Raw genomic sequence first — 57,671 nt, forward strand, 5'->3', positions numbered from 1 at the left:
AAGGGTCTTTATATTTTTTTAATATCTCTGTGAACTCTGCAATATCCTTAATTCTTCCATCTTCAACAACCACTGCTCCGTTTTCAATTACTTCATCTTTTTTATTCATCGTAATCAAGTATTGTGCACGAACTATAAACATCTGTTTATTGCTCCTCCTAAAGCTTTATCAATACAGCCATTGCAGTAAATATGAATACGGTTACACTTATATATCCATTCATATTAAAGAAAGCAATATTAAGCTTTGAAAGGTCATGGGGTTTTACAAGTCTGTGTTCATTTATGAATAAATAGGCAACCACTGCCATTCCAAGCCAGTAAAACATGTTTAACTTGAAAATAAAACCTGTTAAAACAAGAAAGCTCCATGCAATAAAATGAAAAAGCCTTGCAAGGTATATTGCTTTTTTTACTCCAAAGACTTTTGGAATAGAATAGATGCCGTATTTTTTATCAAAATCCACATCCCACATTGCATAAAGAGTATCAAAGCCAGCAAGCCAGAAAACAACTGTCAAAACCATTGGAATTATCTCCCAGTTAAAACTTCCCCTAACAGCAATCCATGCTCCAAGTGGTGCAAGGGCAAGAGCTAATCCAAGCACAAAATGGCATGCCCATGTAAACCTCTTTGTATATGAATATATAAAAAGTATAAAAATAGCCAAAGGAGAAAGTTTAAAACAAAGGGGATTTAACATCCATGCTGAATAAACAAATATTATGAGGCAAAGCACAGTGAACAATGCTGCTTCCCATAGTTTGATTTTTCCTGTGGGAATCTCTCTCTGAGCAGTTCTGGGATTAAGAGCATCTATTTTCCTGTCAATTATTCTGTTAAATCCAAAAGCACTGGCTCGTGCAGTAACCATTGCAACAGTAATCCAGAGTATCTTTTCAACCTGAGGAATTCCTCCAGCTGAAAGCAATGCTCCTGCAAAAGCAAAGGGAAGGGCAAAAACACTGTGTTCAATTTTAATCATTCTAAGATAAAGAACAGCCTTATTCAATATGGACATAAAATATTATAACATTAATTTTCCCAGTTAAGATGAGGATTCATGTTTTACTGGAGAGGGATGGTGGGAATTGAACCCACTGGAGGAAATTATCCTCCATCACTGGTTTTGCAGACCAGGAGGGACACCAGTCCCACACCCCTCCATAAAAAATTTTAAATAAATATTTCCGAAAAGTAAAATAGATTTTTCCTATTAAAACCACATTAATTTATCAAAATCTGGTGGGGGAACATGAATTTTTATAAAGCCAACAATTGGGGCACGATCGATTAAATAACTATTTTTCAAAATTTCTATAAAAATACAAATGTTTTCTTCTTGTTTTATTTCTATAACATTAAATGGCAATTCAATTTCTAATATTTCATCAAAAGCTACACTGTCTATTTCATCCTTTTTTATCCATGTTTCATTTTCTTGAATAAAAATTTTAGCTAATTGATTGACCATTGTCTCATAAATTATTTTTATTCTTTTTGGTTCAATGATCTGAATTTGTATTGTCATGTCTGTATAGTCTTTTATTGAAAATTTTGGATCCAACCTGAGAAAAAGACTCTGTCTATTGAATCCATAATAAAAATATGAAAAAAGACTTTCTGATTTGTGCATACTTCCACCGATTCTTTGAAGATTGAATCTTCCCGCTTCAAGCCATTCAAAATATCCTGTTACTTTTCCATCAATTTTTGGGTATATAAAACCTTTTGGCTCAACTTCTGGTTTAATTTCTCGTATTTTCTTGCTGATTGGAACATAGAGAAATGCTGGTGGCTCTTTTCCAGTTTTCAGATACACACTTATTAGATTATGTCTGTAGATTTCATCAAAAACATCCTTTGTTTCTGTATAGTGTTCATCTCCATACCACCAGTTCCAGTCACTTCCTTCAGAGATATATATTTGTTCCCATGCTTCAGAGAGATTTTTATCTGGATTTTCTTTTTGGAAAGAAACCAAATCCTTTCTTACTTTATAAAGGTAATCCCAGGCGAGATTGTCTTCTTCATGCCCAATCCATATTGAAAAGTTAGCTCCAATCCATGAACCTGGAAAGATTTTCTTTAATTTTTTTGTCACGGGATTTTCTTGAATATACTCTGAAAATGTTACGGTTTTTATATCTTTGCTTTTTTGCAGACTTTCATACAATTTTTTAAGAAATTCTTCTCCATCATTTTCATAATACTCCCATGCATTTTCTCCATCAAGAATAACAGAAACTACTCCAGAGTTTGTTGAATTACGAATTCTTTTTAAAAAATCATTTACTGCTTTTTGAGGTTCCCAGTTTGAATAGACAAATCCTATCAAATCTGAAAGTACCCTATCTCTGAAAAAAATTTTTACTTCCTCAAACTCATAGGGTTGATATAAAATTGAGGGATTTATCAATTTATCGCCAGTTCTTAAATTTTCATTTATTGATTTAGCCAGAATTTCTTCATCTGTTGCTGTCCATTTAATTCCTGCCTTTGAAATTAGTCTTATGATTTCCTCACTTACAGCGCCTTCAGATGGCCACATTCCCTGAGGTTTAAAACCAAAGAGTTCTTCAAAATAAACAACAGCTTTATTTATTTGGGCTTCTGCGTCTTCTGGGGCTTGAAAATTGTATTGAGGAAGTTTGACCAGAGGCATACATTCCTTTGCTTTATAATTATCATAAATAAGAGGAAGTATAGGATGATAAAAAGGAGAAACTGTCAGCTCAATCTGTCCTGAAAGAGCCATTTCTTTATAGGCAGGAATAATTTGTTTTATAAGTTCAAGATGTTTTTCAAGAAGAAGTTTTTTTTCTTCTTCTGAGAAATTAGCTCCCTTTTTCTGTAATTCTTTTAAAAACAAATCTTGCTGTCTATGCAAAGGATCTATCCAGACAAGATTAAAAAGAGTTTGAAGATCTCTAAGTTCCTGAGATGTAAATTTTTTTGAAAGTTTTAATGGATCTCCATAAATTTTTCCTCTTTTTTCAAGTAATTCTTTGTATCTTGGAAAGGGCTCAACCATTGTTTTCCAGTTTGCGAGAAAAAAGTTTTCAATAATAAAGGCTTTTTGTTCTTCATTAAGTTCTTCTGCAGGAATAAGCGAGTATTCAAAAAAAATATCAGTAATTCCTGCTTCATACTCTTTAAGTTGCTTTAAAAGAGAAGGAACAAGATTAAAAGATACTTTCACCTGAGGAAAATTTTTTAAAATAAGAAGCATATCAAGATAGTCTTTTGTTGCATGAAGCCTTACCCATGGAAGCATAAATTTATTTTTCAGTGTATCATGGTAGTAGGGTTGATGCATATGCCATAGAATTGCTAAACTAATGCTCATTTTTCTTCTTTTTGAAATTGGAAAACCATTTCTCCTGGTTTAACAACTCCGAATTTTTCTCTGGCATATTTTTCCATGTAAGAAGGGTCTTTTTTTAATAGTTCTATCTCATTTTTTAGGGTGTTATTTTCCATTGAAATCTGGGTAATTTCTTTAATAAGTTTTTGTTCATTTTTTTTCAACTCAAGGTACTTTAAATAACCCATATCTCCAAATAAAAAACTATAAGCAAGAAACAGAGTAATCAGAAGAAACAAAAATAAAAACACTCTTTCATTTCTTTTTTTTTCTTTTAAAAGTTGTTCCTTGAGAGAATGCCTTTTCATTTAAAGACCCAGATTATAAAAAACTGAAAGGCCCTTAAATTGAGTTACATCACCAAGTTCCTCCTCTATTTGTAAAAGTCTGTTGTATTTTGCAATCCTTTCTCCTCTTGAAAGGGATCCTGTTTTTATAAAACCAGTATTGCAGGCAACTGAAAGGTCTGCTATTGTTGTATCTTCTGTTTCACCAGAACGATGAGATACAACAGCAGTGTATTTATTGATTTTTGTAAGTTCAATTGCCTGTAGAGTTTCAGATACTGTTCCAATCTGATTGAGTTTAATCAGAATTGAGTTGGCAATTCCTCTATTTATCGCCTCCCTGATTATTTTTGGATTTGTAACTACTAAATCGTCTGCAACAAGTTGAACTCTGTTTTTAAGTCTCTGACTTAAAAGCTCCCATCCGTCCCAATCAGCCTCGCTCATTCCGTCTTCTATTGAAATTATTGGATATTTATCAATGAGAGATTCATAGTAGTCAACCATATCTTTTGAATTGAGTTTTTTACCTTCAACTGTGTAAAATCCATCACTGAAGAGTTCTGAAGCTGCTACGTCCAGGGCTATATAAATTTCTTTTCCAGGTTCATATCCAGCTTCTTTTATTGCTTGCTGAATTAGTTTAATTGCTTCTTCATTACTGCTAAGCATCGGAGCAAATCCTCCTTCATCACCAACTGCTGTGCTGAGTCCTTTCTTTTTTAGTAACGATTTCAGAGTATGGAAAACTTCAACTCCTGCTCTCAGAGCTTGAGAAAACTTTGTAAAACCAGCAGGAACAATCATAAACTCCTGAATATCAAGATTGTTGTCTGCATGAACTCCTCCATTTATTATATTCATCATAGGAACTGGTAAAACTTTTGCATTCGTGCCACCAATATATCTATAAAGAGGCAGTCCCACTTCTTCAGCAGAAGCTTTGCAAACAGCCATTGATACTGCTAAAATAGCATTTGCACCGAGTCTGCTTTTGTTTTCTGTTCCATCAAGCTCTATCAAAAATTTATCAATTCCTTCCTGATCAAGGGATTCCATTCCAATGATATTTGGAGCTATTTCGTTTATTATATTTTCAACTGCTTTTTGAACTCCTTTACCAAAATATCTTTTTTTATCCCCATCTCTTAACTCAAGAGCTTCTCTTGTTCCAGTAGATGCTCCAGATGGAACAGTTGCCGTTGCTATAACTGCACTGTCAAGATAAACATCTACCTGCACTGTTGGATTACCTCTTGAATCAAGAACTTCTCTTGCCACTATGTCAATAATTTCTCCCATCTTAAAGCCTCCTTTATAAATAGAGTTTAACTATAATATCTCAAAACAACAAATTCAATCAATGCAGCAAAAAATATTACAATGCAACCAGAAATGATTTTTCTGTAAATTCCTATCATATCTGCTTTAAAGTATTCTCTTGTAAGAATCAAACAAAGATGAAGAGGAGACAGAAGTACTCCTACATATCCTGACACAAAGGCAATGGAGATTTCATAGGGTAATGTTTCTTTTAGATGCGTAAGCAAAGGAAATGTGCTTCCAACAAATCCTATGCTTATTCCTGTAATAAGTCCGATGAGTAAAGGAAGTGTTATAAAAACAACCAGGTAGGGAATTCCAGATTGGGTTATTGCTTTAGCTATTCCATCTACAGCACCTGAGGCTTGAAGCATCTCTTTAAAAATAATTACTCCAGCAACAAGCAGGAAAACATCATAGGTAAAGCCATATTTTATGATTGATAGAGTTTTTTTAATTGTTTTTTTATGATAAAGGCATACTATCAAAATGTTTGCTATAAGAGCAATGAAAAGGTCAATTTTGAAAATTATTACAGGCAGAAGAACCAGAACTATTGGTGTAAAGCTTGATAAAATTTTAAGAGAAACGTTTTTACTTGCTTTTTTTTCATTCTTTACTCCATGCATGCTTAAGAAGAAACCTGAAATAAAGAGAATTAAAGCAGCTGGAAGATTTAACAGTATGAGTTTTCTTAAGGAAATTCCTGAAATAGCTGATGCAAGAACCACTCCAGGATAGAGAGGTAGAACAAGCTCCCATGGATGTCTATACCAGTAGTTTATGAATGCTTTTTCTTCCTTTGACATCTCAAGATTTTTGGTGGCTGAATCAACCATCGGTGCTGAAAGATAAGCACCTCCAAGGGATGGTAACATTCCAATTATAAGAGGCATTGAAAGTATTGAAAGTTTTTTATTTGTAAGCAGAGTTTGAGATGCTTCTGTCATTTTTTGCATTAATCCTGTTTGTCTTAAAGCATACTCAAAGGATTTTATAAGAGTAAGTGAGAGAAAAAGGTTTATGGAAGTAGAAGAAGTAAAACTTTTGATAAGTTTGTATGGTAAACTTTTAAAGTCAAAGGAATAAAAAATTAAAAATATCAAAGAACCAGCTAATAGAGCATATCCAATACTTATTTTCTTTCTGAGCAAAAAGAGAATAAAAAGAAAAATAAAAGAAACTTTGAGGATATCAATCATTTTATTTTGTGAATTGCCTCATCAAAAAGGTCTTTCAGTGCCTCACCAACGCATTCAGAAAGAGTAGGGTGTGAATGAATTAAATCCTTTAACTGTTTTGCTTTTGCTTTAAGTTTTACAGCAACTGCAAGTTCATGAATAAGTTCAGAAGCATCTGCTCCTACAATGTGAGCTCCAACAATAGTGTCAGAATCCCTATCTGCAATTACCTTTACAAATCCATCAATTTCTTCAATAATATGAGCTTTACCAGAGGCTCTGAATGGGAAAATTCCTTTTTTAATATTGATTCCTTTTTCTGTTGCTTCTTTTTCCTTTAATCCCACTGAACCAACTTCTGAAACTGTAAAAATTGTTGAAGGAATGACGCTGTAGTCCATTTTTTCATTGTATTCCATAGCATTTTTTGCAGCTACTTCTGCTTCTCTGTAGGCTACATGTGCAAGTAACCACTGTCCTGTAACATCACCAGCTGCAAAGATGTTTTCAACATTGCTTTGCATTCTTTCATTTACAACAATCTCTTTTTTACTGCCAATCTTGATTTCAGAAGTTTTAATGCACTCAGTATTAAAAGCTCTTCCAACAGAGACAAGAACAATCTCTGATGTAACAATTTTTCCATTTGAGAGGGTTATCTGAACTGAATTATCCATCTTTTTTAAATCTTCAATTTTTACTGCAGTGTAAAACTCTATTTTTCTTTTTTTAAAGAGCTTTTCTACTTCCTTGGAGACATCTTCATCTTCCATTGGTAGGACTCTTGGCATTAGCTCTACAAGAGTTACCTTGCTTCCAAGAAGGTAAAATATCCATGCAAATTCACATCCTATGGCTCCTGCACCAATTATTGTAATTGATTTAGGTATTTTTTTAAGCATCCATAGATCATCACTTGAGAGTATTTTTTCTCCATCAAAATTAAGCATTGGAAGTTCTCGAGGCCTTGATCCTGTAGCAATGATTATTTTGTCTGCCTGAATTGTTTCTTGCGTGTTTTTTAAAAACACTGTTTTAGGATTAACTAATTCTGCCTCTGATTGAACAATTTTTACTCCTGTTTGCTTCAGCAGCATCATAAGTCCTTTTTTTTGAGTATCCACAATTTTGTCTTTTTTTTCCATTAAAATCTCTAAGTCAATTGAGGAACAAGCATGTTTAAGATTATGAATTATTGTTTTTGTAGGAATGCATCCTCTATTAAGGCAAGTTCCACCAATTTCTTCTTTTTCAATAAGAAATACCTCTGCCCCCAGTCTTCTCATAACAAGGGCAGAGACATAACCAGCAGGACCTCCTCCGATTACAGTGGCTTTCATTATCTTTCTTCTTCAAGATAACTTTCATACTCTTCATAATCCATTAACTCTTCCAATTCCTGAGGATTATCCATTTCAATAACAGCAATCCAGCCTTTTCCATAAGGGTCTTCGTTAATAATTTCTGGATGGTCAATTAATTCTTCATTTACTTCAACTACTGTGCCGTTTACTGGAGCTATTACAGGAGAAGATGTTTTTGTTGACTCAATCTCTGCCATTTCAGTACCTGCTTCAATATGGGTATCAACCTCTGGAAGCTCAATGTAAATAATATCTCCAAGAGATTCCTGTGCATAATCAGTGATTCCAACTTTTACTTTTTTACTTCTACCTGATAGTTTCACCCAGGTATGCTCTTTGTGAAATTTGTAATTTTCTAAGGTCATTTTCCCTCCATTTGAAAAAGTTTTTATTCTGATTATTTAATTTGACAGGAAATAATTTGTCAAGTCTATTTTATTCTTTTTATCTCTGCACCAAGTTGAATGAGCTTTTTATCAAGTTCTTCATAACCCCTGTCAAGATGGTAAATTCTGTCAATAATTGTTTCTCCTTCAGCAATTAACCCTGCTATCACAAGTGAAGCTGATGCTCTTAAGTCAGTTGCCATTACAGGAGCACCTTTGAGTTTTTTTACTCCACGAACTGTAGCAGTATTACCTTCTACTGTTATATCTGCTCCCATTCTTCTCAGCTCTGCCACATGCATGAATCTGTTTTCAAAGATCGTTTCTTTTATTATGCTTGTTCCATTAGCAATAGTCATCATTGCCATAAACTGTGCCTGCATATCAGTGGGAAATCCTGGATAAGGCATTGTTTTTACGTCAACAGCCTGAGCTCTTTTCGGTCCAATTACTCTCAAGCCATCTTTTGTTTGTTTAAAACTTACTCCAGCATCTTTCATTTTCACCATTATAGCATCAATGTGGTCAATTCTACATCCTTTAAGTGTTATATCTGCCCCACAGGCTCCAGCAATTGCAATAAATGTGCCTGTTTCTATTCTGTCAGGAATAATTTCGTATTCATGAGGAGGTTTAAGTTCGTTTACTCCTTCTATTTGGATAATGCTTGTTCCAGCACCTTGTATTTTAGCTCCCATGAGTATTAAATAGTTTGCAAGGTCAACAATTTCTGGCTCTTTTGCAGCATTTTCAAGAACTGTAATGCCCTTTGCCAGTGTTGCAGCCATCATGAGATTTTCTGTTCCAGTTACTGTTGGAATGTCAAAATATATTTTTGCTCCTTTAAGTCTTGATGCTTTGGCAATTATGTAACCTTCTTCAAGGGATATCTTAGCTCCCATTTTTTCCAACCCTGCTAAATGAAGATTTACAGGTCTTGCTCCAATTGCACATCCCCCTGGCAAAGAGACTTTTGCTCTACCAAATCTTGCTACAAGAGGTCCAAGCACAAGGATTGATGCTCGCATTGTTTTGACCAAATCATAAGAGGCTTCAAACTTATTTATTCCCGTTGTGTCTATTTTACAAATCTCATTAAATTCAACTGTTCCTCCCATTGTTTTTATAAGTTCTGTCATTGTTAAAACATCCTTTAGTCTTGGAATTTTTTTTAGATTATGCACTCCTTGAGCAAGAAGGGTAGATGCCATGATTGGAAGGGCAGCATTTTTTGCTCCACTTATTGTAACTGTTCCTTTTAATGGCATTCCACCAAAAATAAGTAGCTTATCCATGTTAAATATATTAAACTAAAATAAGAGGTTAAGAAAATATGCTTACAATAGATGATGTAATTAAAAAGGTTTTACAGTATAGACCTCATGCAAATATTGAGCTTATTAAAAAGGCTTATATTTTTTCACGAGAAGCTCATTGTGCTCAGATAAGAAAAGAAGGAATTCCTTACATATACCATCCTCTGGCTGTGGCAGATATACTTGCTGATATGAAACTTGACTCAACCACAATTGCTGCAGGACTTCTTCATGATACTGTTGAGGATGCTGAAATGACAATTGATGATATAAAAGAAATTTTTAATCCTGATGTTGCTTTTTTAGTAGATGCTGTTACAAAGTTAAGTAAACTTCAGTTTTCTACTGTAGAGGAGGCTCAAGCAGAAAGTTTCAGGAAGATGTTCCTTGCTATGTCAAAGGATATAAGAGTTATTTTAATAAAATTTGCTGATCGATTGCATAATATGAGAACAATTGAGTTTCTTCCTGTAGAAAAACAGAAAAGAATAGCAAAGGAAACCCTTGAGATATATGCTCCCCTTGCAAACAGACTTGGAATTGGATGGATGCGCACTGAATTTGAAGATCTTTCTTTTAAGGTTCTTTATCCTGAGAAATATGAGGACCTTGTTAAAAAAGTAGCAAAAAGAAAGGAAGATCAGCAAGCATATATTGACAATGTTATAAAAATTCTTTCAGAGAAAATTAAAGCAATGAATATTCCCTTTAAGATATATGGAAGAGTAAAACACTACTTTGGAATATATCAGAAAATGATTAAACAAAAAATCTCTTTTGAGCAGGTTTATGATGTCATAGGAATAAGGATTATTACTGATACAGTGCCTCATTGTTATGATATTTTAGGTATTATTCATTCCCTGTGGACACTGATACCAGGACGATTTAAAGATTTTATAAGTCTTCCAAAATCAAATTATTATCAGTCCCTTCATACAACTGTTATAGGGCCAGGTGGAGAAAGAGTGGAATTTCAGATTAGAACAGAGGAGATGGATATAATTGCTGAAGAGGGTATCGCTGCTCACTGGAGGTATAAAGAAAGAAAGGATTTAACTGAAAGAGAAGCAAAGCTTGTCTCATGGCTCAGGGATTTAATTAAAGAGATATCTGATCCAAAAGAACTTCTTGATGCAGTAAAAGCTGAGGTTGTGCCTGATACAATCTATGTTTTCACACCAAAAGGAGATGTGAAAGAACTTCCAGTTGGTTCAACACCAGTAGATTTTGCCTATGCAATACATTCTGAAGTAGGAGCTAAATGTGCAGGCGCTAAGGTTAATGGGAGAATAGTTCCACTTAATTATCAACTTCAAAGTGGTGATGTGGTTGAAATAATAACAAGCCCCCATCAAAAACCAAGAAAAGACTGGTTACAATTTGTTGTTACTCAGAGAGCAAAAAACAGAATAAAGTATTTTCTCAGACAGGAAGAAAGACAACAGGGAATTGACATAGGCAAGCAGTTACTTGAAGCAGAGTTGCGTAAACAGGGAATTCAAACAGCGATCCTTAAAAATGAAAAAATTGAAAAAGTGCTGCAGGATTTTTCTGTTCAGTCTGTGGAAGATTTGTATCTTCTTATAGGACACGGAAAAATATCTGTTCATCAGGTTGTAAATAGATTGTCTCCTGAGATTCCACAGGAAGAATTTGTTATTGCAAAAAAAACCAGTAATAGAAAAGACCATAAACAGTTTATTTCTCTTAAAGGAGTAGATGAAGTCTTATATCACATAGCAAAGTGTTGCATGCCTGTACCAGGAGATGAAATAATAGGCTTTATTACAAGAGGAAAGGGCATTTCAGTTCACAGAAAAGATTGCATAAATGTTAAGCATATGGAGCCTGATAGATTAATAGAGGTATTCTGGACAGCTGATGACAGTTCAAAAGTTCAAACAAAAATTAGCATAGAATGCGTTGATAAACCAGGTATTCTTGCCACACTTACAGGGCTTTTGTCGACAAATCAGGTTAATATAACTCAGGTAAAAGCTAACTCCACATCTGACAAAAGAGCACTAATTGATTTTACTATTGAAGTAAAAGACAGAGCACATCTTTCAGATATTATCAATAAAATATCACAGATCAGCGAAGTTTTATCAGTGAAAAGATAGCTCCACAGCACCTTTTCTTATTACTACGGGAGGCTCAACTGTTGTATCTACAATTGTTGAAGGTATTCCAGGGAGTTTCCCTCCATCAATGATAAGATCAATAGGTGCTTCTTTGAAATACTCAATTACAGTTTCAATGCTGTCTGCTGGAGGAAAACCTGAAATATTTGCCGAAGTTGCTGTAATAGGGAATGGAGATTGTTGAATTAATTTTAATGCAAAAGACTCTCCTGGCATTCTGACTGCTATTTTTCCATCTTTTGTTATTTCTTCAGGTAGATTTTTTATTGCAGGTAAAAGCAGGGTCAAAGGACCAGGCCAGAACTTTTCAATAAGCTTTTGTGCTACAGAGGGTATAAATTCAGCAACCATCTCAAGATGTTTTAAATTTACAATCAATGGAAAGCTTTTTTCTTCTGGTCTTTTCTTGATTTCAAAAATTTTTTTTAGATTTCTTTTGCTGTTATATTTTGCTCCTATTCCGTAAAGAGTTTCAGTGGGATAGATTATTATCCCATTATTGTCAAGAATTTTAAGAACTTCTTCTATGTTTATTTCTTCAGTTCTTACGAGTTTCATTTAATTCTTCAAGTAATGCTTTAAGTTTTTTATGTTCTTCTTTTGAAATTTCTCTATCTTTAAAATATATTTTTTCGTATTCTTTGACAAATTTTTCCGCTTTCAATTTTATTTCAGAATTATCTATTTTAGAAACAAACTCTTCCAATCCTTCATATTTTTTTCTTTCAAATCCCTTTTTTTCCATTATACTAAAAAATCTGTTTAACAGGTCTCTTTTTTTGTTGAAATATTGATAGATTTTAAGAAAGCCATAAAAAATACCTGTAGCCAGTATAATTAAAAGAATTTCTCTGGTAATTTTAATCTTTGGAATCTTTATGGATTTTGCTAATTTAAACTGAGCCTTTATATCATAATCAAGAACAATATTGTTCCAGAGATAATCAATTAGATGGAAAATAACAGACTCATGAGTTCTATACATTTTCCCTGATGGATCAAATCTATGCCACTGTCCATCAATCCATGCCTCAACCCATAAATGAGCATCAGAGGCTCTTACTATGTAATATCCTCCAAATTCATTATAAGTTCCTCCTTTAAATCCTCCCACAACTCTTGATGGAATACCTTTAATTCTGAGCATTAACGCCATAGCTGTTGCAAAGTATTCGCAGTTTCCTTTTTTCTTGTTGAATAAAAAATCTTCAACAGGATTGTCACCTGTTGGAAGATCCTTCAAAGTGTATTGATAATTAGTTAAATATTTTAATATGCTTTCTGCTATTTCTTTTTTGCTTAATGCCTGCGATGTAATTTTTTGTGTGAGATTTATAATTTTTTCTGAGACAATCTCAGGAATTTCAAGATAAGCAGATGAAACAGAAGCTTCTTTTAAATGATAATTTACAAAAGATGTGGCAGAGTACTTTATTGTTTTCTCAGGTGAAAATTTCATTCTGTAAATTCCTGGATACTCAAGAGCAGCATCTGGCATGTAAATCTTTAATGGATAATCCAGCACTGGAAGATACTGTTCTGTGAGTGGTTCTAAAGTTACACTATAGTTTATTTTTTCTCCATAAATGGTAGCACTATCTTTCTCAGAAACTCTTTTATGCCATCTTTTACCATCAAAGTTATCAAATGTAATTACTCTCCAGTAAAGTTCCTGAGATAATCTTTCCATCTTTACTCTCATTATGATTGTTTTGTCTTCTTCTATATCACTTACAGAACCAAGATTTACAGTGGAAGAAAATCCTGTTTTTGTTTTGCTAAAACCTATATCCATAAGGGGAACAGGCGTCCTTGGCAGAATAATAAAAAATAATGCACTTAAAGGAACTGAGACAACGGAGATAAAGATGGCAACTTTAAAAAGATTTATAAATTTCTCAAAATTTATAAAATCTTCCTTAACTTCCTTCATGTATGTAAGAAGCAAGATGGCAAAAATTGTGAAGACAAGCATCAGAAGAACTCTTATGAGAAATATCCATGAAATATTAAAAAGTGAAGAACTTCCAAGTAAAAGCAGGGAAAGAAGGTAAATCTGTAAATACTCTCTTGAGCTTTTTTTGCTAAGAAATCTTATTGAAAGAATGAGCGTCAAAGCCTCTATTGATGGCAAAAGAATATCCTCTAATGAAAAACTTAAAAAGGGCATAATAATTAAGCCAATGGATATGAAATTAAGTAGCCATACAGGTAAAAAAATTTTTTTTATATGTAAAAATATAGAAACAATAACTATCAAGAGAAATATAAAATTCACATAAGTAGAAATGTATGAGAAGATAGCTGTAAAAGGTATCAGTGCAATTGTGATACTGAGCATAAAAATTATATTCTGAGCTTTACTTTGATTTATAAACTGCAAGAGCATAAAGCATTTTCCTTAAGTGAGAATGTCCTGTTTCTGGAGGATAAAATTCATTGTCAAGCTTTAATCCTATAGGATTTCCCATCTTTGTAAGCTCAATTAAAGCATAGGTTGTTTTACTGATTTTTTCTTCAAGGTTACCTGAAAAATCGCTTAAATTAACAACTACAGGGTTTCCTGCAGGAGGTGAAAACTCTTTTGTTTTAAGAGAAGATGTTTTAGCAGTTGCTTTCCAGTGGATGTATTTTAGGGGATCTCCATGACTGTAAGCTCTCACTCCAGTGACTTCACCTTCATATGATTTTCCTTTGGAAATAGTTGAATCTATCTTTGCTTTTCCTTCTGCAATCAAAAAGGATATATCACATTTTAAAGGATAGGGAAATACTGTAAATTCAAGGTTTACTGGAAGAGCTCTTGTTCTTCTAAAGAAATAAAAGGGAAAGTATGATGAAATTATTATTTCATTGATAGTATGTTTGCCTCTTTCAGGAAATGTTAAATTTACAATAAAAATTTTTTCTCCTTTCAGGTAAGAAATAACTGCTTCCTCATTAAAAACTTTGATTCTTAAAAGAAAAAGTCCGAAAAAATATTTATTTTTTGCTCTTATTCTGAAACTTGCAGGTCTTAAGGCAAAGATATCCTTTGGAAGCAATATGGAAAGTTCAATATTTTTTTGATTAAAAAAGGAAACAATACCACTCAAAGCCATAATACTCAAGAGAAAAGAAACTATCAAAAACAATAGATTGTTTCCTGTATTCACTGCTCCAAAGCCTATTAAAAGAGTGATTGCAATATATATCCAGCCAGTATTTGTAATTTTTACGGTGGAGTTGAAATATTTTGCAAGATTGATGATATCACCTCTTGTTTTGATGTTTCCTCTTCTCTAAGTATAACGCGATGAGGCACCACAAAGGGAATCATTTCTTTTACATCTTCGGGAATTACATAGTCTCTTCCACTAAAATATGCATAGGCTTTTGCAGTAACAGTAATTGCCAGAGCAGCTCTTGTAGAAATGCCTAAAAGAATTCGGCTATCCTGTCTTGTAGCGTGAGCAAAATCAATAATCCAGTTAATGATTTTTTCAGAGATATAAATCTGCTTTATTTCATTCTGAATTTTTATTATTTCTTCTTTTTCAATGGCAGGACTAAGTTTATATAAATTTTCTCTTGAACTTCCTTCTTTAAGAATTTGCTTTTCTGATTCCCTGTCTGGATAACCAATGCTTATTTTCATCATAAATCTGTCAAGCTGGCTTTCAGGCAGAGGAAATGTTCCATAAATTTCAATTGGATTCTGGGTTGCGATTACAAAAAATGGCTTTGGAAGTTTAAAGGTTTTTCCATCAACTGTAACCTGTTCTTCTGCCATTGCTTCAAGAAGAGCAGACTGAGTTTTTGGTGTTGCCCTGTTTATTTCGTCTACCAAAACAATGTTATTAAAAATTGGACCGGGTTTGAACTCAAAATCAGAAGTATTCTTACTGTAAATTGAAAGCCCTGTAATGTCTGTTGGAAGAAGATCATTTGTGCATTGAATTCTGCCAAAGCTTAAATTTAAAGCTTTTGACAGAGCGATAGCCAAAGAGGTTTTACCAAGTCCTGGAAAATCCTCTATAAGAAGATGCCCTTTTGAAAATATGGCAATTAAAGAAAGAATGATCGCCTTTTCTTTACCCTGAAGGCAACTTTGAAGATTTTCAACAACCTGAAGAATTTTTTGATTCTTTATTTTTCCAATCATAAAGAGGGGGATTAACCCCCTCTTTTATTTTAACCTTCCAGATAAACCTTTTCAACAGGTGGTGCTACCTGTTTTTTACGGGACATTACACCGGGGAGCCATACAGAAGGACCGCTTACTTTAACATTAAAGGCTTTTTCAATTATTGCAGAATTGCCAACATAATAAAGTTCTGTTCCTTCTTTTATAATGTCAGTTGCCATAAATATTACCATGTCATAGCCTTTGCTGTTTTTAAGCTCATTAAGATACTTAACAAATTCATCCTTGCGCTCATAAACTTCTTCAATATCAACAACTTCTGTCTGACCAATGCCAACTTTTTTACCCTTAAAGTCATAATCTTTGAAGTCAACATGAACAACATCAGCAACTGGTTTCCCTTTAATGCTTGCCTTTGCCTTTTTGAGATCAACTCCAAATTTTGTAATGTCTGAAACTCCTGCTACTTGGGCAAGCTCCTGAGCTATTTTTTTGTCTTCTTCAGTAGTTGTTGGAGATTTGAAGATAACTGTATCAGAGAGAATTGCACTTAGAAGCAATCCAGCATATGTTTTGTTTGCTTTTACTTCATTGGGAAACATTTTTGCAATAACTGTTGCTGTGCTTCCAACAGGCTCAACATGAATAAAGATTGGATCAGGATAATTAAAATTCATCTTGTGATGGTCAATGATTGCAAGTATTTTTTCTGCTCCATCAACCCTCTGACCAGGCTCATTATGATCCACTAATACAAGTGTTTTACCAGAGGCATTTTCTAAAATTTCAGGTGCAGCAACTCCAAATTGTTTTAATGCAAACTCTGTTTCTTCATTAATTGGTCCTGCTGTTGCTGGCTTGTAACCTTTAATCCCTGCATAAACAATCGCTGAACACACTGTGTCTGTGTCTGGTGCCTTATGGCCGATGACATAAATATCACTCATAGTTTTCCCCTCCTTAAAATTTTTTTAAAATTGTAAAATTTTGACAATTTCAACAGCAAAATGTCAAGAAAAAAGCCATTAAAATTTAAAATAGAATTATTAAAGATTGTCAAACAGCTCTTTTATTGTTAAACCCAAAACAGGATGAACAAAATCCGGAGCTATTTCTACCAGTGGTTTTAAGACAAAGTATCTTTTATGCATCAATGGATGAGGAATATTCAGGTTTTCACTTTCATAGATAAGATTATCGTAAAAAATGATGTCTATGTCTATGATTCTTGGACCATATTTTATTGTGCTCTTACGTCCCATTTGTTTTTCAATTTTTTTAATTAATTGAAGAAGTTCCCGAGGATCAAAATCAGTAAATGCTTCAACAGCCATGTTTGCAAAATCTGGCTGATTTTTAAATCCCCAAGGTTTTGTAATATAAATGGAAGATTTTTTATTAATAATCAACCCTGACTGTTCAAGAATGGCAATAGCCTGAAGACAGTTTTTTTCCTTTTCACCGATATTTGAGCCTATAGAAAGAAAAACTCTATGCATTAAAAATTATTTTAATGGTAAAATTAAAAAAATTCATCAAGGAGGATTTTATGCTTAAGGCAAAGGTAAAATGGGCAGGGGGATTACAGTTTGTAGGACAATCTGGCACAGGTCATGCTATTGTTATGGATGGAAGTCCAGATTATGGTGGTGAAAATACAGGGATGCGTCCAATGGAGCTATTGCTTGTTGGATTGGGAGGATGCAGTGGCATGGATATTGCTTCAATTCTTGCAAAGAAAAAGCAGGATGTAAGAGATATAGAGATAAATATTCAAGGGAAGCAGGCTGAAGAATATCCAAAAAGATTTACTGAAATAGAAATTGAATTTATCATTAAAGGGAAAAATCTTTCAGAAGAGGCTGTAAAAAGAGCTGTTCAACTGAGCATGGAAAAATACTGCTCTGTTAAGGCAACTTTAGAGCATTCGGCAAAGATAATTCATTCATACAAAATTGTTAATGTAGATTAATTTCCTCCATATTTATAATAGGCTGCACAGCTTCCTTCTGAGCTGACCATGCATGCTCCAACAGGATTCTGAGGAGTGCAGATTTTTCCAAATAAAGGACATTCAGGTGGGAGTTTAACTCCTCTCAGGACAGCTCCACATTGACATCCTTTTGGTTCCTTTGAGTTGATTGGAGGAATATCAAAAACTTTTTCAGCATCTCTATGTGAATACTCTTTCTTAAGTTTAAGACCACTCTTAGGAATTACTCCAATGCCTCGCCAGTTGCTATCAAATGGTTCAAAATACATGTTTATAAATTCAATTGCCTTTGGATTACCTTCCGGTTTTACAGCATCTTTATACTGTATCTCTATTCTTGGGTCATCTTCTAAAATTTGTTTCAGTAACATAGTTATTGCCTGCAAAATATCATCGGCATCAAATCCTGTGATTACGCAAGCTTTTTTGTATTTTGATACAATAAATTCATATGGTTTACTCCCAATTATTGTGCTTACATGACCCGGGAGAATAAACCCATCAAGTTTGAGTTCCTTTGTATTTACCAGAACTTCAAGTGCTGGTGGAACTAATTTATGAACTGAATAAATGTAAAAATTGTCAATTTTTTTGTCTTCTGCAACGGCAACTGTAGCTGCTATAAGAGGTGAGGTTGTTTCAAATCCTACTGCAAAAAATACTATTTTTTTATCTTTATTTTCCTGAGCAATTTTTAATGCATCCAATGGGGAGTAAACCATTCGAACATCAGCTCCTTCAGCTTTTGCTTTATAAAGAGAGCCATCGCTTCCCGGCACCCTCATCATATCTCCAAAGGTTGTAAGAATCACATTGGGCTGTTTTGCGATGTAAAGCATTCTGTCAATGTCTTGTATTGGAGTTACGCAAACAGGACATCCAGGACCACTCAGCAGTTTTATATTTGAAGGGATCAAACTTCTTATGCCATGTCTGAATATTGATACTGTATGAGTTCCACAGACTTCCATTAGATTTATCTGTCTTTGGATTTTTTTTGATAGTTTTTCAATTGTTTCAATAAATTCTTTCAATTTATTCCTCCTTCAAATATTTTATCAGTTAGAGTTTTAACTCCATCAAAGCCTTGCAATTTAAAAATTTCCAGTATTTGTTTATGATTATTCTTCCATCTGTTAAACTCTATATTTCTTATTTCTTCAATTTTCTGCCAGTCCTCTGAGATGAGTGCTTGTTGTATCTGCAAAAAAACATTGTTAAGTATCTTCTTTTGATAAGCACCTTGCGTAAGTATGTATAAACTGAGAAGCTCTTTATTTCTTTCAAGAGAGGCTTTATGCACAGGTCCTTTTTCTGAGAAATCAGCAACAAAGTCTAAAATTCCTCTTAAGATATGTTCTGTTTTTGAATTATCACATTTTTTTATCATTTCATTCCAGCAAGAGGAATTCAATTCCTGTTCTGCTATTTCGTGATAAAGGACTATTTTTGAATATGTATCAATAATCTTTTGAAATTCCTTAGAAGAAATTTGATATTCATGGAAAATTCCAGATTTTAAGAGAAATTCATGACTGTTTTTCCCCCTCCAGCTCTGCAAATTTTCCCATAACCTGTATTTTATATCTGTTAATCTTATGAAAACTGTATGACCAACACTCATCCCTGGCGAGGAAAAGATATCTCTTACAATTTCTTTTTCAATGAAATAAACATCATACCCCTCAACTTTTTCAAATCTGTGAATTAAGCCAATAAAAAAGCTCGGTTTCATAAATAAGGCAAAACCAGCTCCGTAAACAAAGCCATTGTTTACAATAATGCTGTTTATTTCTTCAATATCGAAGGGTGAATAAAATTTACCATTAATTTGAACTGGAATTAAAGAGGCATTTTCAAGCTTTTTCCAGACTGCTTCTTTTCTTTCAATCCACGGAAGTATCTCATCATTGCTTATCCTATCCCATGGTTCAAGTCCTCTTTCAATTTTGAAAAGCTCTCTAAGACGAAGTAGTAGTGTGCAGATTGAAAAATAACCCCAGTAATTGGCATCTGACACATCGCAATTAAAACTTACTGTTTTTAAAAAATCTGGATTTAACATAGTTTTATCATACCATATTGGAAGGTTTTTCTTGAATTAATGAGTTACGGTATTTTAAGATACATTTATGGTAAAAATTCTGGAAAAAATTTTTGGAACAAAGAATGAAAGAGAACTTAAAAGATATTTCAAAATCGTTGAGGAAATCAATGCAATTGAGCCTGAAATTTCCAAGCTTTCCGATGAAGCATTAAAAGCTAAAACTGAAGAATTTAAAGAAAGACTTTCAAAAGGTGAATCCCTTGATGATCTCTTAAGAGAAGCCTTTGCAGTAGTCAGGGAAGTTGCAAAAAGAACTCTTGGAATGCGCCATTTTGATGTTCAGCTTGTGGGTGGAATTGTGCTTCACGAGGGCAAAATTGCAGAAATGAAAACAGGAGAAGGTAAAACCCTTGTTGCAACTCTGGCTGCATATTTAAATGCGCTGGAAGGCAAAGGTGTTCATGTTGTGACAGTTAATGATTATCTTGCAAGAAGAGATGTTCAGTGGATGGGGCCAATTTATAATTTTTTAGGGCTTAGTGTTGGTGTAATTCAGCCTGATGCCTCATTTGTTTATGATCCCACTTACAGAGTTGCTGATAAACGCTTTGACAGGCTTCGCCCTTGCAGTAAAAAACAAGCCTATGCTGCAGACATTACCTATGGAACAAATAATGAATTCGGTTTTGACTATCTCAGAGACAATATGGTTTACAATGTTGATGAACTCTGTCAGAGAGAGCTTAACTATGCAATTGTTGATGAAGTTGACAGTATTCTCATAGATGAAGCAAGAACACCTCTTATTATTTCAGGCCCTTCAGAAGAATCAACGGATATTTACTACGCTGTAAATAGAATTATCAAATACCTGAAACCTGATGAAGACTTCAAACTTGATGAAAAGCTAAAGACAGTGGTTCTTACAGAGCAGGGTTCTCGTAAATCGGAAAAACTACTTGGAATAGACAATCTCTATGATCCTTCTAATATTCAGATAGTGCATCATATTAATCAGGCTATAAGAGCTCATTACTTTTTTAAAAAAGATGTTGACTATGTTGTAAAAGATGGAAAAGTTATTATTGTTGATGAATTTACAGGAAGACTTCTTCCAGGAAGACGCTGGTCTGATGGGCTTCATCAGGCTATTGAGGCAAAGGAAGGATTAAAAATAGAGGCGGAAAATCAAACACTTGCTACAATAACCTTTCAGAATTACTTTAGAATGTATAAAAAACTTGCCGGAATGACAGGAACAGCCGACACAGAAGCAGCTGAGTTTGCAGAGATATACAATCTTGAAGTTGTCGTAATTCCTACCCATAAACCTATGATAAGAATTGATTATCCAGATTCAGTCTATAAAACTGAAAAAGCAAAATACGAAGCAGTTGTAAGAGAAATTGAAGAATGTTATAAAACAGGAAGACCTGTGCTGGTTGGAACAACATCAATAGAAAAGTCTGAACTACTCAGTAGAATGCTTAAGAAAAAGGGAATTCCCCACAATGTTTTAAATGCCAAGTATCATGATAAAGAAGCTGAAATTGTTGCCCAGGCTGGAAGAATTGGTGCTGTAACAATTGCAACAAACATGGCAGGCAGAGGAACGGATATACTTCTTGGTGGAAATCCTGAATTTCTGGCGAGGGAAATGCTTAATGGAAAAAACTACACTGAAGAAGAATTCACAGAGGCTTTAAAAAAAGCCAAGGAAATTTGCGAAAAAGAGCACGAAAAAGTTGTCTCACTTGGTGGTCTTCATATAATTGGTACAGAAAGACATGAATCCCGCAGAATTGACAATCAGCTAAGAGGTAGGGCAGGAAGACAGGGTGATCCTGGTTCTTCCCGTTTTTATCTTTCTCTTGAAGATGAACTTCTGAGGCTTTTTGGTGGAGAAAGACTTCAGAATCTTATGCATTTTTTGAAAATTGAAGATGACACTCCAATAGAAAACAAAATGGTTTCAAAGGCAATTGAAAATGCTCAGAAAAGAGTGGAAGCCCACAACTTTGATATAAGAAAACATCTGCTTAAATATGACGATGTTATGAACAGTCAGAGAAAAGAGATTTATTCTTTCAGAAAAGAAGTTCTTGAAAGTGAATCATTGAAAGATAAAGTTTTTGAACTTCTTGAAATGGAAATTGATGAATTGGTTGATTTTTATTTATCTGAGCAAGATGAAGGGATTGAGAAACTTAAGGAGCAGATAAATGTAAGATTCGATATTGATGTTGATTTAAGCAATAAATCAAAAGAGGAAATAAAACAGTATCTCAATGAAAAACTTAAGGAAGCCTATGAGCAAAAGGAGTCAAAGGTTGGAACTCAATTGATGCGTGATGTGGAAAAGATGATTTTCCTTCATGTTATTGATACAAAGTGGAAGGATCATCTTCTTGCAATAGACCATATTAAAGAAGGGATTGGACTTAGAGGATATGCTCAAAAGGATCCTCTTGTAGAATATAAAAAAGAAGCTTTTGAACTTTTTGAGGAGATGTCACGAAATATAATATCAGACATTCTTACAAGACTGTTTAAAATTCAGGTAAGGGAGGAATCTCAAGTTAAAGTTCAAAAGACACAAAAGATTCAAAGAAGCGGTGGAGATGGCGCGAATAGGCCAGTTGAAAAACCTAAAAAAATAGGACGGAACGATCCCTGTCCATGCGGTAGCGGCAAAAAATATAAAAAATGCTGCGGTAAAAATGCTTGATGAGGAACTGTATAAAATTTTGAGGAAAAATTTATCTGATATTGAAATTTTTATCAAAGAAATAAAAAATTTTATAGCAGCTTACAGGAATATTATTCATTAATTTCAACAGGTTTATCCCGCTGAGAATCAACAATACATAGGAATCCAAAAGGCTCCTTAAAAGGATTAATTAGCTGATGTATCTCATTAGGTGCTATGTAGAGTATATCAAGATATTTTAAAATGTAATTTTTTTTACCAAGACGCACTTTCCCTTTTCCCTTTAGACATATAACAACATGGGAATGTTTATGATACTCAAGAGAGGAGCATCCACCAGGGGCTATTTCAAAATATCTAAGCTCAAATTTAATTGAATCAGATTTTATTAAAGGAAATCTTTCAATAGAAATCCAGTTTCCCTTTTTATCTTTATATGGAAGGCTTTTTATTCCCTGCCATGCTCCATTTTTAAATCTAATTATTTTACTTTTTTTTATTTTTTTTACTGAAGGCAGTTCACAAAGATATTTTTGTTGCTTTTTTTTCTTATCCATGTTATATTTATATCCGTTATATATAATTATAGTCCAAATTTGAAAAATATCCCAAATTATAAGATTATGAGACTGTGCAATAAAAAAGAAATAAAGGGGAGGGAGCATGTTTAAGAAAATCCAAAATTTAATGGGTTCTTTTTCATTGAGTAAAAAAATATTTATTTTTTCAATGATATCAATTCTTATAGTTTATTCTGCGGTTGCTTTTGTTATTTATTTACAAACAAAATCAAAAATTGAAAATTACAATGTTAATGCTCTGAAGCGTGAGGTAAATTTTGTAAAGGAGCAGATTGCCTGTTTTGATGAAGCTGCTAAGGATTCTGCTGAAAAGTTCATGAAGATTTTTCAAAGTATGCTCCCGCAGGGTCCGGCTGCAATTAAGCCGGATAATTCAATTCCAGACAAGTTTACAGCACTTACAGGTGGTTCAGTTGCAACAATATTTAAAAGACAGGGCGATGATTTTTTAAGAATTGCTACATCACTTAAAAAAGAGGATGGTACAAGAGCAGTTGGAACAACTCTTGACAGAAATCATCCAGCCTATCAATTGCTTTTAAAAGGTGAAACCTATATTGGTAAAGCAACACTTTTTGGAAAAGATTACATGACAAAATATGTTCCTGTTAAGGATGCATCCGGCAGTGTAGTAGGAGTTTTATTCATAGGATTTGATATAACAAAAACAATGAAACATCTTAAAGATTTTATTCGTTCCATTAAAGTTGGAAAAACTGGTTATATGTATGTTCTTGATGGAAAAGGCACACTTATAGTGCATCCTGCCTTAGAAGGTAAAAACATGATAGATTCAAAAGATGCTAAAGGAAGAGAGTTTATAAAAGAAATTGTTGAGAAAAAAGAAGGAGTAATTTATTATCCATGGAAAAATCCAGGAGAAACCTCTGCAAGACAGAAAGTTGTTGCCTATACAAATTATCCTTCATGGGGATGGATAATTGCCTCAGGAAGTTATGTTGAAGATATAGCAAGCGAGGTAGCTTATATAAGAAATCTTATGTGGGCTGTAAATATAATCGCTGCAATAGCAGTAGCCTTGTTAATATTTGTTGTAACACAGAGGGCATTAAAGCCTATACCTGACATGGCACAAAAGCTTGAAGAAGTTGCAAAAGGAGATTTCAGCACAATAGGATTTGGTAAAGGTTACAGAACAAGAAAAGATGAAGTTGGCCTTATTGCAAGGTCTGTTATAAAAGTGGAAGAGTTTACACAGCAACTTGTCCGAAATATTAAAAATTCAGCATCAATACTTCAGTCGGTAATCGGTGCACTGGAGGCAAATATTGAGAATGTCAAAGCAAAAACAAATGAGCAAACTTCACAGGCACATCAGATTGCAACTGCTGCTGAGCAGATGAGTCAGACAATAACAGACATTGCAAAAAATGCTGCATTAGCCTCTGATCTTGCAACTGAAAGTATGAATGTAGCAAAAGAAGGGCAGGGTCTTGCTGAGAATTCAATGAAAACAGTTCAATCAGCAAATCGTTCAACAGTGGAGCTTAAAAAGACTATAAATGCTTTAAACACCAGAGTTGAAGAAATTGGAGATATTGTTACAGTTATTAAAGACATTGCTGATCAAACAAATCTTCTTGCTTTGAATGCAGCAATTGAAGCAGCAAGGGCAGGTGAGCAAGGTCGCGGGTTTGCAGTAGTTGCTGATGAGGTAAGAAAACTTGCAGAGCGAACAATTAAAGCAACTGAAGAAATAGCACAGAAAATAACTGCAGTTCAGACTGAATCAAAAGAAAGTTTAAAAAGCATGGATGTCACTGCCCGTGAAGTAGCCGAAGCCCTGAAAGCATTAAATGAAGTAAAAAAATCATTAAATAAAATTGCTGAGCATTCTTTAAAGGTAAAAGATCAGATAACACAGATAGCAACTGCAACAGAAGAGCAATCGTCAGCCTCTGATGAAGTTGCCCGTTCAGCAGAGCGTTCAAGCATGCTTGCACAGGAAGTGAAAAATACAACAGAGGCGGTGGTACAGGAAGTTGAAAATCTGAATGATGTAATAAAAAGGCTTGCAGAGGCAATTAGAGGTGTAAAAGTTTAGTGAGAGTAGCAAAACTTTATAGATTTGGTGAGATAAAAATAGAGGAAATGCCTGTTCCTGAGCCAGGACCAAGAGATGCTCTTGTTAAAGTGAAAGCCTGTGGAATATGCTCTGGTGATATAATGCCGTGGTATATTGAAAAAAAAGCACCCCTTGTTTTAGGTCATGAAATTTCAGGAGAAATTGTAAAAATTGGAGAAGAAATTAAATCAGAAATTTTTTTGAAAGAAGGAGACAGGGTAGCAGTGCACCATCATGCACCATGCATGGGTTGTTTTTACTGTAAACGTGGTGATTTTGTTCAATGTGAGACATGGAGAAAATCGAAAATTATTCCAGGAGGGATGGCTGAATACATAGTTGTTCCTGAAGTGAATTTAAGAAACGATACTTTGAAACTTCCAGACTCTCTATCCTTTGAACAGGGAGCTCTGGTTGAGCCAGTTGCATGCGTTGTCAAATCTTTAAAAAGAGCTAATATAAAAAAAGGTGATACAGTGCTTGTAATTGGGCTTGGTGTAATGGGGCAGATACACATTATGCTTGCAAGACAGTTTGGTGCCCAAAAAGTTATAGGTGCGGACATGGTTTCTTTCAGGCTTGAAAAAGCTATGAAAGCTGGTGCAGATCATGTAATTGATGTTTCCCGGGAAGATATTTATGAAGAACTGAAGAATTTAACCGATGGATTAATGGCTCAGGCAGTTATAATTGGACCTGGAAGCGTAGATGTGATAACAAATTCTTTAAGGCTTGTTTCACGAGGTGGAACTCTTTTAATATTTACTCCAACTTCGCCTGAACAGAAACTATGTTTTTCAGTAAACGATATTTATTTCAATGATATCTCTATTACAACAAGTTACTCCTGCGGACCTGATGATACGAAAGAGGCTTTAAAATTCATAGAAAATGGCATAGTTGATTCTAATGTTCTCATTACCCATAGATTCCCTATTGAAAAAGTTAATGAGGCTTATGAAATTACGGCAATGGCAAAAAATTCATTAAAGTGCATGATATTGTTAAATAGCTAAACTGTATTGCTCAATTGTATGCTTGAAATTTTGTATGAGATTTTTATTTCCGTAATACTTGTCTCCAATTGTTATAAAATGCTTTGCTCTTTTTATTACAACACCAAGATTTTTGAGTCCTTCAAGAGTTAAAGAAGTTGTTTTTCTTGCTTTTAAGATTCTTTTTGCAGATGTGATTCCTATCCCGGGCACTCTGAGAATTGTTTCAAAACAAGCTGTTTCGATCTCAACAGGAAATAAATGAATATTCCTTAAAGCCCAATCAAGCTTTGGATCTATTTTTTCATTTAAAAAAGGTTTTTCTTCTGAAACAATTTCTTTAACCTGAAATCCATAATATCTTATAAGCCAGTCAGCCTGATAGAGTCTGTGCTCTTTAAGGATGGGTGGTTTTTGAATCTGTGGAAGTCTTGGATCATCATTTACAGGAATATATGCAGAGAAATAAACTCTTTTAAGCCTCTGATTGTTTTTATAAAGATTTTCACAGAGTTGAAGAATTTCATAATCTGTATCTGGAGTTGCTCCAACAATCAACTGAGTTGTATGGCTTTTTGCTCCTTTGTCAGTATTTTCAATTATTTTGTTTATTTTTTCAATTGCACAAAGAATGGAAATCAATTTTTTCTGAGGAGCAATCAATGAAAGAGACTGCTGTGTTGGTAATTCCAGATTTATACTTACTCTGTCTGCCAGTTTAACTGCTTCAGCAATAGCAGTTTCTTCTGAATCAGGAATTATTTTTAAATGAATATATCCTTTGAATTGATATTTAATTCTTAAAATTTTTACTGCATCAATCATCATCTGCATTGTTTTGTCAGGACTGCTAATTATACCCGAACTTAGAAAAACTCCTTCAATTTGCCTGTTTCTGTAAAACTCATAGGCAACTCTTGCTAATTCTTCAGGCATAATAATAGTTCGTTGAATATCATTTCTTTTTCTATTTATGCAATAAGCACAATCATTTATACAGAAATTTGTAAGTAATACTTTAAGAAGGCGAATGCATCTTCCATTAGAGGTCCATATATTTTGTATTCCAAATTTTGAAAAAGTTTCTTTTTTTGAAAAGTTTTTTCTATCAAATGAAGGACAGCAGGATATATCAAATTTTGCGCCATTTGCAAGAATGGATAATTTTTCGTAAATATCAAGCGATTTCTTGACAAACATGAAATATTTTAACACTTTTTTATTGACTAAAATAATGCTTTACTGGTAAAGTATTTATTAAAATTCTAAAAAGAGAGGAGGGGAGCAACTGAATGCCCTCTGTAAATGTTAAAGAGATGGATTCATTCGAGGCAGCATTGAAGATGTTTAAAAAACAGTGCGAAAGAGAGGGAATACTTTCTGAAATCAAAAAAAGAGAACATTATGAAAAACCAAGCGTTAAAAGAAAGAAAAAGATTCTTGCTGCCAAGAAAAAATTAGCAAAAAAAATGAAAATGCTGTCAAAGTAATTTAAAGTCCTGCTAATATGAACGGAGATTCTGTAAAAATGGAATCTCCGTAATTTTATTTTAAATTTAAGGAGGATTCATGAAACTGAGAGATTTATATAAAAAAGCTATTCAAACAGGGATTGAAAATGATCCAAGAGGTAAAGATGAAGTTTTAAAAGAACTTGCCAAAAGAAAAAAAGATTATGAAGCACTTCCTGAAAAAAAGAAAGAATTTTTTGATATAGAATCCCTTGAAAATCCATATAGTGATTCAAGAATACTTTTTGGAACAGGTGAGGAAGAGATTAAAACAATTATTGCTGGTATAGACATGGAAGTTGGAGAAGTTGTTTTAGCTCATTCTTTAAGGCAAAGTGGAAATAAAGTAGACCTGATTCTTTCCCATCATCCTGAAGGTGGAGCCTATGCAAGGCTTTTTGCAGTAATGCACATGCAGGCTGACATTCTTGGAAGATTCGGAGTTCCAATTAATATTGCTGAAAGTTTATTAGAGACGAGGATAAAAGAAGTAGAAAGAAAATTGATGCCAGTGAATCATACAAGGGCAGTTGATGCTGCAAGACTTCTTAATATACCTTTTATGTGTCTTCATACGCCAGCAGACAATATGGTTGCTACCTATCTGCAAAAACTTTTTGATGAAAACAAGCCTTATACTCTGGAAGATGTCCTGGATTTGCTCTTAGAAATTCCTGAGTATAAAGAGGCTGAAAAAAATTGTGCAGGACCAAGGATTCTTATTGGAAGTAAGGAAAGAAAAGCAGGGAAAATATTTGTTGATATGACAGGTGGAACTGAGGGAGCAAAGGACATCTTTCAAAGCATGGCTTTAAGCGGAATAAATACAGTGGTAGCTATGCATTTAAGTGAAGAACATCGCAAAGAAGCAGAAAAAAATCATATAAATGTAGTAATTGCTGGACATATAGCAAGTGATACCCTTGGATTAAATTTACTTCTGGATAAAATAACAGAAGGAGAGGATATCAAGATTTTAGAGTGCTCAGGTTTTAAGCGCTTTAGCAGGCATTAAGCCTTTGCAATGAATTATCAAAAAATCTTAGAAGAGATTAAAAACAGATTAGATATTGTTGATGTTATCTCTGAATACATTGATTTAAAAAAAACTGGTCAAAATTACAAATCTCTCTGCCCTTTTCATCCGGAAAAAACTCCTTCATTTTTTGTAAATCCTTCAAAACAAATTTTTCATTGTTTTGGCTGCGGAAAAGGTGGAGATATTATTACTTTTGTTATGGAGTATGAAAAAGTTAGTTTCTCTGAAGCTATTTCAATTCTTGCAAAAAAAGCAGGTTTAGAATTTGAACCCTCTGAAAAAAGCTTTTCTTACGCATCAAAAGAAAAGCTTTATGAAATATATGAGCAGGCCTTGCATTACTATATATCTCAATTAAAAAACTCTGAGAAGGCAAAACAGTATCTTAAAAGTAGAGGAATTAATGAACAAACTGTAGAAATTTTTAAAATTGGTTATGCTTCCGAGGAACGAAATTCTTTATACAATTTTTTAAAAGAAAAAGGTTTTGACGAAAGTTTAATTAATTCTTCTGGATTAGTTAACAACTCTTATGATTTTTTCAGAAACAGAATTATTATTCCAATTCAGGATTTAACAGGCAGAGTTATAGGATTTGGAGGAAGACTCATTGAAAGGGCAGTAGAGCTTCCAAAATATATTAATTCGCCAGACACACCTATATTTAAAAAAGGAGAAAATCTCTTTGGATTCTGGCATGCAAAGCAATACATCAGGGAGAAAGGATATGTAATTGTAGTAGAAGGTTATATGGATGTAATTCTTTGTCATCAGTACGGGTTTAAAAACACAGTAGCACCCTTAGGTACAGCTCTTACTCAGGAACAATTAGAAAAGACAAAAAGAATTCTTAATAACTTAAAAAAATTTACCAATAAGATATTGTTAATATTTGATGGAGATGAAGCAGGAATTTTAGCTGCTCAGAGATCCCTAATGTCACTGTTTAATGGAGGATTCATAGTAAAAATAGTTTTATTACCTGAAAAAGAAGATCCTGCCAGTTTCTTGCAAAAGTACGGAGAAAAGGCATTTAAAAACTATCTATCCAAAGCTTTATCTCCTGTTGATTTAATCATAAAGAGCTATCCACAAAAAAAATTAAATGAGGGAATTCGTAATTTTCTAAATATGTTGAGCTACCTTAAAGATCTGATATATCGTGATGAACTTTTAAAAGAACTTTCAGAAAAAACTGGAATTAATGAAATAACTCTCAGAGAAGAACTTAAACAAATTATTTCCAATAAAACTTCTAAAAAAGAAAGAATTGATCTTAAAGCATATTCAGGTTCTAAAGAAGAAGAAATTCTTCTTCGTATAGTGCTTTCCTATCCTGAAAAAATCAATTATATACTTGAAAAAGTTAAAATTGAAGATTTTGAAATTCAGTCAATAAGAAATATTTTTTTAAAAATACAGGAATTACAAAGAAATAGCGAGTTCTCATTAAATAAACTATTAAATATGCTTGATGAAGAGGAAAAAGCTTTTATTTCTAAATTGATAATGACCTCTGAGATTGATGAAGAATCAGTTATACAAAATATGAAAGACTGCATAAAAAAACTCGCACTTAAATCTATTGATAAAAAAATTAAAGAAGTTGCAAAATTAGGTGATGAAAAAAACCTTAATGAATTAATTAAAATAAGGAAAAGTATTATACGAAACTACAATGGATGAACAAAAAGATTTTTTCAATGAATTTATTGAAAAAGATGAAGATACTGATAAATCAGCACAAGTTTATGATTCTCTAAGGCTTTACTTTAAGTGTATTAGTGCCTTTCCTGTTTTGTCCAAACAGGAAGAAGAAAATATTGCAAAGATCATACATGATAAAAAGATGGAGTTAATAAAACAATTGCTTTATATTCCCTTTGTCCAGAAGAAAATCTATGCATTGAGTAATATTTTTTCAAAAGACCCTGAAAAAGCTAAAGAAATTCTTGATGAGGAAGACAACATTGATGTGGAGGAAATAAAAAAAATATTTATTAATGTTTCAGAAAATATAAAGAAAATTATGCGAAGAAAAAAAACTACAAAAGAATTTTTAAAAAAAATATTTGATATTCCCTTGCGAGATGAGTTAATAAATATGTTTGTGGAAGAGCTTGATAAATTAAGCAAAGAAATCATAAAAGGGAAGGATTTAAAGAATGTTACAAGAATGTCAAATGAAGAATTTTTAAATCACTTCAAAGTTATAAAACAGACATTTAACGAATTCACAGAGGCTAAAAATAAAATGATAGAGTCAAACCTAAAGCTTGTTGTAAGTGTTGCGAAAAAATATACTGGCAGAGGATTAAGCCTTGAGGATTTAATTCAGGAAGGAAACATAGGTCTTATAAAAGCTATTGATAAATTCGAATATAAAAAGGGATTCAAATTCAGTACTTATGCCACATGGTGGATAAGACAATCACTCAGTAGAGCCTTGGCAGATCACTCAAAAACCATCAGAATTCCTGTGCATGTTATAGACAGTATATGTAAAATAAATAAAGTATATCGTGAGTTATATCAAAATTTAGAAAATGAACCTGACATATATGAAATTTCATCGAATTTGAATCTATCCAGTGATAAGATTGCAGAGCTTCTTGCAATAACTAAAGAGCCTATATCAATAGATATTTCATTTAGAGATGATGACTCTCAGTTAAAAGATTTCATAGAAGATGTAAATTCTCCAAATCCCTATGAAGAAGCATTAAATAACGATTTAAGATATTTAATTGAAAAAGTTTTTTCAATTTTAAGTGAAAGAGAAAAAGAAGTATTAATGAAACGATTTGGAATAAATACGGAAAAACCAAAAAGTCTTGAAGAAGTGGGTAAAGAATTTTCTGTTTCAAGAGAAAGAGTAAGACAGATTGAAATGAGAGCCATGAGGAAATTAAAACGCCTATGCAGGCTTAAGTGGCTTAGAGATTTTATTAGAGACAGTTGACTAATCTACCTTTATAAGGTTATAGTAATTTTGTAATGTATTTATTCAGGGCCCATAGCTCAGCGGCCAGAGCTACCGGCTCATAACCGGTTGGTCCCAGGTTCGAATCCTGGTGGGCCCATCTTTTATAAGGAGATATAAAAGGTGAATGGAGAATTGGATACTCTTATAAAACTCCAAGAAATTGACTTCTTAATTCTTTCTTTAAAACAAAAACTTGAAATAATTCCTCTGGAAATAAAAAATTTTGAGAAAAAAATGCAGGAAATTGACAGACAATTTGAAAATGAAAACAAAAAAGTTATAAATTTAGAAAAAAAGAGAAAAGAAAAAGAAATTGAAATTGAAGATATTAACGACAAAATAAAAAAACTCAAAGAAAAAACATCTCAAATAAAAACAAATAAAGAATACCAGGCATTGTTAAAAGAAATTGAATTAGTTCAAGAAAATTTAAAGAAAGAAGAAGAAAATCTTTTATTGATTTTATATGATCTTGATGAAGCAAAAAAGGTTCTTAAAGAAATAAAGGCAGACATTGATGCAAGAAAAAGAGAAATTGAAGACAATAAGAAGCAATTGGAAAAAGAAATTGATATCACAGCTCAGCAGATTGAAGAACTCAAAAAAGAAAGAAAAGAATTAATAAATAAATTGCCATCAGAGCTTTATGAAGAATACATAGAACTGATGAAAAAACATAAAGGATTAGCGGTTGCTCAGGTAAAAAACTCAGTTTGTCAAGGTTGTTTTCTTCATATTCCGCCTCAGCTTTATGTAGAAATAAAATTAAATCAATCAATTTATCATTGCCCTCAATGCGGTAGATTTCTTTATTATAAACCTGATAAAAAATTAGAGCAGGCACAGGTTCAAACTCAGTGAAAGCCCGGCTTTACTGTGATGGTGCATCAAGGGGAAATCCTGGAAATGCAGGCATTGGATGTTTGATTATTTTAGATAACAAAAAAATAGCGATATCAGAATACATTGGAAAAACAACAAATAATGTAGCAGAATACACAGCATTAATCAGAGGATTACAGGAAGCATTAAACCAGAAAGCAGAAGAAATAGAAATTTTTTCAGACAGTGAACTCCTTGTGCGTCAAATAAAAGGAGTCTATAAAGTAAGAAATAAAAATTTAATACCACTTTATGAAAAAGTTAGAGAACTTTTAAGCAGATTTAAAAAATATCAGATATCGCATATTTACAGGGAAGAGAACTCTTTAGCAGATAAACTTGCAAAAGAAGCATCATGCAAACAAAAAGAGTAAGATGCAAAATCTGCGGTAGTTTAAAAGAAGGAGTAAGCCTGAGGCATTATAATTTAAGAGTCTGTCTTGACTGTTTCCCTCATTTTTTTAAAAAAAGAGTTCAGGAAACAGTGGAAAAATTTAAAATGTTTGGACCAAAAGACAGTCTCATAGTGGCTCTTTCAGGTGGAAAAGACAGTATGAGCGTTACTAAAGCATTAAAAGACTTAGGATACAGTATAAAAGCCTTCCATATAAATGCAGACTTAGGTGAAGTTTCAAAAAAATCCATTGAAATTGTGCAGAATTTTTGCGAAATAGAAAAAATTCCTTTAAAAATTGTTCACTTAAAAGAAGAAATTGAAATATCGCTTGAAGAAATCTCAAAAATACTAAAAAAACCTGTATGTGCTGTCTGTGGAATGCTGAGAAGATATATTTTAAATAAACAGGCAGATGGCAAAACAATTGTAACAGGACATACTCTTAATGATGAAGTTTCATTTATTTTAAAAAACATGATCTTCTGGCATGATGAACTTTTAGCAAGACAATCCCCAGTTCTTCAAGAAAAAGAAGGATTAAGCAGGAAGGTCAAACCTCTTTGCCTTATTACAGAGGAAGAAACTGAACTTTTCTGTAAACTCTCTAACATAACCTATGTTAGTGAAACCTGTCCTTATAAGTCTGGAGTTTACGAGGTATTTAAAAAGCTTGTCTATGAAATAAACAAAGAGTTTCCAGGCTCAATTATAGGATTTTACAAAGGCTTTTTAAAAAGAATGAACAAATTCTATTGTCAATCCTCTGAGGAATTGCTACTACAAAGATGCAAAAATTGTGGTTACCTTACAACTTTAGAACTTTGCAGTGTTTGCAGACTTAAAGAAAAGTTGCTAAAATATAAAAATGGGTGAAGTTTTAAAAGCGGTTAAAGAAAGAAGAAGTATTAGGTCTTTTTTAAAAAAAGAAATTCCTGATGATATTATTAAAAAGCTTATTGAAGCCCTGATATGGGCTCCGTCTGCAGGAAATCTTCAGGCAAGAAAATTTTATTTTGTAAAAAACAAAGATACAAAGGGAAAACTTGCTCAGGCAGCTTTATATCAAACATTTATAGCCGATGCCCCGTTGGTTATTGTTGGATGCATAGATAAAAATAAAATCTTTCCAAGATATGGACAAAGAGGTGTGCAGCTGTATGCAATACAGGATGTGGCAACAAGCATTACAAATGCAATGCTTGTTGCTCATGAAAATGGGCTTGGAAGTTGCTGGGTTGGAGCATTTAGAGAAGAGGAAGTTTCAAAAATTCTTGCTCTGCCAAAACATTTAAGAGCTGTTGTTATATTGCCTGTTGGATATCCAGCATATGTGCCTTTAGCACCACCAAGAGTGTCAATTAATGAAGCAGTGGAGTTTGTTGAATGAAAGAGTATCTTACTGTTGCAATAGAAGCTGCCCAGAAAGCAGGAAATATTATTAAAGAAAGAATTGGGACAATCAAAGACAATGAAGTCACTCAAAAAAGTATATCAGATTATGTAACAGAAGTAGATGTTTTATCAGAAAAGACAATAATTGCTCACATTAAAAAGCACTTTCCAACTCATCAGATAATGTCTGAAGAGTCATCAAATGACTATAAAAAGGCAGAATATCTATGGATAATTGATCCTCTTGATGGAACAACAAATTTTATTCATGCTTTCCCTGTTTTTGCCATATCTATTGCTTTGATGTATAAAGGCGAGCTTGTTTTAGGAGTTGTTCATGATCCAACAAGAGGTGAGACCTTTTATGCTGAAGCTGGCAGTGGTGCTTTTTTAAATGAAGAAAAAATAAGAGTATCCACACTGAGTTTACCAGAAATGAGCCTTATTGCAACTGGTTTTCCGTTCAGAAACAAACAATTCATTCCAAGTTATGTAAAAATATTTCAATCACTTCTTTACTCTGTCAGTGATCTAAGAAGAGCTGGTGCTGCAGCAATTGATCTTGCCTATGTCGCATGCGGAAGAGTGGATGGATTCTTTGAATTTGCTTTAAGTCCCTGGGACATTGCAGCAGGTATAGTTTTAATAAAACAAGCAGGCGGAGTGGTATCAGATTTTGATGGAGAAGAAAAATATTTAAAAACAGGACATATCATAGCAGGCAATCCTGTAATTCATTCTTTCTTAGTGAAAAAAATAAGAGAAGTTTTATCAAGTAAATAAATTTTTATACTCCTTAGCTCTTTCTCTGATTGAAGGAGCAGTCCAGATATCACTTACTACTGCAACAATATCTGCACCAAGATTTACTAACTCTTTAGCTCTTTCAACATTCAATCCTCCTATTACGCAAACAGGAATAGAAAGAATTTTTTTAGCCTCTATGATAATAGATTTATCAACTATTTCAGCTTGAGGTTTAGTTGGTGAATAATAAAAACTTCCAAAGGCAACATAACAGGCACCTAAAGATTCCATGTTTTTAGCTTTTTTAATATCACCATAGCAAGAGACACCTATAATTTTGTTTTTTAACTTTTCTTTTACTTCAGAAATATCAGCATCTTCTTTGCCAATATGAACTCCATGAGCATCTAACTTCATAGCTAAATCTACTCTATCATTTACAATAAAGTAGGCATTATATTTTTCGCAAAGCTCTTTTAATAAAAATCCATAAGGAAGAAGAAAATTATCAGAGTTGGTTTTATCCCTGAGCTGAACTACACAAGCACCTCCATTTAAAGCTTCTTCAACCATTTCAAGAATTTTTTCATAGGGAGTTAATTTTTCATCTGTTATTACATAAAGTCCTTTTAATTTCAGCATTTTTATCTAAGTTCCTTTAAAAATTCTATAATTTTTTTAATTCTTTCAGGTAAATCAATTTCCGGTTTAATTTCTTTTAATTTAAGCCACTTCCACATCCCAATTGGACAAAAAGTAGCAAAGCTTATTTTGAAGTTTATGCAAACCTCTGGACGATTTTTATAACTTGTGCATGATGCTTCTTTCCATTGATTTCCGTTTATTGAAATATCAGTTAAATATGGACACTTCTGGTTTTCAGGCTTCTTTACTCCATTTGGCAGTGGCACTGCCCAACGATAACAACACTCTGCACATCTAAGACATACAAAATTTTTTTTCTGCAGTATCCAGTATTTCATTGAGTAATTTACTGTCTAGACTCATAAATTTAAAAAATTTTAACATTTTCAAAATTCTAAAGACAATCTCTGTTACTTTTATTTGTTACCTAACAATGTTACCTTTCATAACGAGCTTTTTTTTAACGTCTTAATTTTTCTTATTTTTTTGTTTGGCACAGAAATTGCTTGCTTTATTAAAATCAAAAAAATGAAAGGAGGAAGATATGCAAATATTTTTAGACACAGCAGAAATTGAAGCAATAAGAAGATGGGCAGTTACAGGAGTGGTTGATGGAGTTACAACAAATCCTACTTTGTTAGCCAAGGCAGGAGCTAAGGATGTAAAAAGCGTTATAAAAGAAATATCAAGCCTTGTGCGTGAACCTGTAAGCGTTGAAGTAATATCAACAGATGCTGAAGGAATGATAAGAGAAGCTCGTGAGTATGCTTCATGGGGATTTAATATTGCAGTTAAAATTCCTATGACAGAACAAGGAATGAAAGCTGTAAATGTTCTTTCAAAGGAAGGAATTAAAACAAATGTTACCCTTATTTTCTCAACAAATCAAGGAATTATTGCAGCAAAAGCTGGAGCTACTTATGTAAGTCCTTTTATTGGAAGGCTTGATGACATTTCTCATGATGGATTAACTATTGTTCGAGAATTGGCAGAAATATTCAGAATTTATAATTTTACAACAAAGATAATTGCTGCAAGCATTCGTCATCCAATTCATGTCGTAGAAAGTGCTCTTGCTGGTGCTCATATTGCTACCATTCCGCCAAAGGTTCTTGAAAGCATGTTTAAACATCCGCTTACAGATATAGGTATTGAAAGATTTTTAAAAGACTGGGAAAGTCTTCATAAAAAATAAAAAGGAGGAAAGAGAAATGAAGATGAAGTATATTGATTTTTTAGAAATTGGATACATTCCAAGAGAAAGTGATGTTTTAGCTGCATTTTATGTAGAGCCAGCAGAAGATGTAACTGTAGAAGAAGCAGCAGGAGCTGTTGCTTCAGAAAGTTCAATTGGCACCTGGACAGACCTTGCAACTATGAAACAAAGCATATGGGACGAATTAAGAGCAAAAGTTTATGCAATAGAGGACAATGTTGTGTATATAGCTTATCCTGAGGCACTTTTTGAACCAAGCAATATCCCTCAATTTTTAAGCAGCATTGCAGGAAATGTTTTTGGAATGAAAGCAGTTAAGGCTTTAAGACTACTTGACATACGGGTAACTTCAATTTTTACAAAACATCTTCCAGGTCCTGCTTTTGGAGTTAGTGGCGTAAGAGATGTTTTAAATGTAAAGCACAGACCACTTATTGGCACAATTGTGAAACCAAAACTCGGGCTTTCACCGAAAGAGCAGGCAGAAGTTGTATACAACTCTCTTGCTGGAGGACTTGATCTTGTAAAGGATGATGAAAATCTTACACATCAAGTTTTTTCAAACTTTGAAGAAAGAGTTTTACGGTGTCTTGAAGCAGTGCAAAAAGCAGAAAAGGAAACAGGAGAGAAAAAGGCTTATTTGCCCAATATCACTGCTCCTACTGAGGAAATGCTGAGAAGGGCTCAGTTTGTGAAAAACAATGGTGGAACCTATGTAATGGTTGATATTGTTACAGCAGGATTTTCAGGACTGCAAGCTGTAAGGAATGCTAATTTAGGACTAATAATTCATGCTCACAGAGCAATGTATGCAAGTTTTGCGCGTCCTAAGAATCATGGAATTCACATGCTTGTTTTAGCAAAGCTTTCAAGGCTTGCAGGAGTTGACCAACTTCATATCGGAACAGTGGTAGGAAAAATGGAAGGTGACAAAGCTGATGTAATGGTCTGCCATGAAGCTTTAGGAAACTCTGAACACACTCTTAATGCTCCTTTACCTCCTCAAAGTTGGTGAAATATAAAACCTGTTTTTTCAGTTGCTTCTGGAGGACCTCATCCTGGCCATGTTCCTGATCTTGTCAGTATATTTGGAATTGAGGCTGTGCTTCAGTTTGGTGGAGGAGTTCATGGACATCCTGATGGAACTCGCTCAGGAGCAAAAGCTATAAGGGATGCTGCTGAGGCAGCAGTTCAAGGTAAAACTCTGGAAGAAGCAGCAAAGAAAAGTAAAGAACTGGCAAGAGCCTTAGAAAAATGGAAAGGGGTGGTAATAAAATGAAGCCAGTTTTAGTAGGAATTGCAGGAGACAGTGGAAGCGGAAAAAGTACATTTGTTAAAACTCTGGCTAATTTGTTAGGAGAAAAAGAAGTAAGAGAAATATGCTTTGATGATTATCACTCCTTAGACAGATAAGAAAGAAAAGCTGTAAAGATAACCCCGCTTCATCCTCGGGCGAACAATCTTGGGCTGGCTATAGAACATATGTGGCATCTTAAACAAGGTAAAAAAATTTTAAAACCTGTATATGATCACTCAACTGGAAAATTTGGGGAGACTGAATGGGTATTTCCTGTTCCCTACATAATATGTGAAGGATTGCATACATTTTACTTTAGTGTGCTTGCTGTGATCTATGATTTAAAAATTTACTATGACACTGATCTTGAACTAAAAATAATATGGAAAATTCAAAGAGATGTTGTAGAAAGAGGATATTTTGCTGAAAAAGTAATAGAAGAGATAAGAGAAAGGCAAAAAGACATAAGAAACTTTGTTGAACCTCAGTCTCAATATGCTGACATTTTAATAAAGCTAAAACTGCATTCTAATAATTCTATAGCTGTACAGTGGAATGATTCTATAGATGCTCAATGGTTCAAAAAAATTTTAAATGACCCTGATTCCTGGAATGCTGTAACAGAATGGTATGGAGGCAAAAAATGGAATGTTTATGAGATAGCTCGACCATTTACAATCGATGAAGCAAAGAAAATATTTAAAATTGATAGTTCTTTCAAAATAAAAGAAAAAGAGCTTGAACCATATATGCTTGCAGCTGTTTTAGTTGCAAGCATACTTAAACAAATAAGAAATTTGAAAAACGAAAAGGAGGTGTAAAAATGTTTGAAACATTTGAATTAGTTTCAAATTACACAGAATTACAATCAGTAGCTTCAAGAATAAGAAAAAACATAATTGAGATGATTGCTAAGGCAGGCAGTGGACATCCTGGAGGAAGTCTTTCCTGCGTTGAGATTTTAACAACTCTTTATTTTAAAGTTTTAAGACTTAATCCAGAGTATCCAGAAGACATGGACAGAGATAGATTCATCCTTTCAAAAGGACATGCTGCACCTGCACTTTATGCAACCTTAGCTGAATTTGGTTTTATTCCAAAAGACTGGCTTCATAGTTTAAGAAAATTTGGATCTCCACTTCAGGGACATCCTGATATGAAAAAGGTTCCAGGAATTGAAATATCTACAGGCTCTCTTGGTCAAGGTCTTTCAGTAGGAGTTGGAATGGCTTTAGGTGCAAAAATTCAAAAACTTGGATATCGTGTTTTTGTCCTTTTAGGAGATGGAGAATGTCAAGAAGGTCAGGTTTGGGAAGCTGCAATGGCTGCATCGCATTACAAACTTAACAACTTAATTGCAATCATTGACAGAAATAGACTTCAAATTGATGGAAATACAGAAGAGGTTATGTCCTTAGAGCCATTTGTTGAAAAATGGAAAGCCTTTGGCTGGATGACACTTGAAATAAACGGACATGATTTTGGTGAAATAATTCCGGCATTCCAGATAATTCCATATATATCAAAACCTCTTGCAATAGTGGCAAATACTGTTAAAGGTAAAGGAGTCTCATTTATGGAAAACAATGTTGACTGGCATGGTAAAGCTCCTAAGGCTGAGGAGGCTGAAGAGGCTCTTAAAGAACTCCAAGGAGTTTATGAGTTAGTGTAAGGAGGTAAAAAAATGCAAAAGAAAATAGCTACAAGACAGGCTTATGGTTCAGCTCTTGTGGATCTGGGCAAAAGCAACCCAAATGTTGTTGTATTGGATGCTGATTTATCAAAGTCAACATATACAGTAAAGTTTGCAAAAGAGTTTCCTGAAAGATTTTTCAATGCAGGAGTTGCAGAAGCAAATATGATGGGAATGGCAGCAGGTCTTGCTACGTGTGGATTTATAGTGTTTGCCTCCACTTTTGCTATATTTGCAACTCAAAGGGCTTTAAACCAGATATTTCAAAGCATTGCATATCCTGAACTGAATGTGAAAATTGCTGCAAGTCATGCAGGAGTGACAGTTGGTGAAGATGGAGCAAGCCATCAATCTATTGATGATATATCCATAATGAGAGCAATTCCAGGAATGACTGTAATAGTTCCTGCAGACAGCACAGAAGCTTATCAAGCAACAATTGCAGCAGCAAGACATTTTGGTCCTGTATATTTAAGACTTAGCAGAGCTCCAACTCCGCAGGTTCTACCTGAAGACTATATATTTAAAATTGGGAAAGCTTATGTATTAACAGAAGGTTCAGATGTAACTATAGTAGCCTGTGGAACAATGGTGTATGAAGCTATGGTAGCTCGAGAGAAGCTTAATTCTCATGGCATCACTGCTGAAGTCATTAATATGAGCACAATAAAACCAATTGACAAAGAAACACTATTAAATTCTGTCAAAAAAACAGGATGTGTTGTAACAGTAGAAGAACACAGCATAATAGGCGGACTTGGTAGTGCAGTATGTGAGGTACTCTCTGAGGAGTATCCATGTCCTGTAAAAAAGATTGGAATTAAAGATCATTTTGGTCAGTCAGGAAAACCTGAAGAACTTCTTAAACATTATGGTCTTACCTCTGATGATATTGTTAATGGTGTAATAACTTTAAAAGGAGGTAGCCTATGAGGGTTGCTATAAATGGTTTTGGAAGAATAGGAAGATTGGTAACAAGAATCCTTTTTAATGAAAATCCTGAAAATGTTGATTTAGTTGCTATTAACAGTTCAAAAAACACTGAGATGCTTAGCTATCTTCTTAAACATGACTCGGTATATGGAGAATTTAACAATAAAGAAATTTCCTATGACTCTGACCATTTATTGGTAGATGGCAAAAAAATTAAAATTATTGAGGAAAGACAGGATTTAACAAAGCTTCCGTGGAAAGAACTTGAAATTGACCTTGTTGTTGAGGCTACAGGAAAATTTAAGAAAAAAGAGGACTCCTACAAACACATTGAAGCAGGGGCTAAAAGAGTTTTAATTACAGCTCCAAGCGCTGAATCAGACATAATGGTTGTTTATGGAGTAAATCATGCTGAAATAAAGCCGGAACATAAAATTATTTCAGCTGCCTCTTGCACAACAAACTGTACAGCTCCTAATTCACTTTGTTCCTTCATGAGGAGATGAAGTTAAAGATACTCTAAAATTGCTAAAAGATGGAGAAATTTTGCTTTTACAAAATTTAAGATTTCATCCTGGAGAAACAAGCAATGATGAAGAGTTTGCAAAGTTTTTAGCTTCACTGGCAGATATATATGTTTTTGAAGCATTTGGAACTGCTCATAGAAAGCATGCCAGTGTAGTTTCTTTACCTAAATTTTTACCTTCAATGATTGGATTTTTAACTGAAAAGGAGATAAATACCATAAATGGATTAATAGAGCAAGCAAAAAAACCTTTTTTGTTTATTTTAGGAGGGAAAAAAATATCTGACAAAATAAGAGTTTTTGAAAGACTTCTTGACAAAGCTCAGATAATTTGTATTGGTGGAGCAATGGCTTGTACGTTTTTTAAAGCATTGGGATACCAGGTAGGAAAATCTTTTTATGAAGAAGACTCCTTAGATGTAGCAAGAGCAATAATGAAAAAAGCAGAACAGAGGGGATGCAAACTTCTGCTTCCACAGGATGTTATGGTTGCAAAAACAATCAGCGACAATACAGAAACAAAGTATGTTTCTCGAGAAGAAATTCCTGAAGACTATCAAGTAGTTGATATAGGTCCAAAAACATTTGAAATTTATAAAAAGGAAATAAACTCTGCAAATACAATTTTATGGAACGGACCTATGGGAATTTATGAAATTCCTAAATTTTCATGGGGATCAAAAAGTATAGCCTTAACAATTGGCATGTCTAAAGCAATAAAAATATGCGGAGGAGGAGACACTGCTGAAGTTTTAAATTCTTCAAATTTAATTTCCCATTTTGATCATATTTCAACTGGAGGTGGAGCTTTTTTAAAGTTTTTAGAGGGTTCTTCATTGCCTGCACTTGAAGCAATTTCTTGATATTGAATAAAGGAGGCTGCTATGAAAATAGCAATGGCAACAGATCATGCAGCATTTTCTTTAAAAGAAAGAATAAAGCATTATCTTAATAACTTAGAACATGAAGTAATTGATTTTGGATGTTACAGTGAAGAATCGGCTGATTATCCTTTGTTTATTTCAAAGGCTGCTCGGGCAGTAGCTAATGGACAATGTGAAAGAGGAATTGTAATGTGTGGTTCAGGGATAGGAGCTTCAATTGTAGCAAACAAAATAAAAGGAATAAGATGTGCTTTGGTTTATACTCCAGAGCTTTGTAGACTTGCAAGACAGCACAACGATGCAAATATTATTGCTCTTGCAGGAAGATTTACTGAAGAAGATACAGCAAAAAGAATTGTTGATGTTTTTCTTTTGACTAAATTTGAAGGAGGAAGGCATTTAGGAAGAGTTAATCAAATAATAGAAATTGAGGAGGGCAGGCTATGAAAGATTTAATTGCTCAAAATATTGAAGAGCTTGATTTTAATGATGTAGACAATTTAATCTGGAGTGCTGTATTTTCATCTAAGGAAGAAACCAGAAACAAAGCCAAAGAAATGATATTTCTTAAAGGGCTTCAACATAGAGTGGTTCCTTCATCAATTCAAAATTTTTATGATGCAATGGGAAGAGGTGAACTCCACAGCATTACTGTTCCTGCTGTGAATATAAGAGGACTTACCTATTACGCAGCAAGAGCTATTTTTAGATCAGCGATGAAAAACAATGTAGGTTTGATTATATTTGAAATTGCTCGTTCAGAGATTGGTTATACATATCAAAGTCCTTCAGAATATACTGCTAATATTATAGCTGCAGCTTTGCGGGAAGGATTTTACTATCCAATTTTTCTACAAGGAGATCATTTTCAGGTCAACAAGAAAAATTTTGAAAAAAATCATAAAGAAGAGATTGATACCCTTAAAAATTTAATAAAAGAATCGATAAATGCTGGTTTTTTTAACATAGATATATATGCCTCTACAATGGTTGATTATTCAAAGAAAACTTTAAAGGAACAACAAAAAGAAAACTTTACTCTTACAGCTATGTTTACAGACTATATAAGAGTGTTGCAGCCAGATGGAATAACAGTTAGTGTTGGAGGAGAAATAGGTCATATTGGTGGTAAAAATTCTACAGTTGAAGAATTTGAGGCTTTTATGGAAGGTTATTTGAAAACTTTGAATTCTCAAAAAGGTATCTCAAAAATTAGTGTTCAAACAGGAACAGCTCATGGAGGAATTCCTTTAAAAGACGGAACTCTGGCTCAAGTTAAATTGGATTTTAATGTTTTAAAATCAATTGGTAGTTTAGCTCAGGAAAAATATGGATTAAGTGGAGCTGTTCAACATGGAGCATCTACTTTACCAATGGAATTATTTGATAAATTTCCTGAATCTTATACTTCTGAAATTCATCTTGCCACAGGATTTCAAAACACAATGTATGATTTAGCACCAGATTGGTTAAAGAAAGAAATTTATCAATACCTTCAAGAAAAATGTAAAGAAGAATGGAAACAGGACATGACATATGAGCAGTTCATATACAAAACAAGAAAAAAAGGATTTGGTCCCTTTAAAAAACAGTGGTGGAGTCTTCCAGAAGATATAAAAAACGCAATAATGGACGAACTTTCAAAAACTTTTGATGTAATATTTGAAAAACTTCGTGTTAAAGATTCAATACAGCTTGTTAATAAATATATAAATCCTGTAAATGTAAGTTTAAAATTTTTGCAGTAGGAGGTTAAAAAATGGAAATAAAAAAAAGGCATAGATTTAAACAGATTTATTCTTGAACAAGAAAGAAAACATCCAGAAGCAACTGGCACACTTTCTCATGCTTTAATGGCTATAGAAAATGCAACAAAAATTATTTCTTCATATATAAGAATGGCTGGACTTGTTGATGTAATTGGCAAAACAGGAAGAATAAATGTGCAGGGTGAAGAAGTTCAAAAATTAGATACCTTGTCAAATAGAGTTCTTGTAGAACATCTAAGTGGAAGTGGCGATTTTTATGCTGTAGCAAGTGAAGAAATGGAAAATGCTTTATTTCCTGAAGAAGGTAAGGAGGGCAAATATATTATAGCAGTAGACCCCCTTGATGGTTCTTCTGTAATTGATGCTAATACATCTGTGGGAACAATATTTTCAATCTGGAGAAAAACTTCTTCTGATGAATCAACATTTTTACAAGAAGGAAAAAAAATAGTAGCTGCTGGATATGTTATCTATGGAACATCAACCATGCTTGTTTATTCAACCGGAAATGGAGTCTATGGATTTACTCTTGATCCAATGGTGGGTACATATTTGCTTTCTCATCCAAATATAAAAATTCCTGACAAAGGCAAGATCTATGGATTTAATGAATCCTATTACAACAAATGGGAAGAAAAAATTAGAAAATGCGTAGATTACTTTAAATCAGAAGGATATACTCTTAGGTGGGCTGGAGCAATGGTTACAGATATACACAGAACAATTATGAAAGGCGGAATATTTGCCTATCCAATGGTAGGTTCAAAGGCAAAAATAAGACTTCTTTATGAAGCAGCTCCTATGGCTTTTTTAGTTAAACAGGCAGGTGGATTAGCAACCGATGGAACTGAAAATATTTTAGATATTAAACCCCAGGCTCTACATCAAAGAGTGCCTGTATTTATGGGTAGCCCGGAAGATGTGAAAAAATGCATGGAGATAATGAACAGATAAAATGAGAAAAACAAAGATTGTAGCCACTATAGGGCCCTCATCAGATAAAAAAGAAATAATCTCTCAAATGATTCAGGCTGGAATGGATGTGGTAAGGCTTAATTTTTCTCATGGAGATCATTTTTACTATGCTCAGGTCATAAAAACGATAAGGGAAGAATCAAATAAGCTTGGGAAAGCAGTTGCAATATTGCAGGATCTTCAGGGTAGCAAACTAAGAATAAACAACATAAATGGAAAAGAAATTGAACTTACTGAAGGTGAAGAAATAGAAATGTGATCTGGTGATGGTGTGTCTACTTCAAAAACTCTTTTTGTCCCGTATAAAGATTTGATTTATGAAGTCAAAGAAGGTGATGAAGTCCTGATTGATGATGGATTAATAATACTTAAAGTAACTAAAAAACTCAATGACAAAATTTTTGCAATAGTAAAAGAAGGCGGAACTCTTAAACCTAAAAAAGGAATCAGTTTCCCTAACTTAAATGCAACTTTGAGTTTTACTGACAAAGACAAAGCTGATCTTTTATTTGGCATTAATCTTGATGTAGATTATGTTGCTGTTTCGTTTGTAAAAAACAAAAATGACTTACTTTTGATAAAACAGTGGGCAAATGAAGAGGGCTTGTTACTTCGGTGTTTCTCTCCCAATTCATGAAGTTCCTGTATATCAAAAAAAATTAATAGAACTTGCAAATCAGAAGTGTAAAATTGTTATAACCGCAACCCAAATGCTTGAATCAATGAGACAACATTCAAGACCAACCCGTGCTGAAGCAACTGATGTTGCAAATGCAGTTCTTGATGGAGCAGATGCTTTGATGCTTTCTGCAGAAACAGCAACTGGCAAATATCCAGTAGATGCAGTTAAAACAATGAGTTCAATCATAAAATTTACGGAAGAAAATTTATCTCACAGAATTCCTGTTCTTTATAAGGTTGGAAGTTCTTTTTCTGAAGCAATAGCTTCTGGAGCCGTTGAAGTTGCTCAAGACATCAATGCAAAAGCAATAGTTGTTTTTACAGAGTTTGCATCAACCACAAAAGTGCTTTCAAAATTGCGTCCATCAATGCCGGTGATTGCTTTTAGTATAAAAGAAAAAACATACAGAAAATTATCTCTTTTTTGGGGGATAATTCCTATGTGGAACAAAAATTTTTCTCTAGAAGAGATTGAAAAAACTCTCAAAAATTTAGGTATTGCCAGCAGTTCTGATAAAATAGTAATTGTATCTGGACAGTCAAATACTATAAAATTACACAGAATAGGATGAAAGCTATGAAAACACTTGTAAGTATAATAGGAGCTGGTCCAGCAGGACTGGCAACAGCTGTAGAACTAAAGGCAAAAGGAATTGAAGACTTAATTATTTTTGAAAAAGGCGGAGATATATGTTCAACAATAAGAAAGCTTTATCCTCCACAGAAAAGAGTGGATAAAGTTTTCAAAGGATTACAACTTCAGGCTCAGGGGATATGTGATTTTCAGACGGAGACAAAAGAAGCTTTTCTTGAGAGAATGCGTAAATATGTAAAAGATTATGAAATTAAAATTAAATTTAATACAAGAATTGACGGATTAGAAAAACTCAATGATTTTTATGCAATAAAACATGAAAACTTAATAGTGGCTAAGAGTTACATAGTAATATTAGCTATAGGAGTATTTGATACTCCTCGAAAGCCTTCTTATCCCATTCCTGAAGAAGTAAAAGATAAAGTATTTTTCAGACTTCCAAAAGAGTTTCCTCAAAATGAAAAAATACTCATTGTAGGAGGAGGGAACTCAGCAGTAGAGACTGCTTGTGCTCTTTCTGACAGTTGTGAAGTCTTTCTTTCTTACAGAAGAGAAAAACTTTTTCGGGTCAATGAAGAAAATCTTAAAGAGCTTGAAAAACGACAGAACAAAATTCGTCTTATCCTGGGAAGCGACATTGAGAAACTGGAGCCTGCAAATCAACAAGTTAAAGTAGTATTTAAAGATGGCTCTGAAGCGATTTTTTCAAAAATTTTTTATTGCCTTGGTGGTAGTGCACCAAAAGATTTTCTTCAAAAAATAGGGATAGAACTCGTTAATGGAAAACCTAAAATTGACGAATTTGGAGAAAGCAATCTCCAAAGAGTCTTTTTAGTTGGTGATATAGCCACGGAGCGTGGAAGTATTATGTTCGCTTTTAATTCAGCTTATAAAGTAGTTAAAAGAATTATAGAAAAATACTCAATTAAGGAGGACTGCGGTGGTACTCATAGCACCATCAATTCTTTCAGCTGATTTTGGAAGATTGGATGAAGAGATTAAGCTTGCCGAGGAGGCTGGCGTAGATATGATTCATATTGATGTAATGGATGGTCATTTTGTTCCGAATATTACGATTGGTCCTTTAGTAGTGGAAGCTGCAAGAAAGGCAACAAATCTTCCTCTGGATGTTCATCTAATGATTACAAATCCTGAAAAATATATATCAGACTTTGTAAAAGCTGGTGCTCAGTATCTTACAGTTCATGTTGAGGCTTGTGTGCATCTGCACAGAACAGTCTGGCAAATAAAAGAACAAGGCATAAAAGCAGGAGTTTCACTAAATCCTGCAACATCTTTAACTACAGTAGAGGAGATACTTCAAGATATTGATTTACTATTAATAATGTCAGTTAATCCAGGATTTGGAGGACAAAATTTTATACCTTTTTGCATAGATAAAATAAAGAAAGCTAAATCAATGATTCTAAACAAATTTTCCAATGCATTAGTTGAAGTAGACGGTGGAGTAAAGCTTGAAAATGCCCGTGAAATTACTGAAGCAGGAGCTGACATCCTTGTAATGGGTTCAGCTTTTTTTGGTGAAAAAAATTATAAAGAATTTATGGAAAAACTCAAAAAAACACTATCAATTTAACTTAACCCCCTTTTAAACTGCCTCTGAAATTAATGGAGAGGGAATTGCTCTCTAATGCTAAAAATTTATAACTCTGCGGAAAAATTAAGCAAATTTTTGCTATCCTAATTCTAATCGTTACTGCCTATAAAATTTACACTTAGTTTTTTAAACCTTTGTTAAAAACCTTAGGAGGTTTAACTGATAAAGTCAGAATTTCTATGATTTTTTCCATGTCTTCTGGTAAAGATGATTCAAATTTAAGATGTTGTCCTGTGACTGGATGATTAAATTCAATCCTCCATGCATGAAGCATCTGCCGTAAAACAGGAATTTTTTGTTTGCCAAGTTCTATATATGTTTTTTTTCCATAGGTTCTGTCGCCTATTACTGGATGCCCAATTGCTGAAAAATGAACTCTTATTTGATGGGTTCTTCCAGTAATAATCTTTACCTTTACAAGAGTGTAATTTTTAAAATTCTTGATTACTTCCCATTCAGTTATTGCCTCTTTTGATTTTTTTGCTCTTGTGGACATCTTTTTTCTGTCATAAATTGCTCTTCCAATTGGCAGTGTAATTCTACCACTACCTTTTAATTCTCCATAAACAAGAGCAATATATTCTTTATTGACCTGCCTTTTTTTAAAGGCTTCTACCAATCCATAATACGCGTTATTATCAATAGCAATTACAATTACCCCTGAGGTGTCTTTATCAAGCCTGTGAACTACTCCTGGTCTTAGAGGAGCTCCAGCAGTGGCAAGTTTTTTTACATGATAGGCTAAAGCATTCAAAAGACTTCCATCTCTGTGACCCGCACAGGGATAAACTACCATATTCGCAGGTTTTGAGAGCACAACTAAGTGTTCATCTTTGTAAATTATTTCAATTGGAATATTTTGCGGAATTAATAATTTATTTTCTTCACTCTCAGATGAAAATCCGTCAAAAATTTCAACTAAATCATTAAGTTTTAGTTTATAACTTTTTGATTTAAAAAAATTATTAACCTTAACATATTTATTTTCAATCATTCCCTGTGCTTTTGCTCTGCTGAGATTCAATTTTTCAGAGAGGAAAACATCAAGTCTTTTGCCTTCCTGGGTATTGTCAATTTTTAAAATAAGGCTCATAAGCCTAATTTTTCTTTTAAAAATTTTCCAGTATATGAGGCAGGATTCATAGCAACCTCTTCAGGTGTTCCTTCTGCTACAAGATATCCTCCAAGAGCTCCACCTTCAGGTCCGAGGTCTATTATGTAGTCAGCACATTTTATAATCTCCAGGTCATGCTCTATAACAATAACAGTATTTCCATTGTCAACAAGTCTTTGAAGTATGTTAAGTAGTCTTTCTATATCAACCATGTGAAGTCCTGTTGTAGGCTCATCAAGTATGTAGAGAGTTTTTCCTGTGGGTTTTTTACTAAGTTCTTTAGCGAGTTTAACTCTTTGAGCTTCTCCACCTGAAAGTGTTGTTGCAGCCTGTCCAAGTGTTATATAACCAAGACCTATATCATGCATTATTTGAAGCTTTTGTTTAAGTTTTGGCACAGCAGAAAAGAACTCAAGAGCTTCAGTTACTGTCATCTCAAGAACATCACTAATACTTTTCCCTCTGTATTTAATTTGAAGTGTTTCTTCATTGTATCTTTTACCTTTACAACTGTCACAAACAACATAAACATCTGGAAGTAAATGCATTTTTATTTTTTTTACTCCATCTCCCTGACAGGCTTCACATCTACCTCCTGAAAGATTAAAGCTAAATCTTGATTTTGTATATCCCCGAAGTCTTGCATCAGGTAACATTGCAAAGAGTTCTCTTATTTCATTCATAACCTGAGTGTATGTAGCTGGTGTGGAACGAGAAGTTCTTCCAATAGGAGACTGATCAATGCAGACAACTTTGTCTATCTGTTCTATGCCTTCAATTGTTTTATGTTTGCCAGGATAAACAGAGGCATTGTAAAGTTTTTTTGCCAGAGCTTTATATAAAATCTCAAATATCAATGTGCTTTTGCCTGAACCAGCAACCCCTGTAACGCAAACGAAGACTCCAATAGGAATGTTAACATTAATATTTTTAAGATTATAAGCTTCTGCTCCAATGATTTTTATAAATTCATTCGCTTTTCTTCTTTGTTTTGGAACTGCAATTTTATTTGAACCGCTTAGATACTGAGCAGTGATTGAATTTTTACTTTTTATAAGTTTTTCTGGAGATAATATCTCTGTAAGATAACCACCATCCCTACCACCACCAGGACCAAGCTCTACTACCAAATCAGCATTCATTATTGTGCTTTCATCATGTTCCACAACAATAAGGGTATTTCCTCTCAAAGAAAGTTCTCTCATAGATTCAATAAGTTTCGAGCAGTCTCTTGGATGAAGCCCTATGCTTGGTTCATCAAGAACATAAAGAACACCGCTCAAATGAGAACCAAGCTGAGTTGCAAGCCTTATTCTTTGAGCTTCTCCACCTGAAAGGCTAAAAGAAGGACGATTCAGGCTTAAATACCCAACGCCAATTTTTTGGAGAAATTCAAGTTTAATAAAAATTTCTTTAAGTATTCTTTCAGCAATTGAAGATTCATAAGAAGAAAATTCTAAATTAGATAAAAAATTTTTTAATTCATCAATCGAAACCGCTGATAATTCTGCTATGCTTTTTTTATTTATTTTTACTGCTAAAGCTTCCTGTCTAAGTCTTGTTCCTTCACAAAGTTTGCAAGGGATTAAGGTTAAAACATCTATTTCTTCTTCATCTTCTATGTTTTCATATCCAAGACCTTTACATCTTGGACATGCACCGTATTTACTGTTAAAAGAAAAAAGTCTTGGATCAATTTCCGGTAGACTTATTCCACAGGCTGGACAGGCAAGAGTGCTACTAAATATAATATCTCTGTTTTCATCAACAATATTTACTACAACTGTTTGATTATATTTCATTGCCAGTTCCAATGCTCTTTTTATTTGATTTTTGTATTTTTCTTTAACAATGATTCTGTCAACAACAAGTTCAATTGTGTGTCTTACATGTTTTTTTAATGAAATCTCCTGCGTAAGCTCCATGAGCTGTCCATCAATTCTTGCTCTTATAAAGCCTTCAGCTTTTGCTCTATCAAGGATTTCTTTGTGTTGTCCTTTTTTCTCAATAACCACCGGAGCTAAAACCTGGATTTTTGTTCCTTCAGGTAAAGCAAGTATTGAAGAAGTCATTTTATTTATATCCTGAGAGATTAATTCCCTTCCACATTTTGGACAGTAAGGAATTCCGATTTTTGCATAAAGAAGTCTTAAATAGTCATAAATCTCAGTAATTGTTCCTACTGTTGAACGAGGACTTTTTGATATTGTTTTTTGCTCAACAGATACTGCTGGAGAAAGTCCTTCAATAAAATCAACATCAGGTTTTTGAAACTGATCAAAGATTGTTCGTAATTCTATTGGAAGGCTTTGAAGATATCTTCTGTGAGCTTCAGCAAAAATTGTATCCATGGCAAGTGATGATTTTCCTGAGCCAGAAGGTCCTGTAATAACAATTATCTTATTTCTTGGAATTATTAAGTCAATGTTTTTAAGATTGTGCTGTCTCGCTCCTCTTATTACTATATTTTGCTGCATCTTTTAATCTTTTCTGTATTCCTTTAACTCTGCTACCACTTTTCCTACAGGAACTTTTGTTTCAATTTTCAGTGGAATTTTACTCGCATCTTTACTCAACCAGATAATAATATCTCCTTTTCTTTTAAAAAGTCCTTCAGTGTCAAGTTGAGGCTTGATAACAATCGTGTCAATCTGTTTATTTGAGATTTCTATTTTTTCTTCTTTAATCGGTTGAACTACAACTGTGGCAAATTTGTTACTGTCAAAGATATCTACTGTAACAGGCTCATTTAAGTTGATTGGCATGGCTCTGAGATAGAAAAATCCTGAAAGAACATCCATAAATACTTTATTTATACCTTTATGATAAAATGTATTGTTTTTTAAATGATTGATAAAAACAATTTCTTTATTTTCATAATCAAAGATCGTTTCTTTGTTACCTCTGTGTTTTCCTTCGATTTGAACTAACGTAAAATGCTTTGGTAAACCTTTTTGTATTGTACTTTCTGCATGGTCATTGACATAATAAAAATTTGAAATAAATCCTGCAGATTTGACCTGAGAAGTTATAGTAATTGTATTTTCATCACCTTTTACAGAAACTACTGCAGAACCAACATAAATGCCCATCCAATATATGTCAAACTTCATGGTTTCATTGATAAATTTTGTAAAAGGATTTTGCTGAACTGGTAAACTCTGAGGTTTGTCAGAATTTTGAGTAAAATTAGAAGTAGGTTCTTCTTGCTTGTTTTCTGTAGTTTCGGATTTGTTATTTTCAGAAATTTCTTGCTTTTCGGATACTTGATTTTCTAATACCTGATTTTCTGAGCTTTTTGCCTCCTCAGGAGTTTCCACAATTTTTGGTTTCGGATTTTCTTTTTTACTTTGAAAAATATAGGTCTCTATAAAATTAAAAGAAGGCAAACTCAGCTGTATTTTACCAAGCGCTATCATTATACTCATATGAGCTAATATGGAAATTAAAATTGCTACTATAATCCATCTCAGTTTCATAAAAATAGTATAACATTTAGTTGACCTACAGATTAAAACAAATATAGAATGAAAGATTATAACGGAGGTTATGGTTTGAAAAAAAAGATTTTAATTTTAGCTATTGTTTTAATTTTTCTGATATTTGTCTTTATTGGCAAAATTGATATTTCTTCAATTGTTATAAAACCAATTATCAATGAGCTTAGAGATATAGTTGGGATGGAAGTATCAATTGATAAAGCTTATTTCCACCTGATACCCCTTTATATTGAGCTTAAAAATGTTGTTGTATTTAATTCAGAAAATGATTTTTTAAAGCTTAAGAGAGTAAAGCTTTACATAGGATTAACACATATTTTTAATAAAGAAATAGATATAAGGAGAACTGTGCTATATTCAGCCAATTTCTCAATGAAACACTCAAGTCTTAACAAAGCCATACAAAGCATTTCAAATTACCTAAAAAAACCAGTAAAATTTCCAGTAAAACTGAAATTTAATTCTTTTGAAATAGAAAATCTTAATGGCGCAGTTCATGACAGTGATTTAAAGCTATATCTGGAAGAACTCTATGGAAGAGTTTTTCTGCGAGCAGAACCTAAAATTTCCATACTTTCTCATACAAAACTTTTTTCATCTCATTATCCAAATATTGAAACAAGGTTAAAAGCTTCTTTGAGAATTACGCAAAAGAAAATAATTTTAGAGGAACTTAAACTCTTTGATATAAATTCTCTTTTAAAAAGCTCAGGGCAGATAAACTATACCAATTTCTTAGGAGAATTTATCGTTTCTGGAAAGCTATTTTTTAAATCTCTTATGAAAATTTTTGGACTGAAAGATGGTTACGGTGAAATTGACATTAATGGTAAGGTAAGTTTTATTGAAGGTCAAAAATGGCAGGATAAGATTAAACTTAATTTGCAATTTAAGGCTTCTTTCCTTCTTGAAGAGTTAATGAAGATTCTGAAAGTCTCTGAAACACTAACAGGACTTACAGAAGCTCAGGGAGAAGTTAAAGGCTCTATTTCAGACCCTCAAATTAATGCCAAAGTAAGTTTAAAAAAAGGAGATATTCTTGGAGTTAAAGTAGAAAAAATAGAATCTCAAGCTGTATATAAAGATGGAATTTTAGAGTTCGAAAAAGGGAAAGTAAAACTTTACGGTGGTTCTGCTCATGCTCATGTGTGGATAACTCTTCCAAAAGTGGTAAAACATTATGTTTTTGTTGAAGTAAATAACATATCGAGCAATGGAGTTTTTGACCTTATTCACTGGAATCCGGGAATTGCAGAGGGAACGGTAAAAGGCTGGTTAATTTCAGAAGGAGAGAAGTTTTCTCCTAAAGCTTCATTTGTTTACTTAAAAACAGGAAATAAACCTGATGATTTAAGAGGAAAAATTGAATGGATAAAAGGAAATTTTGACTCTATAGATGGAATTTACAGATTTTCTTTCTTAGAGATTTCTTTACCTAACAGCACCGCAAAGGTAAATGGCTATATAGATACTAATAATAAAAATCTTGATTTTGATTTTATCGGCAGCAGTAGAGATCTTCAAGAACTTTTAATTCCTTATCAAAAAGGGATTTATGGAAACTTGAATTTTAAAGGAAAACTCTATGGAACTACCGAAAATCCTGAAATAGCCATTGATTTTTCTTCAGAAAAAGTAAGCATTTGTACAAAACAGATAGATAAATCTCTTCCAGAACAAATAGTTGTATTTGATAATATCAAAGGAAACATAGTCTACAAAAAAAATCTCTTATTAATTAATGAAATTTCAGGAAACGAAGTTTTATTAAAAGGAAAAATTTTATTCCCTTATGCAAAAAATCTTTTTGAAATAAAAAATCCTGTATACGATCTTGTCTTTTCAGTAACAAAATTGCCATTAAAAAATATCTATATAAAAGCCTTAAACAAAGAGATCAACACTTCTCTGGATATAAAAGGTTTTATAAAAGACAGCGGTAATATTACAGCTAATGTAGTTTTTAGCCCTTTATTTTTAGGAAAAAATAAAATTTTTGACAAAATAGCAGGATTAATTTCATTGAAAGAGAGTTGTATTTATATAAAAAATTTAAATGCTTATAATGAAGGAGATGTATTAAATGCATCAGGCTATTTGAAATTTAACGGAGAAGTTAATATTACAACAACTTCAAAGGCTTTTGATATAACTGAGATTTCTCTTGATTATGCAAAAAAAATCGGCATGAAATATATAGAAAAAATTAATTTGAACAACTTTAATTTTCAAATTCTTGGCTCAATAAAAAATCCATTAATTAATGCAAACACAATTATTGCAATAAAACTGAAAAATAGCAAAAAAATTAACGGTATGTTAAACCTTAATTATCAACAAAACTATCTTACAGTAAAATCTAATTTTATGAACAATATTTTATTTACCTTTGAAGGCTTTCCGAATAAAAAACAGTGGAACATAGCAGGAGATTTTGTTTCAGCAAGAGTTGATCCTTTCATATCAGCTTTTTTCAATAAATTACCAGAAGACTTGGTAATTTTAATCGATGGAAGGGTTAAATGTTCTATAATAGATAAAAATTTTGATGCACAAATCGATTTAAAACGCATATTTACAAGACTTTATGGAATAGGACTGAATAATAAGAATCCTTTAAATGTCAGAATTGAGAAAGGAAATGTATATTTTAATCCACTTACTCTTATCGGTCAATCTACAGAGCTGACAATCAAAGGCAAAATAGTGGACTACTTTGATATTCTAATTGAAGGTTCTTCTGATTTAAGACCATTTAAAGCTTTATTTAAAGTTGATGACATAAGAGGAAAAGCATCAATGCAGGTTTACATTTACGAAAGCAGAAAAAATCCTGAAATAGCTGGAGGAGTTGATGTAAGCAATGCATCAATTACTTTAAAAAAAGATATTCCTTCATTATCCAATATAAATGCTACTTTATCATTTAATGAAGACAGAGTGATTATAGAAAAAGCTTATGGTACATTTTCTGAAGGCAGTATTGAGATGGAAGGAACTGTATATCTTGAAAAATTTGGAATAAAACAACTTGCACTTTCTGGAAAATTTTCATCAGTCAGATGGATATTTGCGCCAAGATGCTGGGCATATCTTGATGGAAAGGTCTACCTTACAGGAGCATATTCTCAGCCTTTGCTTTCAGGCCAAATTAACATTCAAAAAGGAGTATATACTGAAAGATTTGATTGGACTCGTCTGGCTCTTAAATCAAGTTCTCCAAAACCTACTGTAGCAAAAGACAGCTGGTTTAATAATTTGAAATTTAATTTACGAGCCCAGACCAATAACTTCTTTATCAATAATAATCTTGCTACAGTGAATTTAAATAGCGATCTTCTTTTAAAAGGTTCTTTACAGGAACCATCATTAATAGGATGGATAAATGCAAAAGAAGGATGGATTTATTTTAGAGGTAGCAAATTTGAAATTATGAGAGCACTTATTCAATTCAACGATCCTAATTCAATAAGGCCTTATTTAAATATTTCAGCAAGAACAAATGTTTCTCAATACAATATAAATCTTAATTTAAATGGATATATTGACCAGTTTAACCTCATACTGAGTTCAAATCCTCCTCTTTCAGAGCCAGAATTACTTAATCTGTTAGTATTGGGACAAAATGGAGGAGGGAAGGGGATTCCAGGAGCATCAGAAGCTACTTCATTCATTACAGGACAGATGCAAGAACTGATTGAAGAAAGAGTTAGAGGGCTTACAGGCCTTGATATAATGAAAGTTGAAACAGGAATATCAAAAACAACAGGTTCTATTGCTCCAAGAATTACAGTGGGAAAGAAATTAATGGATGGAAGACTTATTGTTACTTATTCCACTCAAGCTGGAGCAACTGCGGAACAAATAATAAAAATTGAATATTTAGTTAAAAAGGGTGTCTCTCTTGTTGGAACAAAAGATGAAATTGGAGGGATTTCAGGTGCGATCAAGTTTCGTTTTGAGTTTCGTTAGTATTTTTATACTTTTATTTAATTTTGCATATGCAGCGGAATATATCAAAAAAATAGAAATAGAAGGATTAAAATCTTTTTCGAAGGAAGAATTTCTTTATCTTATGGGAGTAAAGGAAAATCAAAGTTTTACTCCGGAAGAAATAACTACAGGAATTAAAAGATTATTTTTAAAGGATGTCTTTGATGATATAATTGTTGAATATGACCAGGGAATAATGAAAATCTCAGTTCAAGAAAAGCCACTGATAAAAAAAATAGAAATCAAAGGAAATGAACACTTTTCTGAAAGTTTTTTTAAAAAATTGCTTAGTTTTAAAAAAGGCGATAGATTGAAGGAAATAGAATGCAAAAAAACCCAACATAACATTGAAAATGAACTTAATAAACGAGGATTTATAAACTGTCAGGTTAATATAGAAAAAAAAGTTTTTGAAAACTTTGCTGATATAACAATTTATATAAAAGAAGGCGAGCCATTGAAAATAAAAAGTATAAAATGGAAAGGGACTTTTGACGAGTATATTAAAAATTTCCTTTCTTTAAGTGTGGGAGAGCCTTTTGATAAAGTAATACTTGAAGAGTTTATCAATAAAGTAGAGAAATATTTTATAAAACAGGGGTTAATCGGTTCTGAAATCTCATATTCCTTTACAAATGGAGAGCTTACATTAACAATTAAAGAAGGGAAAAAATTACAATTAGAATTCAAAGGAGTTAATTCTTTAAGTGAAAGGGATTTGAAAAGCATAGCAATGGCTCATTTTCAGGATCAGGTTAATGAAAACATTATAAAAGACAGTATAAATAGTTTAATAACCTTTTATAGAGCTAAGGGATTTATTGAGGTAAGGGTCTATTCTTTATTAGAACAAGCAAAAAATGAATGGAAAATAACATATTTTATAAATGAAGGAAATAGAAAATTTGTAAAAAAAGTTGAAATTCAGACAAAGCTTCCCAGAGAGGAAATAGAAAAACTTCTTGCAAATAAAGAAGGTTCTTTTTTTAATCCTGAAGAATTAGAAAACGATAAGCAAAGAATTGAAGAATACTTTAAAATAAAAGGATATTTTAATTGCAAAGTTTTTCCTCCTCAATTGCAAGAGGAAGAAAATAGTGTAAGTATTTTATTTAAAGTTCAGGAAGGCGAACAGGTTAAAATAAAACACATTGAAATAAAAGTAAAAGATAATTTATTAAAAACCGAAGCTGAGGAAATAGCTAAAACTTACATAAATTCTCCTTTTAATGAAACAACTTTTCTTGAAATGAAAAGAAAAATCAGGGAAATTTATTTAAAAAGTGGGTATTCAGAAGCCAGGATTGAGGGAAATTATGAAATAAAGAACTCTGATGCGTATGTAAGCTTAAAAATTGAACCGGGCAG

General features: G+C 33.2%; 50 protein-coding genes, 2 tRNA genes and 3 pseudogenes (2 of these 55 running past the window's edge). 30 read left to right on the top strand and 25 right to left on the bottom strand.

The genetic code is table 11. The features are described from left to right. From V4D31_RS04415 to murA, 10 genes are all read right to left on the bottom strand, one after another. Positions 1 to 142: the beginning of an amidohydrolase family protein gene (locus V4D31_RS04415; RefSeq protein WP_353687030.1), read on the bottom strand. It extends 1,169 nt beyond the left edge of the window; only the first 142 of its 1,311 coding nucleotides appear in the window; it begins with the start codon at positions 140 to 142; its stop codon lies beyond the left edge, outside the window. 16 nt (positions 143 to 158) lie between these two features. After that, positions 159 to 1,022, bottom strand: coding sequence for a UbiA-like polyprenyltransferase (locus V4D31_RS04420; protein ID WP_353687031.1), 864 nt, complete (start codon positions 1,020 to 1,022; stop codon positions 159 to 161). Positions 1,023 to 1,073: 51 nt separating this feature from the next. Further along, a tRNA-OTHER gene (locus tag V4D31_RS04425) sits at positions 1,074 to 1,166 on the bottom strand. Between the two features lie 51 nt (positions 1,167 to 1,217). Next, positions 1,218 to 3,350, bottom strand: a complete 2,133-nt coding sequence (locus V4D31_RS04430) for a glycoside hydrolase family 57 protein (RefSeq protein WP_353687032.1) — start codon at positions 3,348 to 3,350, stop codon at positions 1,218 to 1,220. Beyond that, a complete protein-coding gene (locus tag V4D31_RS04435; protein WP_353687033.1) occupies positions 3,347 to 3,676 on the bottom strand; it encodes a septum formation initiator family protein in 330 nt (109 codons plus the stop codon). The genes V4D31_RS04430 and V4D31_RS04435 overlap by 4 nt, the downstream gene beginning before the upstream one ends. After that, positions 3,677 to 4,957, bottom strand: a complete 1,281-nt coding sequence (eno, locus tag V4D31_RS04440) for a phosphopyruvate hydratase (RefSeq protein WP_353687034.1) — start codon at positions 4,955 to 4,957, stop codon at positions 3,677 to 3,679. A 26-nt stretch (positions 4,958 to 4,983) separates the two neighbouring features. Then, positions 4,984 to 6,180, bottom strand: a complete 1,197-nt coding sequence (locus V4D31_RS04445) for a DUF401 family protein (protein WP_353687035.1) — start codon at positions 6,178 to 6,180, stop codon at positions 4,984 to 4,986. After that, positions 6,177 to 7,499: a dihydrolipoyl dehydrogenase gene (lpdA, locus tag V4D31_RS04450; protein WP_353687036.1), complete on the bottom strand. Its 1,323-nt coding sequence runs from the start codon at positions 7,497 to 7,499 to the stop codon at positions 6,177 to 6,179. The genes V4D31_RS04445 and lpdA overlap by 4 nt, the downstream gene beginning before the upstream one ends. Beyond that, positions 7,499 to 7,888, bottom strand: a complete 390-nt coding sequence (gcvH, locus tag V4D31_RS04455) for a glycine cleavage system protein GcvH (protein ID WP_353687037.1) — start codon at positions 7,886 to 7,888, stop codon at positions 7,499 to 7,501. The genes lpdA and gcvH overlap by 1 nt, the downstream gene beginning before the upstream one ends. Before the next feature lie 65 nt (positions 7,889 to 7,953). Next, positions 7,954 to 9,204 carry a UDP-N-acetylglucosamine 1-carboxyvinyltransferase gene (gene murA, locus V4D31_RS04460; protein WP_353687038.1) on the bottom strand — a complete coding sequence of 417 codons (1,251 nt, stop codon included), beginning with the start codon at positions 9,202 to 9,204 and terminating at the stop codon, positions 7,954 to 7,956. A gap of 38 nt (positions 9,205 to 9,242) precedes the next feature. On the opposite strand from murA, the gene V4D31_RS04465 reads away from it, so the two are divergent. Then, on the top strand, positions 9,243 to 11,351 hold the full coding sequence (locus tag V4D31_RS04465) for a bifunctional (p)ppGpp synthetase/guanosine-3',5'-bis(diphosphate) 3'-pyrophosphohydrolase (RefSeq protein WP_353687039.1): 2,109 nt from the start codon (positions 9,243 to 9,245) through the stop codon (positions 11,349 to 11,351). Here the strand turns inward: V4D31_RS04465 and V4D31_RS04470 are convergent. The 6 genes from V4D31_RS04470 to folK form a co-directional block, all read right to left on the bottom strand. Further along, entirely contained in the window at positions 11,337 to 11,930 is a 594-nt protein-coding gene (locus V4D31_RS04470) for an L-threonylcarbamoyladenylate synthase (RefSeq protein WP_353687040.1), read from the bottom strand. The two genes, V4D31_RS04465 and V4D31_RS04470, sit on opposite strands and share 15 nt — an antisense overlap. Continuing rightward, on the bottom strand, positions 11,911 to 13,761 hold the full coding sequence (locus V4D31_RS04475) for a DUF3488 and transglutaminase-like domain-containing protein (protein ID WP_353687041.1): 1,851 nt from the start codon (positions 13,759 to 13,761) through the stop codon (positions 11,911 to 11,913). Before V4D31_RS04475 ends, V4D31_RS04470 begins: the two co-directional genes overlap by 20 nt. After that, positions 13,733 to 14,473, bottom strand: coding sequence for a DUF58 domain-containing protein (locus V4D31_RS04480; RefSeq protein WP_353687042.1), 741 nt, complete (start codon positions 14,471 to 14,473; stop codon positions 13,733 to 13,735). The genes V4D31_RS04475 and V4D31_RS04480 overlap by 29 nt, the downstream gene beginning before the upstream one ends. A gap of 113 nt (positions 14,474 to 14,586) precedes the next feature. After that, positions 14,587 to 15,516 (bottom strand): MoxR family ATPase, encoded by a 930-nt coding sequence (locus tag V4D31_RS04485; RefSeq protein WP_353687043.1) that lies wholly within the window; start codon positions 15,514 to 15,516, stop codon positions 14,587 to 14,589. 29 nt (positions 15,517 to 15,545) lie between these two features. Next, on the bottom strand, positions 15,546 to 16,445 hold the full coding sequence (locus V4D31_RS04490) for a manganese-dependent inorganic pyrophosphatase (protein WP_353687044.1): 900 nt from the start codon (positions 16,443 to 16,445) through the stop codon (positions 15,546 to 15,548). A gap of 99 nt (positions 16,446 to 16,544) precedes the next feature. Beyond that, positions 16,545 to 16,997 carry a 2-amino-4-hydroxy-6-hydroxymethyldihydropteridine diphosphokinase gene (folK, locus tag V4D31_RS04495; protein ID WP_353687045.1) on the bottom strand — a complete coding sequence of 151 codons (453 nt, stop codon included), beginning with the start codon at positions 16,995 to 16,997 and terminating at the stop codon, positions 16,545 to 16,547. A 50-nt stretch (positions 16,998 to 17,047) separates the two neighbouring features. Between folK and V4D31_RS04500 the strand changes: the two genes are divergently transcribed. After that, positions 17,048 to 17,470 (top strand): OsmC family protein, encoded by a 423-nt coding sequence (locus V4D31_RS04500; RefSeq protein ID WP_353687046.1) that lies wholly within the window; start codon positions 17,048 to 17,050, stop codon positions 17,468 to 17,470. Here V4D31_RS04500 and hypD read toward each other — a convergent pair. Both hypD and V4D31_RS04510 read right to left on the bottom strand, forming a co-directional pair. Then, positions 17,467 to 18,525, bottom strand: a complete 1,059-nt coding sequence (gene hypD / locus V4D31_RS04505; protein ID WP_353687047.1) for a hydrogenase formation protein HypD — start codon at positions 18,523 to 18,525, stop codon at positions 17,467 to 17,469. The genes V4D31_RS04500 and hypD overlap by 4 nt on opposite strands. After that, positions 18,522 to 19,556: an Sfum_1244 family protein gene (locus V4D31_RS04510; protein WP_353687048.1), complete on the bottom strand. Its 1,035-nt coding sequence runs from the start codon at positions 19,554 to 19,556 to the stop codon at positions 18,522 to 18,524. Before V4D31_RS04510 ends, hypD begins: the two co-directional genes overlap by 4 nt. A gap of 67 nt (positions 19,557 to 19,623) precedes the next feature. On the opposite strand from V4D31_RS04510, the gene secA reads away from it, so the two are divergent. Beyond that, positions 19,624 to 22,266: a preprotein translocase subunit SecA gene (gene secA / locus V4D31_RS04515; protein ID WP_353687049.1), complete on the top strand. Its 2,643-nt coding sequence runs from the start codon at positions 19,624 to 19,626 to the stop codon at positions 22,264 to 22,266. A 92-nt stretch (positions 22,267 to 22,358) separates the two neighbouring features. Here secA and V4D31_RS04520 read toward each other — a convergent pair whose 3' ends face one another. Next, positions 22,359 to 22,805 (bottom strand): cupin domain-containing protein, encoded by a 447-nt coding sequence (locus tag V4D31_RS04520; RefSeq protein ID WP_353687050.1) that lies wholly within the window; start codon positions 22,803 to 22,805, stop codon positions 22,359 to 22,361. 106 nt (positions 22,806 to 22,911) lie between these two features. Between V4D31_RS04520 and V4D31_RS04525 the strand changes: the two genes are divergently transcribed. Both V4D31_RS04525 and V4D31_RS04530 read left to right on the top strand, forming a co-directional pair. Beyond that, positions 22,912 to 24,894 carry a methyl-accepting chemotaxis protein gene (locus V4D31_RS04525; RefSeq protein ID WP_353687051.1) on the top strand — a complete coding sequence of 661 codons (1,983 nt, stop codon included), beginning with the start codon at positions 22,912 to 22,914 and terminating at the stop codon, positions 24,892 to 24,894. Then, positions 24,894 to 25,931: a zinc-dependent dehydrogenase gene (locus tag V4D31_RS04530; protein ID WP_353687052.1), complete on the top strand. Its 1,038-nt coding sequence runs from the start codon at positions 24,894 to 24,896 to the stop codon at positions 25,929 to 25,931. Before V4D31_RS04525 ends, V4D31_RS04530 begins: the two co-directional genes overlap by 1 nt. Here V4D31_RS04530 and V4D31_RS04535 read toward each other — a convergent pair. Then, positions 25,920 to 27,110 carry a putative DNA modification/repair radical SAM protein gene (locus V4D31_RS04535; protein ID WP_353687053.1) on the bottom strand — a complete coding sequence of 397 codons (1,191 nt, stop codon included), beginning with the start codon at positions 27,108 to 27,110 and terminating at the stop codon, positions 25,920 to 25,922. The genes V4D31_RS04530 and V4D31_RS04535 overlap by 12 nt on opposite strands. Before the next feature lie 92 nt (positions 27,111 to 27,202). Here V4D31_RS04535 and rpsU point away from each other — a divergent pair, with 92 nt between their 5' ends. The 10 genes from rpsU to V4D31_RS04585 all read left to right on the top strand — a co-directional run bounded on the left by rpsU (position 27,203) and on the right by V4D31_RS04585 (position 34,900). After that, positions 27,203 to 27,400 (top strand): 30S ribosomal protein S21, encoded by a 198-nt coding sequence (gene rpsU / locus V4D31_RS04540; protein ID WP_353687054.1) that lies wholly within the window; start codon positions 27,203 to 27,205, stop codon positions 27,398 to 27,400. Positions 27,401 to 27,479: 79 nt separating this feature from the next. Next, positions 27,480 to 28,436, top strand: coding sequence for an NGG1p interacting factor NIF3 (locus V4D31_RS04545; protein WP_353687055.1), 957 nt, complete (start codon positions 27,480 to 27,482; stop codon positions 28,434 to 28,436). Between the two features lie 9 nt (positions 28,437 to 28,445). Further along, positions 28,446 to 30,146 carry a DNA primase gene (gene dnaG, locus V4D31_RS04550; protein ID WP_353687056.1) on the top strand — a complete coding sequence of 567 codons (1,701 nt, stop codon included), beginning with the start codon at positions 28,446 to 28,448 and terminating at the stop codon, positions 30,144 to 30,146. Beyond that, entirely contained in the window at positions 30,139 to 31,422 is a 1,284-nt protein-coding gene (locus tag V4D31_RS04555) for a sigma-70 family RNA polymerase sigma factor (RefSeq protein WP_353687057.1), read from the top strand. The genes dnaG and V4D31_RS04555 overlap by 8 nt, the downstream gene beginning before the upstream one ends. A gap of 48 nt (positions 31,423 to 31,470) precedes the next feature. After that, positions 31,471 to 31,543, top strand: a tRNA-Ile gene (locus V4D31_RS04560). 23 nt (positions 31,544 to 31,566) lie between these two features. Then, positions 31,567 to 32,307, top strand: a complete 741-nt coding sequence (locus V4D31_RS04565) for a C4-type zinc ribbon domain-containing protein (RefSeq protein ID WP_353687058.1) — start codon at positions 31,567 to 31,569, stop codon at positions 32,305 to 32,307. After that, positions 32,304 to 32,702 carry a ribonuclease HI family protein gene (locus V4D31_RS04570; RefSeq protein ID WP_353687059.1) on the top strand — a complete coding sequence of 133 codons (399 nt, stop codon included), beginning with the start codon at positions 32,304 to 32,306 and terminating at the stop codon, positions 32,700 to 32,702. The genes V4D31_RS04565 and V4D31_RS04570 overlap by 4 nt, the downstream gene beginning before the upstream one ends. Continuing rightward, the gene (locus V4D31_RS04575) at positions 32,684 to 33,598 is read left to right on the top strand and encodes an ATP-binding protein (RefSeq protein WP_353687060.1); all 915 of its coding nucleotides are present in this window, start codon (positions 32,684 to 32,686) and stop codon (positions 33,596 to 33,598) included. The genes V4D31_RS04570 and V4D31_RS04575 overlap by 19 nt, the downstream gene beginning before the upstream one ends. Then, positions 33,591 to 34,112 (top strand): nitroreductase family protein, encoded by a 522-nt coding sequence (locus V4D31_RS04580; RefSeq protein WP_353687061.1) that lies wholly within the window; start codon positions 33,591 to 33,593, stop codon positions 34,110 to 34,112. Before V4D31_RS04575 ends, V4D31_RS04580 begins: the two co-directional genes overlap by 8 nt. Continuing rightward, positions 34,109 to 34,900, top strand: a complete 792-nt coding sequence (locus V4D31_RS04585) for an inositol monophosphatase family protein (protein ID WP_353687062.1) — start codon at positions 34,109 to 34,111, stop codon at positions 34,898 to 34,900. Before V4D31_RS04580 ends, V4D31_RS04585 begins: the two co-directional genes overlap by 4 nt. On the opposite strand, the gene thiE is transcribed toward V4D31_RS04585, so the two are convergent. Continuing rightward, positions 34,889 to 35,506, bottom strand: a complete 618-nt coding sequence (gene thiE / locus V4D31_RS04590; RefSeq protein ID WP_353687063.1) for a thiamine phosphate synthase — start codon at positions 35,504 to 35,506, stop codon at positions 34,889 to 34,891. The genes V4D31_RS04585 and thiE overlap by 12 nt on opposite strands. 2 nt (positions 35,507 to 35,508) lie before the next feature. Continuing rightward, the gene (locus tag V4D31_RS04595) at positions 35,509 to 35,847 is read right to left on the bottom strand and encodes a hypothetical protein (RefSeq protein WP_353687064.1); all 339 of its coding nucleotides are present in this window, start codon (positions 35,845 to 35,847) and stop codon (positions 35,509 to 35,511) included. Positions 35,848 to 36,053: 206 nt separating this feature from the next. Here V4D31_RS04595 and fsa point away from each other — a divergent pair, with 206 nt between their 5' ends. The 13 genes and pseudogenes from fsa (at position 36,054) to rpe (ending at position 47,675) form a co-directional block, all read left to right on the top strand. Beyond that, positions 36,054 to 36,704, top strand: coding sequence for a fructose-6-phosphate aldolase (gene fsa / locus V4D31_RS04600; RefSeq protein WP_353687065.1), 651 nt, complete (start codon positions 36,054 to 36,056; stop codon positions 36,702 to 36,704). Positions 36,705 to 36,720: 16 nt separating this feature from the next. Next, positions 36,721 to 38,004, top strand: a pseudogene (gene rbcL / locus V4D31_RS04605) (type III ribulose-bisphosphate carboxylase). Next, positions 38,001 to 38,843, top strand: a pseudogene (locus V4D31_RS04610) (phosphoribulokinase). Before rbcL ends, V4D31_RS04610 begins: the two co-directional pseudogenes overlap by 4 nt. Positions 38,844 to 38,845: 2 nt before the next feature. Next, positions 38,846 to 39,694, top strand: a complete 849-nt coding sequence (locus V4D31_RS04615; protein ID WP_353687066.1) for a transketolase — start codon at positions 38,846 to 38,848, stop codon at positions 39,692 to 39,694. Between the two features lie 12 nt (positions 39,695 to 39,706). After that, the gene (locus V4D31_RS04620) at positions 39,707 to 40,648 is read left to right on the top strand and encodes a transketolase family protein (RefSeq protein ID WP_353687067.1); all 942 of its coding nucleotides are present in this window, start codon (positions 39,707 to 39,709) and stop codon (positions 40,646 to 40,648) included. Next, a complete protein-coding gene (locus tag V4D31_RS04625; protein WP_353687068.1) occupies positions 40,645 to 41,154 on the top strand; it encodes a glyceraldehyde 3-phosphate dehydrogenase NAD-binding domain-containing protein in 510 nt (169 codons plus the stop codon). The genes V4D31_RS04620 and V4D31_RS04625 overlap by 4 nt, the downstream gene beginning before the upstream one ends. Before the next feature lie 40 nt (positions 41,155 to 41,194). Then, complete coding sequence (locus V4D31_RS04630) at positions 41,195 to 42,037, top strand: phosphoglycerate kinase (protein ID WP_353687069.1); 843 nt, start codon at positions 41,195 to 41,197, stop codon at positions 42,035 to 42,037. A 21-nt stretch (positions 42,038 to 42,058) separates the two neighbouring features. Next, complete coding sequence (rpiB, locus tag V4D31_RS04635; protein ID WP_353687070.1) at positions 42,059 to 42,505, top strand: ribose 5-phosphate isomerase B; 447 nt, start codon at positions 42,059 to 42,061, stop codon at positions 42,503 to 42,505. A gap of 176 nt (positions 42,506 to 42,681) precedes the next feature. Further along, positions 42,682 to 43,806, top strand: a complete 1,125-nt coding sequence (locus V4D31_RS04640; RefSeq protein WP_353687084.1) for a class II fructose-bisphosphate aldolase — start codon at positions 42,682 to 42,684, stop codon at positions 43,804 to 43,806. 30 nt (positions 43,807 to 43,836) lie between these two features. Then, positions 43,837 to 44,781, top strand: coding sequence for a class 1 fructose-bisphosphatase (gene fbp / locus V4D31_RS04645; protein WP_353687085.1), 945 nt, complete (start codon positions 43,837 to 43,839; stop codon positions 44,779 to 44,781). Between the two features lie 55 nt (positions 44,782 to 44,836). Then, a pseudogene (locus V4D31_RS04650) lies at positions 44,837 to 46,052 on the top strand (pyruvate kinase); the annotation flags it as partial. A gap of 8 nt (positions 46,053 to 46,060) precedes the next feature. Continuing rightward, positions 46,061 to 47,053, top strand: coding sequence for an NAD(P)-binding domain-containing protein (locus V4D31_RS04655; RefSeq protein ID WP_353687086.1), 993 nt, complete (start codon positions 46,061 to 46,063; stop codon positions 47,051 to 47,053). After that, positions 47,019 to 47,675 (top strand): ribulose-phosphate 3-epimerase, encoded by a 657-nt coding sequence (rpe, locus tag V4D31_RS04660; RefSeq protein ID WP_353685304.1) that lies wholly within the window; start codon positions 47,019 to 47,021, stop codon positions 47,673 to 47,675. The genes V4D31_RS04655 and rpe overlap by 35 nt, the downstream gene beginning before the upstream one ends. Positions 47,676 to 47,814: 139 nt before the next feature. Here the strand turns inward: rpe and V4D31_RS04665 are convergent, their stop codons facing one another. Genes V4D31_RS04665 through V4D31_RS04675 form a run of 3 tightly spaced genes read right to left on the bottom strand, consistent with a single transcriptional unit; the run spans position 47,815 to position 52,289 of the window. Further along, on the bottom strand, positions 47,815 to 48,789 hold the full coding sequence (locus tag V4D31_RS04665) for an RluA family pseudouridine synthase (protein WP_353685305.1): 975 nt from the start codon (positions 48,787 to 48,789) through the stop codon (positions 47,815 to 47,817). Continuing rightward, on the bottom strand, positions 48,786 to 51,287 hold the full coding sequence (gene uvrA, locus V4D31_RS04670) for an excinuclease ABC subunit UvrA (RefSeq protein ID WP_353685306.1): 2,502 nt from the start codon (positions 51,285 to 51,287) through the stop codon (positions 48,786 to 48,788). The genes V4D31_RS04665 and uvrA overlap by 4 nt, the downstream gene beginning before the upstream one ends. Before the next feature lie 3 nt (positions 51,288 to 51,290). Continuing rightward, positions 51,291 to 52,289, bottom strand: a complete 999-nt coding sequence (locus tag V4D31_RS04675) for a DUF3108 domain-containing protein (RefSeq protein ID WP_353685307.1) — start codon at positions 52,287 to 52,289, stop codon at positions 51,291 to 51,293. 75 nt (positions 52,290 to 52,364) lie between these two features. Here V4D31_RS04675 and V4D31_RS04680 point away from each other — a divergent pair, with 75 nt between their 5' ends. Together V4D31_RS04680 and bamA are read left to right on the top strand one after the other, a co-directional pair. Next, positions 52,365 to 56,282 (top strand): translocation/assembly module TamB domain-containing protein, encoded by a 3,918-nt coding sequence (locus V4D31_RS04680; protein WP_353685308.1) that lies wholly within the window; start codon positions 52,365 to 52,367, stop codon positions 56,280 to 56,282. After that, positions 56,251 to 57,671: the 5' portion of an outer membrane protein assembly factor BamA gene (bamA, locus tag V4D31_RS04685; RefSeq protein WP_353685309.1), read on the top strand. The gene runs 1,216 nt beyond the window's last position; only the first 1,421 of its 2,637 coding nucleotides appear in the window; its start codon is at positions 56,251 to 56,253; its stop codon lies beyond the right edge, outside the window. The genes V4D31_RS04680 and bamA overlap by 32 nt, the downstream gene beginning before the upstream one ends.

Origin of the sequence: Thermodesulfovibrio sp. 3462-1 (genome assembly GCF_040451425.1) — a bacterium.
GTDB classification, from domain to species: Bacteria; Nitrospirota; Thermodesulfovibrionia; order Thermodesulfovibrionales; family Thermodesulfovibrionaceae; genus Thermodesulfovibrio; species Thermodesulfovibrio obliviosus.

Bases quoted from the DNA above. Each gene is read 5' to 3' on its own strand.
- V4D31_RS04500 (WP_353687046.1), top strand. From the start codon at position 17,048: ATGCTTAAGGCAAAGGTAAAATGGGCAGGGGGATTACAGTTTGTAGGA.
- V4D31_RS04545 (WP_353687055.1), top strand. From the start codon at position 27,480: ATGAAACTGAGAGATTTATATAAAAAAGCTATTCAAACAGGGATTGAA.
- V4D31_RS04535 (WP_353687053.1), bottom strand. From the start codon at position 27,110: ATGTTTGTCAAGAAATCGCTTGATATTTACGAAAAATTATCCATTCTT.
- V4D31_RS04475 (WP_353687041.1), bottom strand. From the start codon at position 13,761: ATGCTCTTGCAGTTTATAAATCAAAGTAAAGCTCAGAATATAATTTTT.
- V4D31_RS04620 (WP_353687067.1), top strand. From the start codon at position 39,707: ATGCAAAAGAAAATAGCTACAAGACAGGCTTATGGTTCAGCTCTTGTG.
- gcvH (WP_353687037.1), bottom strand. From the start codon at position 7,888: ATGACCTTAGAAAATTACAAATTTCACAAAGAGCATACCTGGGTGAAA.
- V4D31_RS04655 (WP_353687086.1), top strand. From the start codon at position 46,061: ATGAAAACACTTGTAAGTATAATAGGAGCTGGTCCAGCAGGACTGGCA.
- V4D31_RS04575 (WP_353687060.1), top strand. From the start codon at position 32,684: ATGCAAACAAAAAGAGTAAGATGCAAAATCTGCGGTAGTTTAAAAGAA.
- V4D31_RS04430 (WP_353687032.1), bottom strand. From the start codon at position 3,350: ATGAGCATTAGTTTAGCAATTCTATGGCATATGCATCAACCCTACTAC.
- V4D31_RS04675 (WP_353685307.1), bottom strand. From the start codon at position 52,289: ATGAAACTGAGATGGATTATAGTAGCAATTTTAATTTCCATATTAGCT.
- eno (WP_353687034.1), bottom strand. From the start codon at position 4,957: ATGGGAGAAATTATTGACATAGTGGCAAGAGAAGTTCTTGATTCAAGA.
- V4D31_RS04585 (WP_353687062.1), top strand. From the start codon at position 34,109: ATGAAAGAGTATCTTACTGTTGCAATAGAAGCTGCCCAGAAAGCAGGA.
- V4D31_RS04580 (WP_353687061.1), top strand. From the start codon at position 33,591: ATGGGTGAAGTTTTAAAAGCGGTTAAAGAAAGAAGAAGTATTAGGTCT.
- V4D31_RS04445 (WP_353687035.1), bottom strand. From the start codon at position 6,180: ATGATTGATATCCTCAAAGTTTCTTTTATTTTTCTTTTTATTCTCTTT.
- V4D31_RS04480 (WP_353687042.1), bottom strand. From the start codon at position 14,473: ATGGCTTTGAGTGGTATTGTTTCCTTTTTTAATCAAAAAAATATTGAA.
- V4D31_RS04625 (WP_353687068.1), top strand. From the start codon at position 40,645: ATGAGGGTTGCTATAAATGGTTTTGGAAGAATAGGAAGATTGGTAACA.
- folK (WP_353687045.1), bottom strand. From the start codon at position 16,997: ATGCATAGAGTTTTTCTTTCTATAGGCTCAAATATCGGTGAAAAGGAA.
- V4D31_RS04510 (WP_353687048.1), bottom strand. From the start codon at position 19,556: ATGTTAAATCCAGATTTTTTAAAAACAGTAAGTTTTAATTGCGATGTG.
- dnaG (WP_353687056.1), top strand. From the start codon at position 28,446: ATGAATTATCAAAAAATCTTAGAAGAGATTAAAAACAGATTAGATATT.
- V4D31_RS04470 (WP_353687040.1), bottom strand. From the start codon at position 11,930: ATGAAACTCGTAAGAACTGAAGAAATAAACATAGAAGAAGTTCTTAAA.
- V4D31_RS04465 (WP_353687039.1), top strand. From the start codon at position 9,243: ATGCTTACAATAGATGATGTAATTAAAAAGGTTTTACAGTATAGACCT.
- V4D31_RS04525 (WP_353687051.1), top strand. From the start codon at position 22,912: ATGTTTAAGAAAATCCAAAATTTAATGGGTTCTTTTTCATTGAGTAAA.
- V4D31_RS04520 (WP_353687050.1), bottom strand. From the start codon at position 22,805: ATGGATAAGAAAAAAAAGCAACAAAAATATCTTTGTGAACTGCCTTCA.
- fsa (WP_353687065.1), top strand. From the start codon at position 36,054: ATGCAAATATTTTTAGACACAGCAGAAATTGAAGCAATAAGAAGATGG.
- V4D31_RS04555 (WP_353687057.1), top strand. From the start codon at position 30,139: ATGGATGAACAAAAAGATTTTTTCAATGAATTTATTGAAAAAGATGAA.
- V4D31_RS04615 (WP_353687066.1), top strand. From the start codon at position 38,846: ATGTTTGAAACATTTGAATTAGTTTCAAATTACACAGAATTACAATCA.
- thiE (WP_353687063.1), bottom strand. From the start codon at position 35,506: ATGCTGAAATTAAAAGGACTTTATGTAATAACAGATGAAAAATTAACT.
- secA (WP_353687049.1), top strand. From the start codon at position 19,624: ATGGTAAAAATTCTGGAAAAAATTTTTGGAACAAAGAATGAAAGAGAA.
- V4D31_RS04595 (WP_353687064.1), bottom strand. From the start codon at position 35,847: ATGAAATACTGGATACTGCAGAAAAAAAATTTTGTATGTCTTAGATGT.
- uvrA (WP_353685306.1), bottom strand. From the start codon at position 51,287: ATGCAGCAAAATATAGTAATAAGAGGAGCGAGACAGCACAATCTTAAA.
- rpiB (WP_353687070.1), top strand. From the start codon at position 42,059: ATGAAAATAGCAATGGCAACAGATCATGCAGCATTTTCTTTAAAAGAA.
- V4D31_RS04485 (WP_353687043.1), bottom strand. From the start codon at position 15,516: ATGATTGGAAAAATAAAGAATCAAAAAATTCTTCAGGTTGTTGAAAAT.
- V4D31_RS04420 (WP_353687031.1), bottom strand. From the start codon at position 1,022: ATGTCCATATTGAATAAGGCTGTTCTTTATCTTAGAATGATTAAAATT.
- lpdA (WP_353687036.1), bottom strand. From the start codon at position 7,499: ATGAAAGCCACTGTAATCGGAGGAGGTCCTGCTGGTTATGTCTCTGCC.
- V4D31_RS04490 (WP_353687044.1), bottom strand. From the start codon at position 16,445: ATGAGTGATATTTATGTCATCGGCCATAAGGCACCAGACACAGACACA.
- V4D31_RS04435 (WP_353687033.1), bottom strand. From the start codon at position 3,676: ATGAAAAGGCATTCTCTCAAGGAACAACTTTTAAAAGAAAAAAAAAGA.
- V4D31_RS04640 (WP_353687084.1), top strand. From the start codon at position 42,682: ATGGGAAGAGGTGAACTCCACAGCATTACTGTTCCTGCTGTGAATATA.
- murA (WP_353687038.1), bottom strand. From the start codon at position 9,204: ATGGATAAGCTACTTATTTTTGGTGGAATGCCATTAAAAGGAACAGTT.
- V4D31_RS04665 (WP_353685305.1), bottom strand. From the start codon at position 48,789: ATGAGCCTTATTTTAAAAATTGACAATACCCAGGAAGGCAAAAGACTT.
- rpsU (WP_353687054.1), top strand. From the start codon at position 27,203: ATGCCCTCTGTAAATGTTAAAGAGATGGATTCATTCGAGGCAGCATTG.